The organism is Nocardioides sp. P4_G10 (assembly GCF_056401175.1).
Genome location: NZ_JBFUJV010000008.1, coordinates 113512 through 160269 on the forward strand (window position 1 = coordinate 113512; position 46758 = coordinate 160269).

The window sequence follows — 46758 nt, forward strand, 5'->3', positions numbered from 1 at the left end:
TCCGGGCGACCTCGACCCCTGGGTCGCCGCCGTGGTCGCCGCGCTGCTGGTGACGTGGGTGACGTTCGTCCCCTGCTTCCTCTTCATCCTCCTCGGAGCGCCGTACGTCGAGCGCCTCCGCGGCAACCGCGACCTCGCCGCCGCGCTGGCCGGGATCACCGCCGCGGTCGTCGGGGTCATCGCGAGCCTCGCGGTGTTCTTCACGCTGCACACGCTCTTCGACGAGACCGCGCGCCTCACGGCCGGGCCACTCGACGTCGAGTACCCCCTGCCCGGGTCGCTCGACCCCGCGGCGCTGGCCATCACCGGGCTCGGCTTCGCCCTCGTCTTCTGGCGCCGGTGGTCGGTGCTGCGCACCCTCGGTGCCTGCGCGCTCGCCGGCGTGGTGATCGGGCTCGCGACGTCGTTCTGAGGCCGGCCTACGTGTCCTCGGGCAGGCACTTCTGGGCGACATAGGGCACGACGTCGGCGATCGAGTCGACGACCTTCGTCGGCCGGTAGGGGAAGTCCTGCACCTGGTGGCGCTCCGTGGCGCCGGTGGCCACGAGGACCGTGCGCATGCCGGCCTCGAGGCCGCTGATGATGTCGGTGTCCATCCGGTCGCCGATCATCACGGTGGTCTCGGAGTGGGCGTCGATGCGGTTGAGCGCGCTGCGCATCATCAGCGGGTTGGGCTTGCCGATGAAATAGGGCTGGCGCCCCGTCGCGGTGCTGATGAGGGCCGCGACCGACCCGGTCGCCGGCAGCATGCCCTGGGCGCTCGGCCCGCTGGGGTCGGGGTTGGTGGCGATGAAGCGCGCGCCGGCGTTGATCAGCCGGATCGCCCGGGTGATCGCCTCGAACGAGTAGGTGCGGGTCTCCCCGAGCACGACGTAGTCGGGGTCCTGGTCGGTCATGACGTAGCCGATGTCGTGCACCGCCGCGGTCAGACCCGTCTCGCCGACGACGTACGCCGAACCGCCCGGGCGCTGGTCGTCGAGGAACTGCGCGGTGGCGAGGGCCGACGTCCAGATCGACTCCTCCGGCACGTCGATCCCGCTGCTGCGCAGCAGGCGCACCCGCAGGTCGCGAGGGGTGAAGATCGAGTTGTTGGTGAGCACCAGGAACGGGACGCCCTGCTCGCGCAGCGCGCTGATGAACTCCTTCGCGCCGGGGATCGGGTCCTCCTCGCGCACGAGGACGCCGTCCATGTCGGTGAGCCAGGTGTGGACGGCGCGGGGTTCGGTCACGGGACCATTGTGGTCCACGACGGCGACGTCATGGGAACCTCCGGCCCGGACCGGAGGTCCCATGACGTCCGCGTCACCGTGCGGCGTGGGCGCCGGGGTGCTCGTCGACCTGCTCGTGGACCTGCTCGTCGTGCCCCGCGTGGCTGCGCTCGAGCTTGGCGCCCTCGACGTCGACGTCCGGCAGGATCCGGTCGAGCCAGCGCGGCAGCCACCACGCCGTCTCGCCGAGGAGGTGCATCGCGGCCGGGATGAGCAGCATCCGTACGACGAACGCGTCCAGCAGCACGCCGAAGGCCAGGCCGAAGCCGATCGGCTTGATCGTCGCGTCGTGGCTGAAGATGAAGCCGGCGAACACCGAGATCATGATGATCGCCGCAGCCGTGACCACCGAGCGCCCGGCGTGCAGGCCGTGCTGCACCGCGACCCGCGCCGACGCACCGTGGGCGTACGCCTCGCGCATCCCGGACACCAGGAACAGCTGGTAGTCCATCGCCAGGCCGAAGAGGATGCCCGTCGCGATGATCGGCAGGAAGCTCAGCACCGGCCCCGGCGCGTGGACGCCGAACAGGTCGGAGAGGAAGCCGATCTGGAAGATCGCGGTGATGCCGCCGAAGGCCGCCAGCAGCGACAGCACGAACCCGAGCGTCGCTGTGATCGGCACCAGGATCGAGCGGAACACCAGCACCAGGATCAGCAGGGACAGCCCGACGACCAGCGCCAGGTAGGTCGGCAGCACGTCGGAGAGCTGCTCGGAGATGTCGATGTTGGCGCTCGCGTTGCCGGCCACGCCGAGGGTCGCCTCGCCGCCGTCGGCGGTCTGAGGCGTGAGCTCGCGCAGGTCGCGGACCAGCTCCTGGGTCGACTCGCTCGACGGGGCGCCGTACGGGACGACCTGGAAGGCCAGCGCCGTGCTGTCCCGCGACGCGCCGATAGGCACGACCGCCTCGACCGACCAGAGGTCTCCGATGGCCGACCCGATGGCCGCCTGCTCGGCGAGCACGTCGTCCTCGGCGACGGCGGACGGGAGGTCGGCGACGACGAGCAGGGGGCCGTTGGACCCGTCGCCGAACTTCTCTGCCTGGACCTCGTACGCCTGGTAGCCCGCCGACTCCGGGGGTTGGGTGGAGCCGTCGGGGAGGCCCAGGCGCATCTGCGTCGCCGGGGCGGCGATGGCGAGGAGCGCGGCGACACCGAACCCGAGCACCCAGCAGGCGCGCATGGTGCTCATCGGCCGGTCACGCTCGGTGATCTCCTCGTCGTGCGTGCGCTCGCCCGCGGCCAACCGCTCGCGCTCGCGGCGGCGCAGGATGCGCATCCCGACCAGCGACAGGATCGCCGGGGTCAGGGTGACGGCCATCAGGATCGCGACGAGGACGGCGACGGCCCCCACGGTGCCCATCAGGCCGAGGAAGTCGACGCCGGTGACGTTGAGCGCGAGCAGCGCGACGATGACCGTCACGCCGGCGAACACGACCGCGTTGCCCGACGTGCCGTTGGCCAGCCCGATCGACTCGTGCACGTCGGCGCCCTGCTTCAGCTGGCGCCGGTGCCGGTTGATGATGAAGAGCGAGTAGTCGATGCCGACGGCAAGGCCCAGCATCACGCCGAGCACCGGCGTGACGGACACGAACTCGACCATGCCCGAGAACGACAGCGACGCCAGCGAGGCGACGCCCACGCCCAGCAGTGCGGTGACCAGAGGCAGGGCCGCGCCGAGCACGGTCCCGAGCATGACGAACAGGACGATCGCGGCGATGACCACGCCGGCGATCTCACCCGGCCCGAGGATCGATGGCACCGTCTGGGCGATCTCCTGCGACGGGTGGATCTCGACGCCCGAGATGCCGGCGTCAGCGACCATGTCCTCGATCTCGGTCTTGGTCTCGACGGTGACCTCGTTGATCGGGTCGTCGAAGACCACGTTGGCCACGGCAGCGGACCCGTCCTCGGACACGGTGCGGTAGCCGGCGGAGAGCTCCGACAGGGTCACGCCCACCTCGAGCTGCGGCGCCTGCTCCTCGACCTTCGCGCGCTGGCGGTCCAGCTCGGCCTGGCCGTCGGCCAGCTCCTGCTCCGCCGCCTGCAGCTGCGGGCCTACGGCGGCGAGGGTGCCGGCCTCTCGCGCCTGCTCGCGCTGGTCGGCCAGGGCCGCGCGGCCGGCGTCGATCTGCGCCTGCGCGCTCTTCAGCTGCGCCGTTCCCTGCTCGAGCTGCTCCTGGCCGTCGGCCACCTTGCGGGCCGAGTCGTCCACCTGCTGCTGGGTCGCGAACGGGTCGGTGACGTCGGCCACCCCGTCGACGTCGGCCAGCCGGTCGAAGAGGTCGGTCAGCTCGTCCTCCTGGTCGGAGGTGAACGCAGACCCGTCGGCGGTCTCGGCGACGATCGCCCCGTTGCCGCCGCCGGTCCCCTCGAATTCCTCCTCGAGCTGCTGGGAGACGCGCGTCGTGGGCGTGTCCGGCAGCGAGATGGACGACGACAGGGCGCCGGCGAAGGACAGGTAGGTCACCACGGTGACGGCCAGGACCGCCAGCCAGGCGCCGACGACGGCCCAGTGGCGGCGGGCCGCGAAGCGACCGATGCGGTAGAGGAGCTCAGCCATGGTGGCGGCTTGCCTTTCGTTGCAGAGGTGGAGGTCAGTGGTGAAGTCGGTGTGCGAGTCGGGCGGGTCGGCCGGCGTGGCCGATGCGGAGCCGCAGCAGGACGCGGTCGAGCAGCGCGTCCCAGTCGGCGCGCGCCTCGGGCGGCACGTCCGGAGCCAGGTCGGGGTGCTGCTCCAGCCAGAGGCCGGCGATGGTCACGATCCCGCTGAAGAGCAGCGCGAGACCGATCTCGAGGTCGACCGGGTCGAGGCCCGGTGCGCGGTGGACGAGCTGCTGGCGCAGGCGCCCGCCGACGTGGTCGAAGGCGGTCCGGGAGATGCCCTGCGCTCGCTCGTCCCCGATCTCGGGGGAGCCGAGGACGCGATGGATCGTCGCGATCGCCGTGGGCAGGTCGACGCCACGGGTGGCCTCGGCCACCGCGTCGAGCGCCGCGCGGCCGCCGGCCCCGCCTGCGGGGAGGTCGGCCGTACGCCGCTCGACCTCGCCGAGCAGGTCCACCGTCGCCTCGGCGAGGATCTGTTCGCAGACCGCCACCAGCAGCTGGTCGAGCCCGGCGACGTGGTTGAAGACCGTCCGCCGCGACACCCCCGCGCGCGAGGCGACCTGCTCGACGGTGAATCCGTCGGCGCCGTGCTCGGTCGCCAGCGCCCGGGCGGCCTCGAGGATGGCGCGTCGCCGCTCCTCGCGCAGCGCGCTGCGGCCGTCGGTGGGCGGAGTCGTGGTCACGAACCTATTGTTGCACTCAGTGCAAATAGTGTCCGCATCGGCGACGTGCGGGGTGGAGACGACAAACGGCACGGCCCCTGCGAGGGCCGTGCCGCAGTCGCGCTGGTGATGCGTGGTTCCACCGCCGCTGGGGGGACCGGATGCCGGCGGGAGGACGACGTCCGGGGACGGTGACGAGCGCGACGGAACGCGACCGTCGAGCCCAACCAGTGGTGTGACGGGCTCGGTCACGCCCCATGACGCGGCTCTGGCAAAAAAAATCCTGCCGAGCGGTCAGCCGGCCTCGGCGACCGTGGCGGGCCGGGCGGAGCTGCGGACGCGGTCCACCAGGTCGGCGAGCCCGAACGGCTTGCCGAGGACGTCGTCGGCGCCGGCGCCCAGGCAGTCGGCGACGTGCTCGGGCCCGGCGTGGCCGGAGGTCACCACGACCGCGCCGAGGAACCCGTCCTCGCGCAACGATGCGGTGGCCTCGAGGCCGTCCATGTCGGGCAGGCCGCGATCCATCACGACGACGTCGACAGCGCTGCGGCTGACGGTCRCTCGGGCAGCGGCGCCGGTGTCGACGGCGAGGACGTCGAAGCCGGCGCGTTCGATCGCGAGGGCCATCACCTGTGCGAGGTCGGGATCGTCCTCGACGATCAGCACGGTGGTGGGCACGCCAGTACGGTACAAGCCAAGTCCACGGCACACCCACAGAACGGTGAACTTCTCGTCACCTGAGCCCGACGCCACGCGTGGAGCGGACGTCGGTTGGCCGCAGGGTCTCAGGCGGGGTCGGTGACGTCCGCGACCTGCGCGTCGAGGTGGGCGATGACGTCGTCCGCGGCGAGCGTCGCGGCGACCCCGTGGGCGCCCGCGCCGAGCGAGACGGTCCGGCCCACGAGGCGCTCGTCGGCGACGACGGGCAGCGCAGCCCGCGAGCCGAACGGCGTGATGGTGCCGCGCTCGTAGCCGGTCACCTCGCGCGCCGCGTCGGCCGCCGGCATCGAGATGCGGTTGACGCCCAGGAGCGAGCGGAGCTTGGGCCACGAGATCTCGCGATCGCCCGGAACGAGGACGAAGAGGTGGTCGCCCTCCCCGCGGCGAACGACCATCGTCTTCACGATCGCCGACGGCTCGACCCCGCGCGCGGCGGCCGCCTCCGCGAGCGAGCCCACCCGTCCGTGCCGGGTGACCTCGTGCGCGATGCCCGACTCGGCCAGGGCCCGGATCGCGGGGTTGTCCTCGTCCACGCGACGAGCGTACGACGACATCGGACGTCGACGTCGCGGTGGAGACGACGATCGGGCCGGTCCGCGAGGGACCGGCCCGATCGGCTGGCGGTGGCGGTGGGATTTGAACCCACGGTGGGTTTGACCCCACACAACATTTCGAGTGTTGCACCTTCGGCCGCTCGGACACGCCACCGCGCCGAACGTTACTAGAGGGCACGCGTGAGTCGGAAACCGGCGACAGTGGACCAGTCGTCGAGCAGCCATGGCCAGCGGCGGCGTACGACGGTAACTTCGGCGCACGCCCGTGCTCGCGCCGAGCCCGGGCGGGAAGGAGGGACCGTGACCGCCGTCCGTCGTGTCCGGGACCTCGCCCGTGCCGCCCTGCCCCGGAGCGTGGGGGAGCGCCTCCCCGCCGCGCCGCCGCAGGAGGTCACCCAGCTGCTCCACGACAAGCGCTTCCAGCGCGCCGTCGCCGCCGCGGCCGACGAGCAGGGTCGATCCGAGGAGGAGGTCTGGTCGGAGGTCAAGGGCTACCTCCACGAGATGGCCGCCGCCCACGACGACCGCACCGCCCAGGGGTGGGCGCGTCTCGGCGACTGGTTCCTGAGGGCGTACGACGTCCTGGTGGACGAGGACGACATGCAGGAGCTGCGGCGCCTCGACCGCTCGCACAGCCTGGCGCTGGCGTTCAGCCACCGGTCCTACCTCGACGGGATGGTCATCCCCAACGCCTTGTCGTCGCGGCGCTTCTCGCCGACCTACACCTTCGGCGGCGCCAACCTGAACCTGCCGGTGATCGGCACCGTGGCCAGCCGCACCGGCCTGATCTTCATCCGGCGCGCGACCCAGGAGATCCCGGTCTACCGCCTCGCGCTGCGGTCCTACATCCGGCAGATGGTCACCAACAAACGCAACCTGGCCTGGTCGATCGAGGGCGGCCGCACCCGCACCGGCAAGCTGCGCCCGCCGGTCCACGGCATCCTGAAGTACCTCACCGACACGGTGCAGGACGACGGGGAGGGGGACCCCCTCGGCCAGGACGCCCCCGACGTCCAGGTGGTGCCGCTGTCGGTGGTCTACGACCAGCTGCACGAGGTGTCGCTGATGACCGAGGAGGCGCGCGGGGCCAAAAAGACGCCGGAGGACTGGCGCTGGCTGGTGCGTTTCGCGCGGCTGCAGCGCAACCGGCTCGGCCGGGCCTACCTGACCGTCGGCGAACCGTTCTCGTTGCGGGAGCGGATGGCCGAGCTGGCCGCCGAGGGCGTCACGGGCCACCAGGCGGTCGAGCGGGTCGCCCTCGACATCTCCCACCGGCTCAACCGGGCCACCCCGGTCACCACCACCGCGATCGTCTCGCTCTCCCTCCTCGGAGCCGACCGCGCGCTGACGGTCGACGAGGTCCTCGACACCGTCGAGCCGCTGGCCGCCTACATCGACGCGCGGCACTGGCCCGTCGCGGGTGCCGCCGACCTCCGCGACCGATCGACGATCCGCCGCGCGCTCGCCGAGCTGACCCTCAGCGGCGTGCTGACGGCGTACGACCGGGGCACCGAGCCGGTCTGGAAGATCGGCGACGACCAGCACCTGGTCGCCGCGTTCTACCGCAACACCGCGATCCACATCCTCGTCGAGCGCGCCATCGGTGAGCTCGCGCTGCTCACCGTCAGCGAGCTCGAGCCGGGTGCGGAGCTGCCGCCCGGTGGCGAGCTGCAGGTGGGCTGGGAGGAGGCGAAGCGGATGCGCGACCTRCTGAAGTTCGAGTTCTTCTTCCCCTCCCGCGCCGGCTTCGAGGACGACCTGCGCACCGAGCTCCGGCTGCTGGTCGGCGAGGGGGTCACCGAGATGACACCCGTCAAGGCGCGCGAGCTGCTCGTCAAGGCCCGTCCGCACCTGGCCCACCTCGTGCTGCGGCCGTTCCTCGACGCCTACCTCGTCGTCGCCGACCGCCTCGCCGACCGCGGCGACGGACCCGTCGACGAGGCCGACCTGCTCGCCGACTCCCTGGCCGTCGGCCAGCAGTGGGCGCTGCAGCGTCGGGTGGCCAGCGAGGAGTCGATCTCGCTCGAGCTCTTCCGCACGGCCCTGGCGCTCGCCCGCCACAAGGGCCTCCTCGAGGGAGGCGAGGGTGTCGGGTCGGCGCGCGAGGCGTTCGCCGTCGAGCTGCGCGACTCCGTGCGCCGGGTCAACATCATTGGCGAGATCGCCGGCGACACCATCACCGTGGGTCACCCCGAGCCGCGGTCCCAGCCCCGGTCCTCGTCCGACCAGGAGCGCGTGTGAGCGGGTTGTCCACCGCGGTCACCGACGCCATCGCTGCCATCGAGGCAGGACCCCAGGGGCCGTCGGTCGGGGCGTTCTTCGACCTCGACGGCACGCTCGTCGCCGGCTACACCGCCGCCACCTTCTACGGCGACCGGCTCAAGGGCCGCGACGTCTCGCCGGCGGAGTTCCTGCGCACCGTCGTCACCGCCGTGGACGGAGAGCTCGGCGGCGACCCGACCCGCATCGCCCACGTGGCCTTCTCGGCGATGCGCGGTGAGTCCGAGGAGTCCTTCGCCGACCTCGGCGAGCGGCTCTTCCGGTCCAAGATCGCCGGCACCATCCGGCGGGAGTCCCGCGCGCTCGTGCTGGCGCACCAGCGGGCCGGCCACACCGTCGCCGTCGCGTCGGCGGCCACGAAGTACCAGATCGCCCCCGTCGCCCGCGACCTCGGCGTCGAGCACCTCGTGTGCACCCGGCTGGTCGTCGAGGACGGCCAGTTCACCGGCGCCACCGACGGGCCCATGCTGTGGGGGCGCCACAAGGCCAGCGGCGTCCGGGCCTTCGCGCGCGAGCACGCGGTGGACCTCGCCCAGTCCTACGGCTACGGCAACGGCTACGAGGACGTCGCCTTCCTGTCCTCCGTCGGCCACCCCACCGCGCTCAACCCGCACCGCGACCTGCGCGCCGCGGCCGCGCGCCTGGGCTGGCCCGCCCTCGACCTCAGCGACCCGGTCGGCGGCTCGCTGCTCGCCGTCGGACGTACGGCTGCCGCGCTCGCCGGCATGAACGCGGGCGTCGGCCTCGGCCTGGCCTACGGGCTCGCGCGCGGCGACCTCCACGAGGGCCGCAACGCCGCGATCCGCCTCGCCACCCACCTGCCGATGGCGATCGCGGGCGTGTCGATGAACGTGCTCCACCAGGAGCGGCTCTGGACCCACCGCCCCGCGATCTTCGTCGCCAACCACCAGAGCGCGCTCGACATCCCGGTCCTCGGCCGGCTGCTCGAGCGGGACTTCACGGTCGTCGCCAAGAAGGAGGCGCGCTGGGACCCGCGGGCCGTGGTCGGGTCGGTCGTCATCGACCCCGCGTACATCGACCGCTCCGACTCGGAGTCCGCCCGCGCGACGCTCGACGGGGTCGTCGACCGGATCCGTTCCGGCACGTCACTGATGATCTTCCCGGAGGGCACCCGCTCGGCGACGCCGGTGCTCGGCCCGTTCCGCAAGGGCGCCTTCCACCTCGCGGCGCAGGCCGGCGTACCCGTCGTGCCGGTCGTGCTGCGCAACACCGGCGAGCTGATGCGACGCAGCTCGCTGGTGCTCAACCCCGGCGTCGTGGACGTGTGCGTGCTGGAGCCCGAGACCGACTGGAGCGTGGACGACATGAGCGAGCGCATCGCCGCGCTGCGCACGAAGTTCGAGGAGACCCTCGCGAGGTGGCCACTATGAGCGACGTCAGCGACGAGGACGTCGAGCGCTGGTCCGGCGCGGCCGGGTGGTCCACCGCGCCCGAGCTGACGTCCATGCAGACGCTGCTGTGGCGTGCCGAGCGCCACCCGGTGCAGTCCTCGACCTCGACCGTCGTGATCGACCTGGACCGGGCGCCCGACTGGGACCGCCTCGTCGCCGCGACCGAGTGGGGCACCCGGCTCGTACGCCGCCTGCGCCAGCGCGTCGTCGAGCCGGTCGTGCCGACCGCCGCACCGACGTGGGCCGACGACCCGACCTTCGACCTCGCCTACCACCTGCGCCGCGAGCAGGTCGCGAGCCGCGACGAGATGCTCGTCCACGCCGCCCAGATCGCGCTGCGACCCTTCGACCGCACCCGCCCGCTGTGGGAGGGCGTGCTCTTCGAGGGGCTCGGTGGAAGAGAGGGGGCCGGCGGAGCGGCGTACGTCCTCAAGATCCACCACGCGCTCGCCGATCCCCTCGGCACGGTGCAGCTGCTGTCGATGCTCCAGTCGGGGCAGCGCGCCCACACGCCGCGCAAGCCGCTGGGCGACGAGGTCGTGGCTCCGGTGGAGCCCGACCCGGTCGACCTCGCCGTCACCGGGTTCCGCGCCGACGTCGCGTCGCTGCCCGCGACCGTGCGGGCGACCGTCCGCCGCGTCGGGCTCGCGGCGACGCGACCGCAGGTCGTGGTGGGTTCGACCCTGCGCTACGGCGCGTCCGTACGCCGGCTGCTCACCCAGGCCGCACCGCCCTCGCCGGAGCTGTCGCCCCGCACCGGGCGCATGTGGTCGTTCCTCACCCTCGACGCGCCCCTCGAATCGCTCCGCACGGTCGCCCGGCTCGGCGGCGGCACCCTCGACGACGCAGCCGTGGCGCTGGTCCTCGGTGGGCTGCGGCGCTACCACGCCCGCCGCGACAGCACGGTCGCCGAGATCCCCGTCGGGGTTCGCGTCTCGCTCGACCGGGCCGACGACCTCGGCAACCGTTTCGCCGGCGCGCTGATCTCGGGGCCCCTCGCCATCGAGGACCCCGTGGACCGGGTCGCCGCGGTCCGGGGCGAGGTGCTGTCGCTGCACACCGAGCGTGCCCTCGAGGTGCTCGACGCCGCTGCACCGCTGCTGAACCGGCTGCCGTCCTTCATCGGAGCGTCCGCCCTCCGCACTGCCGAAGCGCCCGACGCCTTCGTCCTCACGCTGCCCGGGCCGCCGCGCCGGCGCTACATGGCCGGCGCCGAGGTGCAGGGGATGTACGTCCTGGGGCCGCTGCCCGGCGCCGCGCTCACCGTCTGCCTGGTGACCTGCGGCGACACCGCCTGCATCGGCGTCAACGTCGACGCGAGCGCGGTCGCCGACCTGGCCGGGCTCGCCGAGTGCCTGGCGGAGGAAGTGGCTGCCTTCGCCGGCTGAGCGCCGCTCGGTGGTCAGTCGGTCGGGCCGACGTAGCAGAGCATCCGGTAGTCGACCCCGTCCTCGATGTTGACGAAGCCGTGCCGCTCGTAGAACCGGCGGGTGTCGGCGTCGACCTCGTCGACGTTGATGTGCATCTCGGGCGACCCCAGGTCCTGGGCGAGCCGGCGGCACAGGGCGAGGACCTGCGTGCCGATGCCCCCGGAGCGGAGGGCGGGCACGACGTAGAGCTCTTCGAGCTGGGAGACGGGGCCGTCGAACCAGATGGCCGGTCGCAGGCTCACCAGGGCGAACCCCACCGGCCCGCCGTCGTCCTCGGCGAGGACGGCCACGATCTCGGGCAGCGCGAGGATCCGGGTGAACCGCTCGGCCAGCACGTCGGCGTCGTCGGTCTCGGTCTCGAACTCGGTGTTGAAGTCCCAGAGCAGCCGGCCCAGGACGGCTGCGTCCTCGGGGGTGGCGCGGCGGACGGTGCTCACCGGAGGCCCGCCGAGCGGTGGCGTGCGAAGAAGCCGTCGAGGAGGGCGGTGGACTCGTCGGCGAGCACCCCGGCGACCACCTCGGGCCGGTGGTTGAGCCGACGGTCGCGCACGACGTCCCACAGGGAGCCCACGGCGCCCAGCTTGTCGTCGTACGCCCCGAAGACGAGGCGGTCGACCCGGGAGAGCACGACGGCGCCGGCGCACATCGTGCACGGCTCGAGCGTGACGACGAGCGTGCAGCCGGAGAGCCGCCACTCGCCGCGGGCGGCCGCGGCGGCGCGGAGGGCGACGACCTCCGCGTGGCCGGTCGGGTCGTGCTGGGACTCGCGGGTGTTGTGGCCCGTGGCGACGACCGCGCCGGACGCGTCGAGGACCACCGCGCCGACCGGTACGTCGTCCGCCGCCAGCGCAGCCTGCGCCTCGGTCAGGGCCAGGCGCATCGCGTCGTCCCAGGGGCCGGTCGGACTCATCCGGGGTCCCCGCGGCGTTGTTCGGGGGAGCGCAGCGGAGGAGAAGAAGGTCGGGGGGTGGTCATGCTGAGGTGAGGCCGACCGCGTCGTCGAAGAGCTCGCCGAAGCCGAGGCGGCGGGCGATCTCGGAGAGCATCTCGTCAGGGTAGAGATCGACGTCGTCGAGGAGCGCGCCGAGGTCGATGGCGTGGAGGCCGAGGTCGCCGAGCAGGCCGAGGTCGCCGGCCGGCACCTCGACGTCGTCGTCCTCCGGCGGCGGCAGGCCGAGGAAGTCGATCACCGACTGGGCGAGCTCCCACTCGTCGGCGGCGGTGACGTCGGAGAGCAGCGCGCGCGTGCTCGCACCCGCCACGCGGACGAGCACGAAGAAGTCCTCGTCGACGGCGACCATGCCCACCGCGCCCTCGTCGCGTGCGACCTGGCGCAGCGCGTGGCTGAGGGAGTCGACCGAGTCGAAGGCGGGCGAGGCGATCTCCTGCACCTGCCACGCCCCGTCCTCGCGGAACGCAGCCAGCGCGAAGTCGACCTCGCCGGACTGCTCGGACATCCCCACACCTCCCTCGTCCAATCCCTCCTCCAATGTCGCAGAAAGGATGGGGACCGCCAACCCTCTCCGGCGTCTCGATCGGCGAGCTGCTTCCCCACTAGGGTGACCCCCATGCGCCTGCACGTGGTGAACCACCCGCTCGTCTCCCACAAGCTCACCGTCCTGCGCGACCAGGACACCGACTCGCCGACGTTCCGTCGGCTGACCGACGAGCTGGTGACCCTGCTGGCCTACGAGGCGACCCGCGAGGTACGCGTCGACCCGCGGCCGATCACCACGCCCGTCGGCCCGACGACCGGGGTCTACCTCGCCCAACCCAAGCCGATGGTCGTCCCGATCCTGCGCGCCGGGCTCGGCATGCTCGACGGCATGATGCGGCTGCTGCCGACGGCCGAGGTCGGCTTCCTCGGCATGGTCCGCAACGAGGAGACCCTCGAGGCCTCGACCTACGCCGAGCGCCTCCCCGAGGACCTCTCGGGCCGCCAGTGCTACGTGCTCGACCCGATGCTCGCGACCGGCGGCACGCTCGCCGCGGCCATCCGCTTCCTCACCGACCGGGGTGCCGACGACATCACCGCGATCTGCCTGCTGGTCGCGCCGGAGGGCGTCGAGAACCTCGAGAAGGCCCTCGACGGGCTCGAGGTGCCGGTCACCGTCGTGACCGCGGCGCTCGACGAGAAGCTCAACGACAAGGGCTACATCGTTCCCGGGCTCGGCGACGCCGGCGACCGGCTCTACGGCGTCGCGCACTGACGCTCGCGCGTTGAGTCGAGTGCGCTCGCGGTAGTAGTGGCCGCGGCGCTGCGCACTCAACCCACAGGGGGTACGCCGAGCGCCAGCAGGTCCTGCATCACCTCCCAGGGCTCGTGCCGGATCTCCCAGGCCGAGCACTGCACGACCGTCCGCGTGACGTTGGTGAGCTGTCGGTTGCGCCGGCGGTCGAGCGTCGCCTGCTGCGGGTCGTCGTGCACGCCACCGTCCACCTCGAGGACGAGCACGCGACCGTCAGCCAGTCGCCACTCGGCATCGGTGTAGCGCCGCCGTCCGCGGCTGTCGGTCCGCGACCGCTGGGACCTGGGGGGCTGGACGCCGTAGGCGCGGCAGGCCTTGCGCAGGTCGACCTCTGCCATCGAGTGGGCACCGTCGCCGACGTCCGAGAGGAGGTCGCGCAGGTCCCGGGAGCGGCGCAGGGGGGCGAGCCGGTCGACCCATTCGACCAGGGCGTCGGCGGTCGTGAGCCGCTGCTGCACCGTCGCGGTGACGGCTCCCAGTGCCGTACGCAGGTGTGGCTCGTGGGCGGCGAACATCAGCACGGCGGGCTCGAGGCGGCACATGGGCAGTTCACCCGCGCCGACCAGCAACCTGAAGGGTCTCCTCGTCCGGAAGAACCGGTAGCCGGCGAGCGGTTCGAAGCTCATCGGGTTGCTGACGAGGATGGTGATCTCTTCCCGGTCCCATCGGCGGAGCCCGCGGACACCGGCGGCGTTCAGCGCCCCGACCATCGCGCTCGACCCGGCGTGGAGCACCCCGAGCCACAGGGCCTGCTCGGGCGAGAGCGGTCCTGTCGTCGTGCTGACCACCTCCCCGGACCTGGTCGCCCAGCGCCCAACACGTACGTGGTTGCGGATCTCGCCGCGCGACACCCCGAGCTCGCGGAGCTGGCGGTGGCTCAGCAGGCCCGCCTGCACCTCGGCGAGCTGCCTCCACGGTCGATCCCCCATCGCGGCAGTCTGCGGTGGCGCGGACCGTCGCCGCTCGGCTCATCCACAGCCCGGGGTCGAGTGCGCAGTGCTGCGGCGACTACTGCCGCGAGCGCACTCGACCCGCGGGTCGATGTGGTCCACGCCACATGAGACAGCGGTGTGGGCCCGGCCTTTTCGGTACGTTGTGCCCGGCCACACCCCCGCAGGTCAGACCCTAGACATCGAGCGCCCTCCCAGGAGGCAGCAGTGCGCATCGGCATCCCCCGTGAGTCCAGGCCCGGCGAGACGCTGGTCGCCGCGACGGCGAAGACCGCCTCCCAGCTCGCCGCGCTCGGGTACGACGTCGTGGTGGAGCAGGGCGCGGGAGCGGCGGCCGACCAGCCCGACGTCGCCTTCACCGACGCCGGCGTGCTCGTCGCGCCGGCCGACGAGGTGTGGTCGAGCGACGTCGTGGTCAAGGTCAATGCGCCGACGGACGACGAGGTCGGCCGGCTGCGTCCGGGCGCGACGGTCATCAGCCTGATGGCGCCGGCGCGCAGCCCCGAGCTGGTCGAGCGGCTGAGCGCGGCCGGCGTGACCGCGCTGGCGATGGACGCCGTGCCGCGGATCTCGCGGGCCCAGTCGATGGACGTGCTGTCGTCGATGGCCAACGTCGCGGGCTACCGCGCCGTGATCGAGTCGGCCCACGAGTTCGGCCGCCTCTTCACCGGCCAGGTCACCGCTGCGGGCAAGGTGCCCCCGGCCCGCGTCTTCGTCGTCGGGGCCGGCGTCGCCGGGCTGGCCGCCATCGGTGCGGCCGGATCGCTGGGCGCGATCGTGCGCGCCTTCGACGTACGCCCCGAGGTCGCCGAGCAGGTCGAGTCGATGGGCGCGCAGTTCGTCACCGTCGACATGGAGCAGGAGGTCTCCGCCGACGGCTACGCCAAGGAGATGACCGCCGAGCAGGAGGCCGCCACCGCCGCGATGTACGACGAGGAGGCGCGCGCCGCCGACATCGTCATCACCACCGCGCTGATCCCCGGCCGGCCCGCCCCCCTGCTCGTCACCGCGGAGACGGTCGCGGCGATGCGCCCCGGCTCGGTCGTGGTCGACATGGCCGCGGCCAACGGCGGCAACGTCGCCGCCACCGTCAAGGACGAGCGCGTGGTCACCGCCAACGGTGTGACCGTGCTCGGCTACACCGACCTCGCCGGCCGGCTGGCCGCGCAGACCAGCCAGCTCTACGGCACGAACGTCGTCAACCTGCTCAAGCTGCTCACCCCCGAGAAGGACGGGCAGCTCACCCTCGACATGGACGACGTCGTCCAGCGGGGCATCACGGTGACGCGCGACGGCGCAATCATGTGGCCGCCGCCGCCGGTGCAGGTCTCCGCCGCACCGGCCGAGGCGACGCAGGTCCTGCCGGTCGAGAAGGCGCCCCCCACACCACCGGACCCGCGCCGCAGGCTGTACGCCGCCGGGCTGGGCGCCGTGGTCTTCCTCGCGCTCGCGACCCTCGCGCCGCCCAGCTTCCTGCCCAGCCTCACCGTCTTCGTGCTCGCCGTCGTCATCGGCTTCTACGTCATCGGCAACGTGCACCACGCGCTGCACACGCCCCTCATGAGCGTCACCAACGCGATCAGCGGGATCATCGTGGTCGGCGCGATCCTGCAGGCCCCGATCGACAACCTCGCGGTCCAGGTGATCGCAGGGGTGGCCATCCTGCTCGCCAGCATCAACGTCTTCGGTGGCTTCCTCGTCACCCGGCGGATGCTCAACATGTTCCAGAAGGGCTGAGCCAGTGGTCTCGTTCGTCACGGGCGCCTACATCCTCGCGGCGCTCCTGTTCATCCTCGCGCTCGCCGGCCTGAGCAAGCACGAGACGGCCCGCCGCGGCAACGCGTTCGGCATGGCCGGCATGGCACTGGCCGTGGTCGCGACGCTGCTGCTCGTCCTCGACTACCTCACCGACGACCTCATCGTGGACAAGACGCCGATCGTGATCGGGCTCGTCATCATCCTGGTCGCCGGCACGGTGGGCGCGGTGATCGGCATCCGGCTGGCTCGAGGCGTCGAGATGACCGGCATGCCCGAGCTGATCGCGATGATGCACAGCTTCGTCGGCCTCGCTGCCGTGCTCGTCGGCTACAACACGTTCATCGAGGTCGCCTCCGCCCACAGCAGCGTGGGTCTGGAGTCCGACGCGGTGCACAACGCCGAGGTCTTCATCGGCGTCTTCATCGGCGCGGTGACCTTCACCGGCTCGATCGTGGCCAACCTCAAGCTGAGCGCGCGGATGGGGTCCGCGCCCATCGCGCTGCCCGGTCGCCACCTGCTCAACCTGGGCATCCTCGTGGTGTCGGCCGTGCTGATGGTGTGGTTCATGCTCACCGACGGCTGGGTCGGCATGGCGCCGCTGGCGGTCATGACCGTCCTCGCGCTCGTGCTCGGCTTCCACCTCGTCGCCGCGATCGGCGGTGGCGACATGCCCGTCGTCGTGTCGATGCTCAACAGCTACTCCGGCTGGGCGGCGGCCGCCGCGGGCTTCATGCTGGGCAACGACCTGCTGATCATCACCGGCGCGCTCGTCGGCTCGTCGGGTGCGATCCTCAGCTACATCATGTGCAAGGCGATGAACCGTTCGTTCGTGAGCGTCATCGCCGGCGGCTTCGGCTCCGACGGCGCCGTCTCCGGTGAGGCCCGCGACTACGGCGAGCACCGCGAGATCCAGGCCGACGACGTGGCCGACCTGCTCGCCCACGCGTCGTCGGTCGTGATCACCCCCGGCTACGGCATGGCCGTCGCGCAGGCGCAGTACCCCGTCGCGGAGATGACGAAGAAGCTGCGCGAGAAGGGTGTCGACGTCCGCTTCGGCATCCACCCCGTCGCGGGCCGCCTGCCCGGTCACATGAACGTGCTGCTCGCCGAGGCCAAGGTGCCGTACGACATCGTGCTGGAGATGGACGAGGTCAACGACGACTTCCCTGAGACCGACGTCGTCCTCGTGATCGGGGCCAACGACACGGTCAACCCGGCCGCGCTCGAGGAGCCGGGCTCACCGATCGCCGGGATGCCCGTGCTGGAGGTCTGGAACGCCCGCGACGTCATCGTCTTCAAGCGGTCGATGGCCACCGGCTACGCCGGCGTGCAGAACCCGCTGTTCTTCAAGGACAACGCGCAGATGCTCTTCGGCGACGCGAAGGACAAGGTCAACGAGATCGTCGCTGCCCTCGGTTGATCGGCCCCGCCGGCGCCTCGACCAGCGGGGGAGCGGTCAGCCGAGGGTGGTGCCGGCGAGCGTGCCGATGAGGTAGGTGACCCCCATCGCGAGCAGGCCGCCCGACACGTTGCGCACGACGGCAGGCAGGCGCGGGCTGTAGCCGATGCGCGCGCTGGCGAACCCGGTGAGCGCCAGCGCCGCGACGACGCTGAGGACCGTCACGAGCACCCGGACGCTGGCGGGGACGAACGCCACGATGAGGAGCGGCAGCAGCGCGCCGACCGTGAAGGCGAGCATGGACGCCCAGGCGGCGTGCCACGGGTTGGTCAGGTTGTCGGGGTCGATGCCGAACTCGATGTCGGCGTGCGCGCGCAGCGCGTCGTGCTCGGTCAGCTCGCGGGCGACCTTCTCCGCCGTCTCCGGCGACAGGCCCTTCTCGACGTACATCGCGGCGAGCTCGCGCTCCTCGGTCTGGGGCATCTGCCGCAGCTCGGCGGCCTCGAGGCCGAGGATCGACTTCTCGGAGTCGCGCTGGGTGCTCACCGAGACGTACTCGCCCGTTCCCATGCTCAGGGCGCCCGCGGTCAGGGCAGCGATGCCGGCGATCACGATCGCGCCGCTGTCGTCGGTGGCACCGGCCACGCCCATCACGACGCCGGCGGTGGAGACGATGCCGTCGTTGGCGCCGAGCACCGCGGCCCGCAGCCAGTTGAGGCGCGTGCCGACGTTGTCACCCAGCTCCTCGTGGAAGTGCCGGGGATCCTCGTCGGTTCCGATCTCCATGCTCATGCACGTACTCGCTTCGCTCCGTGCGCGCATGAGGCACCCGGGGCACTGTGTCGGATGGCTCGCTCGCTTCGCTCACTCACGTTCCGATCGTCGCTCCCAGTGGTGCCCCGCGCAACGAAGGTGAGGCTTGGCTGCCCGGCGCACGACGTCAGCCGAGCGCGTACGTCCCGACGACCTCGTGGCGCGGTCGGCGGCGGGCGCCCTCGCCGAGGTACGACGCCACGAGCGCGACCTCGTCGACCTGCCAGCGGGGGCCTTCATAGGCGTCGAGGAGCCGGACCCACGACGTGACGTTGGCCGGCCGACCGAGCCGGCCGAGGGTCAGGTGCGGGTGGAACCGCTGTCCGTCGACGCGGGCTCCCGCGCGGGACATCGCGGCGCGGCACGACGCGGCGAACCCGTCGAGGCCCGCCCCGTCGTCGACCTCGAGGCCGGACCACAGGACCCGCGCCGCGTCGGGGTGCGGGAAGGCGCCGCCGCCGGTGATGCGCATCCCGAACGACGCCCGCCGCTCCGCCGCCTGGGCCAGCAGCTCGTCGAGCCCGTCGAGCGCCCGCTCCGGCACCGACTCGGCGAAGGCCAGCGTGACGTGCCACTGCTCCGCGGCGGACCAGCGGAACGACGCGGCCTCGCGTCGCGCCGACAGGAACGTCTCGAGGTCCTCCACGACCTCCTCGGGCGGCACGACCGCCACGAACATCCGCGTCACGTGCCTAGAGCCCCAGGTCGCGGCCGATCAGCATCTTCATGATCTCGTTGGAGCCCGCCCAGATCTTCGTCACGCGGGCGTCGCGCCAGGCGCGGGCCACGCGGTACTCGTTCATGTAGCCGTAGCCACCGTGGACCTGCACGCAGTGGTCGAGCACGTCGTTCTGCACCTGCGAGGTCCACCACTTGGCCTTGGCGGCGTCGACGGGCGTCAGCTCCTTCTTGGTGTGCGCGACGACGCACTGGTCGACGAACGCCTGGGTCACGTCGACGCGGGTGACGAGGTCGGCGAGCAGGAACTGGGTGTTCTGGAACGAGCCGATGGGCTGGCCGAACGCCTGCCGGTCCTTGGCGTACTGGACCGTCTCCTCGAGGATCTGCTTGGCGTGGGCGAGGTTGGTGATCGCCGAGCCGAGGCGCTCCTGCGGGAGGAACCGCATCATCGAGATGAAGCCGGTGTCCAGCGGACCGACGAGGTCGTCGTTGCTGACGCGCACGTCCTCGAAGGACAGCTCGGCGGTGTCGGAGTCGTCCTGGCCGACCTTGTCGAGCACGCGGCCGACGCTGAAGCCGTCCAGCGTGGTGTCGACGGCGAAGAGCGAGATGCCCTTGGCCTTCTTCTCCGGGCTGGTGCGGGCCGCGACGAGCACCATGTCGGCCGAGCCGCCGTTGGTGATGAAGGTCTTGGAGCCGTTGATCACCCAGTCGTCGCCGTCGCGGACGGCGGTGGTCCGGAGGTTGGCGAGGTCGGAGCCGCCGCCGGGCTCGGTCATGCCGATGGCCGTGACGAGCTCGCCGGTCGCGGCGCGCGGCAGCCAGCGGGCCCGCTGCTTGTCGTTGGTGAGGTGGACGAGGTAGGGGACCGTGATGTCGGCGTGGATGCCGACGCAGCTCGGGAGGGTCATGTTGACCTTGGCGARCTCCTCGGTGAGGACGGCGTTGAACCGGTAGTCGCCGGCCTCGGAGCCGCCGTGCTCCTCCGGAATCTCGAGGCCGAGGAAGCCCTGCTTGCCGGCGGCGAGCCAGAAGTCGCGGTCGAGCCCGTGGTTGGCGGCGTACGTCTCGAGGTGGGGGGTGACCTCGCGGTCCAGGAACTGCTTGACCGAGGCGCGGAAGGCCTCGTGGTCCTCGTCGTAGATCTCACGCTTCATGCGGCTATGTTACCCGCGAGTCACCTAGCCGTGCCCATCACCCGGAAGCAGGTCCGCACGGACCGGATTCGGCGTAGCCTCGCGGTCGTCGGGCTCGGGACGGCGGGGGGAGCGGTGATGGACGACGACGGGCTGTGGGTACGCCCGCGGGCACGCGCGTGGGGCAACGAGGCCCAGCGCGCGGTCCTGCACGCCATCGCCGAGGACCTCGCGAAGCGCACCCACCACAAGGTGGTGGCGATCGAGGCGCTGCGCTCCGACGGCTACCTGGAGTTCGTGGCGATCGCCGGCGACGACGCCGCCCGCGACAAGATGCTCGGCCAGGCCTCACCCCTCGCCCTCGACCACATCCGCAAGCTGGGCGTGGAGCTGGCCGGCTGGAGGCACATCCCGAGCGAGCGGCTCGACGACGAGACCCGCGCCTGGCTCGACGAGTACGGCCACCGGCCCGATGTGCCGGCCTCCGGCCTCCCCAACGGCTGGGACCCCGACGACCAGATGGTGCGCCTGCTGGAGAACGAGGACGGCGAGCTGCGCGGGCTGCTCTACCTCGACGAACCGTTGACCGGGCTGCGTCCCACGCCGGAGGGCGCGGCGGCGATCAACGCCGAGGCCGGGGTGCTGTTCGAGGCGGTGATCAGCATCGTCGAGCGCGAGCTCTACGGCGAGCAGGTGCGGATGGTCACCCAGGCGCGGCGCGCCATCGAGAGCGTACGACCGGGGCTGGGCGTGGAGGACCTGTCGAGGGAGTTGTCGCGGGCCATGGTCGAGGCGATGGACGTCGCGACCGTAGACGTGATCGCGGCGGGGTCGGAGGTGCCGGGCATCGAGGAGGAACGGCGCCACGTGACGGAGCTGATGCGCGGGCAATGGGCACGGCGCGGGCACGTCGTCGTCGAGCGGCAGCAGACGTGGAGCATGAAGGAGGAGTCCATCGAGACCCCGCCGTCGCTCACGCGCCTGCTCGACACGTACGGCCTCGGGTCGGGGCTGCTGGTGCCCATCGGCGCCGGCGAGGAGTACCTCGGCACGCTGTCGATGGGCCGGACGGCCGACGCACCGCGCTGGAACGCCTCCGAGATCAACGCCGCCACGACCGTCGCCTCCGACCTGGGCCGGCTGCTGCTGGAGGCGCGGCTGATGGAGCGCCAGCGCGCGCTCAACATCGAGCTCCGCGACGTCAACGACTACCGCCGCGACATGGTCCTGACCCTCGCGCACGAGCTGCGCAACCCCGTCAGCGTGCTGTTCTCCCACCTCGAGCTGCTGGGCCTCGAGACGCACTCCGAGGAGTCGAGCCACTCGCTCGAGGCGCTCGACCGGGCGGCGCGGCGCATCGAGGACATGGTGGCGGACCTGATGACCCTGGCCTCGGTCAGCGATCCCGACCGGGGCGCACCGATGGGCGAGGTCGACCTCTCCGACCTGGTGCGGGAGACGAGCGACTTCCTCGCACCCATGGGGGCGAGGGCCGGCGTGGAGATGCAGACCGTCGTGGCCGACGACCTCGTGGTGACGGGCGAGTCGGCGGGGCTGCAGCGGATGGTCTCCAACCTGCTGTCCAACGGGGTGAAGTACACCCCCGAGGCAGGACGGGTCGCGATGGACGTCTCGCGCCGGACGGCGGACGGGGTCGACGGCGTGCTGATCACCTGCACTGACACCGGCATCGGCATCTCCGCCGCCGAGGTCGACAAGGTGTTCACCCCCTTCTTCCGCTCGAGCAGCGCCGAGGCGCGCAAGCGCCCGGGCACCGGCCTCGGGCTCGCGATCATCGAGCGTGTCGTGACCGGCCACGACGGGACGGTCGAGGTCGCGTCGGTGCTCGGTGAGGGGACGACGTTCACCGTGTGGTTGCCGGTCCGCGGCCCCCGCGCGGCGCACTGACGCGGCGCCGACCCGGCACCAGCTCGTCCACGGCGCAGGCCACAACCTGCGCAAAACGGTCCGGTGCCCACCACGGCCCGCCTACGATCCACGTGGCGGGTGGGAGGGCGAGACGCCATGGAACAGGTGCGGACAGGGGAGCGCAGGACGCGCGACCTCAGCTGGGGCGACGCGCGTGCGCGCGCGCTCATGCACGCCCTGGCCGGCGAAGCCGCCACCCGCACGGGGTTCCGCGTGTGCGCGATCGAGGTGGTGCGGCCCAAGGGTCTGCTCGAGTTCGTCGCGATCCACGGCGACCCGGTCAGCGCCGAGGATCGCCTCGGCACGGCGTCGCGCCTGTCCGACATGCAGCTCGTCTTCGCCCAGGGCGAGGAGCACGGCCACTTCCTCTGGATCCCCTTCGAGAACCTCTCCGAGGAGATCCGCGAACGCATCGACGGCGTCATCGTCGTCCCCGACATCACGGCCGCCGGCGAGCAGGGCGACTGGCACCCCATGGACATGCTCGTCGCCCCGATCGACGACGAGCGCGGCGACCTGCGCGCGCTGCTCTACCTCGACGTCCCGAGCGACCTCTCGCGGCCCGACGACGCGCGGCTCCTCGACATCAGCCACGAGCTCGCCACGACCCTGCGCTCGATCCTCACGGTCGTCGAGCGCGAGGAGTACGCCGACCACATGCGGGTCATCCGGGCCACCCGCCGGCTCGCCCGGTCCAACCCCGCCCGCCACGACGTCAACCACCTCCTGCGCGAGGCCCGCTCGACCCTGCTCGCGGCGCTGTACGTCGACGAGCTGGAGATCCGGGTCTTCATCGACCAGGACACCGGCACCCCCGACAGCCTGGGCCTCAAGATGGCGCCCGAGGTGCGGCGAGCCCTCGACGAGGCCGCGGCGCGTGCGTGGACCCACCAGCGGGTGCTCATCATCGAGCCCGGGCACGTCTGGGGCGACCTCGAGCTCGCGTCGTACGCCGACTGGTTCACGACCGCGCTCGACAAGGCCGGCTTCGAGGCTGTCGTCGTCGCTCCCGTCGGTGTGGACGACAAGGTGCTCGGCATGCTGATGTGCGCGCGGCGCACGGGGTCGCGCCGCTGGACCGACGGCGAGGGCGTCGCCGCGCTCGAGCTCGGCCACGACCTCGGTCGCGCCATCGCCAACGCGCAGGCCACCCAGCGCGAGCGCCACCTGCTCGAGGAGCTCCGCGAGCTGGAGGTGGCGCGGCACTGGTTCCTCCGCGAGCTGACCCACGAGATCAACAACCCGATGACGGTCATCGCCGCGAACGCCGAGTTCCTGGCCTCGAGCGAGACCATCGACGAGCGTGACCAGCGGCGTGCCCAGGCCATCGTGCGGGCCAGCGAGCGGCTGGGCGACCTGCTCCAGGGGCTGTCGATGCTGTCGCAGGTGAGCGACCCGCAGCACCCACCCGCCATGCAGCAGGTCGACCTGGTCCCGGTCGTCGAGGAGACGCTCGCGGCGATGACCGCGGTCGCCGAGCGCTCCGGCATCACGCTGCACCTCGTCGGGGACCTCGGCGAGGCTGTCGTCCTGGGCGACCCGCGCGAGATCGCCAGCGCCGTGTCGAACCTCGTCGACAACGCGGTGAAGTACTCCGACGCGGGCCACGAGGTGTGGATCGGCGTCGAGCGCCGGCCCGACGGCGGGCTGTCCTTCGTCTGCAACGACGAGGGGCTCGGCATCTCCGAGGCCGACCAGGCCAACCTCTTCGCACCGCTGTTCCGCTCGACCAACGAGGCGGCGCTGATGCGGCCCGGCACGGGCCTCGGCCTCGGCATCGTGCGAGAGATCATGCAGCGCCACGGCGGCAGCATCGAGGTCGAGTCGACGCTCGGTCGCGGCACCCGCGTCCGGCTGAACTTCCGGCCGCTCGTGCCTCGGGCCGGCTCAGGGTCCTGACGGTGTCAGGGGCGCGGGACGTCCTTGGGGGCGGGTAGTCAGGCGAGCAGCTCGTCGACCCAGGCGGGCACGAGGCGGGTGGCCGGACCCTGACGGGACTCGGCGAAGTCGGTGGCGCCGGCGCTGGGCTCGAGGTTGAGCTCGAGGGTGGCGCCGCGAGCCCAGTGGACGAACGCCGCTGCCGGGTAGACGACGCCCGACGTGCCGATCGAGACGAAGAGGTCGCACTCCTCCAGCGCCTGCTCGACGAGGTCCATGCCGTAGGGGATCTCGCCGAACCACACGATGTCGGGACGCAGGTCGGCCACGCCGCACGCGGGACAGGCGGGTCCGTCCGCCAGCGCGTCGTACCACTCGTGGCGCTCGCCGCAGCGCGTGCACCAGGCCGACTGCAGCCGCCCGTGGATGTGGTGCACCCGTCGGGAGCCGGCCCGCTCGTGGAGGTCGTCGACGTTCTGGGTCACGACGAGAAGGTCGTCGCCGAGGGCGTCCTCGAGGCGTACGAGCGCGTGGTGCGCCGCGTTGGGCTCGACCTGCGACAGCGCCGCCCGCCGGGCGTCGTAGAACCGCTGGACGAGCCCGGGGTCGTCGGCGTACGCCTCCGGGGTGGCGACCTGCATCGGGTCGTGGCCCTCCCAGAGGCCGCCCGAGTCGCGGAACGTGGTGAGCCCGCTCTCGGCGGAGATCCCGGCACCGGTCAGGACGACGATCCGCATGCCCCAGTCCTACCCCAGTCCAGCCAGCCTCCACCCGAAGGGGTGCGCGTCGGTGGAGGTGGCGTGCCCACTCCGGTAGACAGGCGGCCATGACTGACGTGGGAGGGACGTCGGACGCTGTTGCGTTCGTCGGTGAATGGGATGGTCCGGTCGTGGCGACCGCGGTGCACGCAGGGCATGAGCTGCGGCCCGAGATCGCCGAGGCGATGGTGCTCGACGAGGCCGAGCGCTTCCGTGAGGAGGACCCGTTCACCGACCGGCTCGCCGCGGTCGTCCCCGACCACGTGGTGACCAGGCGCTCCCGCTTCGAGGCCGACCTCAACCGGCCCCGTCGCGAGGCGATCTACCGCAAGCCCGACGACTGCTGGGGGCTCGAGGTGTGGCGCGACGGCGAGCTCTCCGACGAGCTCTACGAGGGCAGCCTGGCGACGTACGACGCCTTCTTCGACGCCCTCGCCCCGCGGCTCGACGCCCTGGCCGAGCGCGGCCCGTTCGTGCTGCTCGACGTGCACTCCTACAACCACCGGCGCGACGGCGCCGACGAGCCGCCGGCCCCCGCCTCGGAGAACCCGGAGGTCAACGTCGGCACGGGCAGCCTCGACACCGACCTGTTCGGCCCGCTCGTGGAGCGCTTCACGGGGGACCTCCGCGACGCCTCGCTGGGCTGCGGCCCGCTCGACGCACGGGAGAACGTCGTCTTCGAGGGCCGCGGACTCGCCTGGTGGGTGCACGACCGCTACCCGCGGGTGGGCTGCGTGCTGGCACTGGAGTTCAAGAAGACCTTCATGGACGAGTGGACCGGCGAGCTGCACGCCGACCGGTTCCGCTGTGCCCAGGAAGGCCTCGCCGCCGCACTGCCCGGCCTGCACATCGAGCTCGAGAAGCTGCGGTGACCGACGGCGGCCCAGCGGAGCCGGGTACGGAGCTCAGCGCCACCGACCTGGCCGTGGACCACCGTCTGTCCCTGCTGGCGCAGAGCTTCCGCTTCCTGCTCGACATCACGCCGGTCGACGCCGACGACCTGCGCGAGGACTTCCTGGAGGGTCGCGAGCCCGACCCCCCGTTCACCTACCGCGAGCTCGAGACCGATCCCACCGTCGTACGCGCCGAGCTGGACGACATCGACCTCACGACGGTCGAGGACCCCGTCCTCGGCCAGCTGCTGCGCGCCAAGCACCGCGAGATGGAGCTCCAGCTCGACATGCTGGAGGCGCGCGACACCGAGGACTTCCTGCCGCTGAGCGTCGAGCTCTACGGCGGGGTGTCGCCCGCGCTGCGCAAGCAGGCCGAGGCGCTGCTGTCCGGGATCACCCGCACCGAGCCGACCGACGAGCCGCTCGACGCCGAGGCGTTCCTCGAGCTGGCCGAGGCCGAGATCGCGCGCTACCGCGACGAGGACCCAGACCTCGACATGCACGCCGAGATCCGCTCCGACGTCAACGGCGTCATGGTCTCGGGCGACGTGCTGCTGATCGGCCCGGAGACCAAGGTCCAGCAGGCGCGCGCCCAGGCGCTGCTCCACCACGAGGTGGGCACCCACCTCGTCACCCAGGCCAACGGCAGCCACCAGCCCATCAAGGTCCTCGGCGTCGGGCTCGCGGGCTACGACGAGACGCAGGAAGGCCTCGCCGTCCTCGCCGAGATCGCCTGCGGCGGGCTGACCGCCTTCCGCCTCCGCCAGCTCGCCAGCCGGGTCGTCACCGTGCACCGCCTCGTCGCCGGGGCGACGTTCGCCGAGGCCCACGAGGCGCTGGTCGCCGACGACTTCCCGAGCGGCAGCGCGTGGACCACCGTGATGCGGGTCTACCGGTCCGGTGGGATGACCAAGGACGCGATCTACCTGCGCGGGCTCGTCGAGCTGCTCGAGCACCTCGGCGCGGGCGGCTCGCTCGACCAGCTCTGGCTCGGCAAGTTCTCGCTGCGCGACCTGCCGCTGATCGGCGACCTCGAGTCCCGCGGCCTGCTGCGACCGCCTCGCGTCCTGCCCCGATACCTGCACGACCCGGCCGCGCACGACAACCTCGCCCGCGCGGCCGGCACCGAAGATCTCAGCACACTCCTGGAGGGACACGCATGAAGATCGGATTCGTCGTCAACGACATCGAGACGGAGAAGGCGGAGTACACCACCAACCGCCTCGCCCTGGCCGCCAAGGAGATGGGGCACGAGGCCTGGTACATGGGCATCGGTGACTTCGCCTACGAGCCCGACGGCTCGCTGAGCACCAAGGCCCGCGCCGGCCACGCGAAGTCCTACCGCTCCCTCGAGCGGCACATGGCGGACGTCCAGAAGCCCGACGTCGAGGAGCTCCTCGGCCTGGACGAGTTCGACGTGGTGATGCTGCGCAACGACCCCGCCGACGACGCCGAGACCGACCCGTGGCGCAACAACGCCGGCGTCGCCTTCGGCCAGCTGATCGCCTCCAGCGGCGTGCTCGTGGTCAACGACCCGACCAGCCTCGCCAACGCGCTGTCGAAGGCCTACTTCCAGCACTTCCCCGAGATCGTCCGCCCCCGCACGCTCATCTCGCGCGACGAGGCCATGATCGAGGAGTTCATCACCGACCTCGGCGGCAAGGCGGTGCTCAAGCCGCTCCAGGGATCGGGCGGCGCGGGCGTCTTCCTGGTCGACCGCAAGGAGGCGCCGAACCTCAAGCAGATCATCGAGGCCATCTCGCGCGACGGCTACGTCGTTGCCCAGGAGTACCTCCCCGAGGCGGCCAAGGGTGACGTCCGGATGTTCGTGATGAACGGCCAGCCGCTGGTCGTCGACGGCGAGTACGCCGCCTTCCGGCGCACGCCGTCCACGAAGGACATCCGCTCCAACATGTCCGCCGGCGGCAAGGCCGAGAAGGTCAAGGTCACCGACGACATGCTGCGGATGGTCGAGGTCGTCCGCCCCAAGCTGGTCGCCGACGGGATGTTCCTCGTGGGCCTCGACATCGTCGGCGACAAGCTGATGGAGATCAACGTCTTCAGCCCCGGCGGCCTCGGCAGCGCCCACAGCCTCTACGAGGTCAACTTCGCGCCCGCGATCATCGGCGAGCTCGAGCGCAAGGTGAACATCCGCAGGCACTACCCGGAGATCGACAACCACACCCTCGCCACCAGCTGAGCCCCCTGGGGCGACGCTCGCTCGTACGAGGTGCGAGCGAACGTCGACCGAGGGGCACAGCGACGTGGGTCACGACGACAACGCAGGGTGCGCCTCGAAGGTGGCCCACACCGTCTTCGAGCGGACCTCGGTGGTGACCCCCCAGTCGCGGCTGAGGACGTTCACGATGACGAGTCCGCGACCACCGACCTGCAGCGACTGGTGAGGGGCACTGTCCGCGATCCAGGCCGCGTCGTCACTGACGGTCACGCGGATCGTGTCGCCCTCTCGTGACAGCGTCACGACGAAGGGGGTCTGCCCGTGGACCAGTGCGTTGGTCGCGAGCTCGCTGACCACGAGACGAATCGGATCGACGAGGTACGTCAGCCGGTGGTCGACGAGATGACGGCTGACGAACGCCCGAGCCCCGGCCGCACTGATCGGTGTGGCTTCGAGGGTGGTGCCGTGTGACCAGTTCCCTTCCGTGCCAGGCATGCACGCTCCCGGGTGAGACGACGTCGGTTGTCCCGGGACAGGGCATGGTCTGGGGTTGTCGCCGATGGCACGCCCGACATTACGCCTGCCCGATCGCGAGCGGAAGCAGCCCGCCCGCGGCCCCAGCTCGACATCCGGCGGCTTCCCGCCGGAGTACGGTTGGTGGTGACTGACCGGCGAGGTGACCTCCATCCGGAGGCGTGCGCCGGTCGAGAGGCGGACGTCATGGTGACGTCGAACGGTCCCGTCCCCGTCCGGCGTCAGGCCGGCTCCGCGATCGGCCCGTGATCATGACCGACATCGTGCTCCGTGTCCGGCTCGTGGGTGGTGGCAGCATGGACGTCACCTACGACGATCCCGGGGCCGGGAGCGAGGACGAGGTGATCACCCACGTCGTCACCACGCTGGCGGACGATGCAGGCGTCCTCCGCTGCAGCCACGGCGATCGGCTGGTGGTGTTGTACGCGCGAGGTGTCTGCGCGGTGGAGGTGGCGCCACGAGGGGCCGTGCTGTGAGCGATGGCGGGCCGAGCGCGACGGTTCGCCGGGATACAGTGCCCGCCGAGGACCAACGCGAACGGGGCCGGCCCGGCATCGATCGCTGGTCGAGAGGCGGACGCCATGACCGCGCCGCAGATCGTCTCCGCTCCCGAGACCCGTCGCCCGTTGCGCCTGAAGCTGGGTAGCGCTCCCGGCCAGGACCGGCTGGACGGCGCGTGGTGGCCCTACAGTCGCGACCTCGAGTCCGAGATGTCAGACCTCGTCCAGCAGTTCCCGCCCGCCCACGGGCCTATCAGCCGGGCGGTGTACTCGCTCCGCGACTGGGACACAGCGCCTCGCGAGCTCGTGGCCGGGCAGCGAGTGATCACGGTCGATGCGTTTCCGAGCGACGACACCCACGTGCTGATCGTCCAGCTCGGCGACGGCAGACGGCTGACCCTGCTCGTGGTGCCGCCGGACTTCACGCCGGGTCAGGGCGAGGAAGCACTGCTGGCCGGCAGCACAGCGGGAAACCGACACACAGCAGGCGAGCTCCTCCACGAGGTCACCGATCAGCACGACGCCGACCCCGCCGACCGCTGGTAGCCGGCCGAGGACGGTGCCCGGGTCCCACGCGGCGGCTTGGAAGTCCTGGGACTTCATGAACTGCTTCTTCGAGCTGACCGCGGTCTGCCTGACGAGGGTCCGGGTGGAGCAGCCTGTCACCCATCGCGGGTGATCGCAGGGCACCAAGGGTGGACAAGGCTTGTCTGGGTGAGCGAGCGCAGGCACTGGTTCTCCTACTTCCGCCCATACGGCCCCTGTGAGGGCTGCTTCGACCGCAGCTGGAAGCTCGGCGACCTCACCCGGGCATGAGGGGCGCTCACACGATGGACCCAGTTCGCAGGCACCCGCGAGCGTGCGCTCCTCAGGTCGTCCGGTGACGGAGGTGGACCGTCGTCGTGGCCGACCGGTGTGGCTCGCGCCCTCCTTCGGCCGCTACCGCCGATCCTGGCTGTCCGGTGACCTGCTGGCGGGTGTGACGGTCTGGGCCGTGCTCGTGCCGGAGTCCCTCGCGTACGCCACGATCGCCGGGGTCTCGCCGGTCGTGGGTCTCTACGCGGCTGTGCCGTCCCTGATCCTGTATCCGCTGCTGGGGTCGTCCCGCCACCTGGTGGTCGCCACCATGTCTGGCACAGCGGCCCTCTCGGCGAGCGTCGTCGCCGGGGTGGCGCAGCAAGGTGACGCCGCATTCGCGTCCACGACAGCTGCGCTGGCGCTCGTCATGGGTGTGCTCTGCGCACTGGCCGGGGTGTTGAGGCTGGGCTTCATCGCCTCGTTCATCTCCGAGCCGGTGCTCAAGGGCTTCATCATCGGCCTGGCCCTCACAATCATCATCGGCCAGGTGCCGGCCCTGCTGGGCGTCGACAAGCCGGCAGGGAGCTTCTTCGAGAAGCTGTGGGGCATCCTCGGCGAGCTCGCCGCGATCGACTGGCTCACCACCGCGGTCGGCGTGCTGTCGCTGGCGGTGATCCTGGTCCTCAAGCGCTACCTGCCGCTTGTCCCGGCGTCACTGGTGGTGGTGCTGGCCGGCATCGCAGCAGTGGCGGTGCTCGGCCTCGACGAGGAGGGTCTGGACATCGTCGGACCGATCGACGCCGGGCTGCCGAGCCTGGCCCTCCCCGCAATCGGGCTGGACCACTACCTCGCCCTGGTCGGTCCGGCGGTCGGCGTGATGCTGATCGGGTTCGCGGAAGGGCTCGGTGCTGCGAAGACCTACGCGGCCAAGGAGGGGTACGACGTCGACCCCAATGCCGAGCTGCTCGGGATGGGTGCCGCCAACGTCGGGTCCGGGATGTTCGGCGGGATGGTCGTCAACGGCAGCCTGTCCAAGACGGCGGTCAACGGCGGAGCCGGCGCGCGGTCGCAGGTCTCAGGTCTGGCTGTCGCGGCGCTGACCGTGCTCACCCTGCTGTTCCTGACCGGGCTCTTCGAGGACCTGCCCGAAGCCGTGCTGGCAGCGGTGGTGATCGCCGCTGTCGTCGAGCTGGTGGACATCGCCTCGCTCCGGCGCTTGTACCGGGTGTGGACCGGCCCCCTGGGGCGGATCTACCGTCACGCGACCAGGGTCGACTTCATCGCCGCCCTGGCCGCCCTGCTGGGGGTGCTGGTGTTCGACACCCTGCCGGGGCTCTTCATCGGCATCGGCGTGTCCGTGCTGACGCTGCTCTACCGCTCCTCGCGTCCCCACGTGGCCCGCCTCGTGCGACGCCCGGACAGCGATGCTCTTTGGGTCGACCACGACCGTGCCCCGGACGTCCCGCCCGCCAACGACGTCGTTGTCCTGCGTGTGGAGTCCGGACTGTTCTTCGCCAACGCCGACCACGTGCGTGACAGCGTGCTCGACGCCATCACCCCCGACACCATCGCCGTCGTCCTGGATGCGGAGACCATCCCCAGCATCGACGTCACCGGCGCGGGCATGCTCATCGCGCTCCGAGCCCGATTGTCCGAGCGCGGCATCCAGCTGCTCGTCGCGAAGTCGATCGGCCAGGTGCGAGACGTCGTCACCACCGCCGAACCGGGAGCCGACGTCCCCGGCCGGTACGACACCGTCGACGCGGCCGTGGCCGCCGCGCGCACCCACGCGGCCCACCAGACAGAACAATCACCAGGCTCGACCGCCGACCGTCAGGACGACCGCTGATCCCATTCTCGAGGTCGCGCACCTCGACCAGACTTCCCCGCCGCACGCGGCGTCCACCCCAAGGAGAAGCCGGCGCTGCGATGTCGCGGCGAGCGGCGTACATCTTCGTCGCCGACCTGCCACACGGCCCCGCCGGTCAGATCGGCGCCGGTCTCGGAATGGCCACCTCCAACGGCACGATCTCTCTCAAGGCGCCTACCGTCGACGTCACCCACACCGGACAGGAAGCCGTCATCGACGGTGTCCGCGTCGTGTTCCAGGTGACTCCCGGCACCGAGGCACCGGCCGAGATGAACTTCTACTTTCCACAGCAACGGGCGTTGTGCATGGCCGAGAACGCCACCCACACGCTGCATCAGATCCTCACGTTGCGGGGAGCCGAGGTGCGCGATGCCCGCGCATGGTCCCGCTATCTGGGAGAGGCCGTTCGCCTCTTCGGTGCGGACACCGACGTGGTCTTCGCCTCTCACCACTGGCCCACCTGGGGCACCGACAAGATCACGACCTTCCTCACCCAACAGCGCGACGTCTACGCCTACCTGCATGACCAGACCCTGCGCCGGATGAACCAGGGCCAGACCGGCACGGAGATCGCGGAGGAGTTCGTCCTGCCACCGGCGTTGGAGAGTGCGTGGAGCATCCGGGGCTACTACGGCTCGTTCAGCCACAACATCAAGGCTGTCTACCAGCGCTATCTCGGCTGGTACGACGGCAACCCGGCGCACCTGTGGGCGTACCCGCCCGAGGACGAAGCACGCCGCTACGTCGACTTCATGGGCGGGGCCGAGCAGCTGCTGGCGAAGGCACGCGATTGCCTCGACCGGGGCGACCTGCGATGGACCGCTACCGTGACGAGCCACGCGGTGTTTGCCGATCCCGACAACACCGACGCCCGCGAGCTGCTGGCCGAGGCGCTGGAACGCCTCGGACACGGTGCCGAGAACGGCTTGTGGCGCAACATCTACCTGCGCGGCGCCGAGGAGCTGCGTGGCCCGATCGCGCCACCGCCACCGGAGCTCACGTCACCCGAGGTGCTCGGCGCCCTCACGATCGAGCAGCTCTTCGACTCGCTCGCCGTGCGGATCGACGGGCTACGGGCTGCTTCGACGACGGCCTGCATCGACTGGGTCTTCACCGACCTGGACCGCACCTACCGCACCGAGCTCTCGAACGGAGCACTCATCCACGACGCCGGACACGGCTCGAGTGAACCGGGACTGACGGTGACGCTCGCCAAGCCGCACCTTCTGGAGGTCATCGGGACCGGGAGGCTCGACGCCGTCGACTCGGAGGGAGACATCACCTTGGTGTCCACCATCCTGGGGCTGGTCGACCGGGTCGACCACCAGTTCCCGATCGTCACCCCGTAGGCGGCGGGGTCCAGTCCTCCGTCGCGGGTCCCCTGCAAGGCCCGGCTACGCCGGAGCGTCAGGCAGACCGGCCGCTTGCACGGCTCCGAACGGCCGTCGAACGACCGGGGTCTGGCCAGACCCCGATCCTGCGGGAAGTCTCCGCAGACGCGTGTGATCAGTAGTACCAGGGGTACGGCGACCAGTCGGGCTCGCGCTTCTCGAGGAACTGGTCGCGTCCCTCCTGCGCCTCGTCGGTCATGTAGGCCAGCCGGGTGGTCTCGCCGGCGAAGAGCTGCTGGCCGACGAGCCCGTCGTCGAGCAGGTTGAAGGAGTACTTGAGCATCCGCTGGGCCGTGGGGGACTTGCCGTTGATCCTGCGGCCCCAGTCGAGGGCGACCTTCTCGAGCTCGGCGTGCTGGACGACGCGGTTGACCGCACCCATCCGGTGCATCTCCTCGGCGTCGTACTCGTCGGCGAGGAAGAAGATCTCGCGCGCGAACTTCTGCCCGACCTGCCGGGCGAGGTAGGCCGAGCCGTAGCCGCCGTCGAAGGAGCCGACGTCGGCGTCCGTCTGCTTGAAGCGGGCGTGCTCGCGGCTCGCGAGCGTCAGGTCGGCGACGACGTGGAGGCTGTGCCCGCCGCCGGCCGCCCAGCCCGGGACGACGCAGATGACGACCTTCGGCATGAAGCGGATGACCCGCTGGCACTCGAGGATGTGCAGGCGGGCGAGCCTCGCCTTGTCGATCGGGCTCGGCTCCTCGGCACCGGTGTCGCCGGCGCCCGCGGACACGTCCTCGTACTGGTAGCCGGCGCGGCCGCGGATCCGCTGGTCGCCGCCGGAGCAGAAGGACCACTTGCCGTTCTTCGGGCTCGGTCCGTTGCCGGTGAGGATCACGCAGCCCACGTCGGCCGACATGCGCGCGTGCTCGAGCGTGCTGAGCAGCTCGTCGACGGTGTGCGGGCGGAACGCGTTGAGCACGTCGGGTCGGTCGAAGGCGATCCGGACCGTGCCGTGCTCGCGGGCACGGTGGTAGGTCAGGTCGGTGAGGTCCTCGAAGCCTGGCACGACGTCCCACGCCTCGGGGTCGAAGATCTCGCTGACGCCCTCGATCGCACTCATGCACCGCACCGTATCCAGCGGCGACTGGAAGAACGCCACGGGCCGTGGTGTTGTGGCAGACATGGCACTGACTGGAACCTATGTCCCGAGCAAGGCCGAGTGGGTACGCAAGCAGGTGGAGCAGTACGAGGCCAGCGGCGGCGAGAAGGCCAACACGCTGCCCGGCACGAAGTACCCGATCGTCGTGGTCACGTCCGTCGGCGCGAAGTCGGGCAACCTCCGCAAGAACCCGGTGATGCGCGTCGAGCGCGACGGCGCCTACCTCGCGGTCGCCTCCAAGGGCGGCGCGCCGGAGAACCCGGAGTGGTACTACAACTTCGTCGCCCATCCCGAGGTCGAGCTGCAGGACGGCGCCGAGCCGCACCTCTACAAGGCCCGGATCCTGGACGGCGACGAGCGCGCCGACTGGTGGGAGCACGCCGTCGCCACGTGGCCGACGTACGCCTCCTACCAGGAGAAGACCGACCGGGAGATCCCGCTCTTCCTCCTCGAACGCGCCTGAGGGCCGTCACCGGGCGGCACCTACGCTGGTGCCCTCGGGACGAAGGGGACGGCATGACCAGCGGGGCAGCTCACGGCACGATCAGGGTCTACCTGCTCGACGACCACGTCGTCGTACGACGCGGACTCCGTGCCGTGCTCGAGGTCGAGGACGACCTCGAGATCGTGGGGGAGTCGGGCACGGTCGCGGAGGCCGTGCCGGAGATCCTCGAGCTGGTGCCCGACGTCGCGGTGCTCGATGGTCGGCTGCCCGACGGCACCGGGATCGAGGTGTGCCGACAGGTCCGGTCGGCGGATCCGCGGATCCGGGCCCTCATCCTGGCCGGCGAGGAGGACGCCGACGCGCAGGTCGACGCCGTCCTGGCCGGCGCCGGCGGCTACGTGCTCAAGGACGTGGACACGCCCGAGCTCGTCGACGGGATCCGGGCGGTCCGTCTGGGTCGGTCCCTCATCGACCCGACCGTCGCGATGCGGGCCGTCGAGCGGATGCGCGACGACGACGGGCCCCACGGGCTGTCCCGGCTGACCGACGGCGAGACCCGGATCCTCGACCTCATCGCGGAGGGACTGACCAACCGTCAGATCGGTGAGCGCCTGCACCTGGCCGAGAAGACCGTGAAGAACCAGGTCACGCGGCTGCTCGCCAAGCTCGGTGTGCAGCGACRCACGCAGGCGGCGGTGATGGCCTCGAAGCGCCACCGGGGCGGGCCGTCGGGCCGACGCCGTTGACGAAGGGGCTCAGGCGTCCTTGGCCCGGTCGCGGATCGCCGTGAGCAGCGAGTCGACCGCGTTGGCCGGCGGTGACGCCGCCTCCTGGTTGGACTGCGCCAGCTGGGCCAGGAGCTCGGCGCGGTGGACGGCGACCGACCTGGGCGCGTCGATGCCGATGCGCACGACGTCGCCGCGCACCTCGAGGACCGAGACGGTGACGTCGTCGCCGATGACGACGCTCTCACCCGCACGACGACTCACGACCAGCATGCCGTCACGCTACCCGAGGCGCGGGCGGGCGCATCACGCGATCAGGGGTGTGGCGACCGACAGGCCCGGGTCGTCGAGCACGACCTGCACGGCACGACGGGTGGCCACGTCGAGCACGACGGGTGCGGCCAGGTTGGCCGTGGTGCTGGCGAGGGAGTCGCCGGCGGTCAGGACGCACAGCACGACGAGGTCGTCCGCCGACCTCGAGCCGAGGTCGGTGAGCACCGCCTCGTCCACCTCGGGGGAGTAGTCGGGGAAGAACGGCTCGGGCGGTACGACGAGGAAGCGCAGACCGGGGTCGTCGAGCGAGGTGAGGCTGCACAGCACACCGTCGTCGTCGACCTGCACGAGGGCGAAGCGCTCGCGGCCGGGGAAGCCCGGCAAGGGCTGGGCGAGCTCGATCACCGGGATCTCGGGGGCACCGGTCGGCATCGTGGTCTCCATCGTGGCGATCATCGCAGAAAGTCCACCAGGCTCGGCTGCAGGACGCGGGCGGTGGCAGCGAGGGCCGCCTGGTAGGCGACCTCCTGCATCTTGAGGTCGACCATGGTGCGGGGCAGGTCGGCGTTCTCGATCTCGGCGAGGGAGCTGGTGAGGGAGAGCTCGGCGTCGGCGGCGGTCGTGGCCGCCCGCTCGACCCGCGCAGTCCTGGCCCCCACGTCGGCGCGGGCGACCACGAGGCGCTCGCCGTCGCTCTGCAGCGCGTCGATGCCCGTCCGGATGCCGGCGGAGTCGCCCGAGCGCAGCGCGGCGGAGAGTGCGGAGAGGTGGTCGAACACGTTGTCGCCGTCGGGGCCGAAGGCAGTCGGTCCGGGGATGGACACGTCGACCACGACGCCCTCGGCGACGGTGCGGTCGACCCGGTGGGAGTCCCCGGTGAAGGTGACGGCGCCACCCGACTCGCTGAACGCCACCGAGCCGGCGGTCGTGCCACCCAGCACCGGCCGGTCGACGTACGTCGTGTTGGCGACGCCGACCAGTGCGGCGCGGAGCTGGTCGATCTCGGTCGCCAGGGCCTCGCGTGACGGCTGCCCGGCAGCACCGCTCAGGCCCTGCAGGCCGAGCTCGCGGGCCCGCCGCACCAGGTCGTTGGACGTCCCGAGGGTGCTGTCGAGGGTGTCGAGCCAGCCGGTGCCGTCCTCGGCGTTGCGGACGTACTGCTGCTGGGCGCCGATGGAGGCGCGCAACCGCATCGCGGTCGCGGCGTCGGCTGGGTTGTCGGAGGCGCGGTTGAGCACACGGCCCGTGGACAGGTGCTCCTGGATCTCGGCGAGTCGGGACAGGCTGCCGTTGAGCCGGTCGAGGGAGCGATCGGTCAGCATGGACTGGGTCACCCGGGTGATGGTCGTCATCGTCAACGCACCAGCCCGGTCCGGTTGATCAGCGTGTCGAGCACCGAGTCGAGGGTCGTCATGACCCGCGCCGCGGCCTCGTAGGCGCGCTGCGACTGCATCATCGTCACCGTCTCCTCGTCGAGGTTGACCCCGGACAGCTGCTCACGGGCTCCGTCGACCTGCCCCGTGAGGTTGGCCTGGGTGGCGGCAAGCCGCTTGACCGAGGCGACGTCGGTGCCGAGGCTGGTCACGAAGCGCTGGTAGACCTGCTCGGGCCGGGCGAGGGCGCCGGCCACGACCGTCGCGTTGGACCCGTCGCGGCTGGGCCCCCCGGCGATCCCGGACGCGGCGAGCGCGGCCGGGTCGGTCAGGAGCAGCACCAGCGGGCCACCGGGAGCCGTCGGGTCGACGGCGAAGAAGGGGCGTCCGGGTGCGCCCGCGGCTTCGTGGCCGGCACCGTGGGCGGCGTTGACGGCGTCGGCGAGGTCCTGGGCGACGGCCTGGATGCCGGCGCGGAGCGCGGGGAGCGTGGTGGTGAGGAGCTCGGCGGTCCCGCCGATCTCGCCGCGCAGCCCCGCCACGGGGACGGGCGCGCCGTCCGGCGGGGTCACGGCCAGCGCCAGGGGAAGTCCGTCGGGCGTCCCGTCGGCGGCGATGCCGCTCGACACCGCAAGGGTGCCGGCGCGGTTGCCGGACACGAGGGCCACGCCGCCCACCGAGACGTCGAGACCGCCTCGGCCGTTCTCCACGGCGGTGCCGCCGGTCAGCTCCGCCAGGCGCAGGGCCATCTGGTCGCGGGCGTCGAGCAGCCCCGACGGGTCGTTGCCGGAGAGCCGCGCGGCGGTGATGGCCTCGTTGGTCGCCGCGAGGTCGGCCGCGAGGGTGTTGGTGGCGTCGAGGTCCGCGAGCAACGACATCCGCTGGTCGCCCTCCTCGGTCTCGACGTTGCGACGCTGGGCGGCGATCGCGTCGACGAGGCCCTGCGAGGTGGCGACCACCTGCGTGCGTACGGCGTCGGAGCCCGGGTTGTTCGCAAGGTCGTGCCACGCCTTGCGGACGTCGGTCAGCGCGGTCGAGATCCCGTTCCCGGCCGGCTCGCCCAGACCCGACTCCACGCGCGCCAGGGCGGCCGCGCGCGTATCGAGGTAGGACTGGATGCCGTGCTCCCGGCGGGCCCGCGCGTCGAGCAGCGGGTCGACGAGCCGGTCGACCGAGCCGACCCGCACGCCTTCGCCGTGGCCCTCGTAACGGCTCCACATGGCCGGCTGCACGGGGGCGCCGACGGACACTCCGACCACACGGCGCCGGGCGTAGCCGTCGGTCGCCACGTTGGCGATGTTGCCGCTCGCCACCTCCATCACGGACTGGTGGTAGCGCAGCGCGCTGGCCGAGGTGGTCAGCGACCCGAAGGTGCCAGCCACGTCACAGGCTCCGGTCCACGAGGCGGTTGCGGAGTGGCTCGGCGGTCGCTGAGCCGTCGGCGGCGTAGCCGTCGACCGATTCGCCGAGCGAGAGCAGCGTCTCGCGGGCGGACCGGTAGCCGGCGGAGATCAGGTGCTTGTTGGAGTCGGCGAGGCGGGTGATCTCGTGGGTGAGCAGGACGAAGGCGTCGCGGTGCTCGGTGAGGATCGTGCGCCACGGGTCGTCGGCCGCCTCGGCGAGGGCGGCGAGGCTGAGGTTCGCGTCCATCTCGAAGGCGGCGGCTGCGGCGTCCGCGGCCACGGAGCGCAGCACCTCGGTCTCGCGGATCGTCGACAGCAGGTGGTCGATGTCGCGGGTCGCGTGCGCGAGCCAACGACTGCGTCCGCTCGCCAGGACCAGCTGCTCGACCTCGAGGCGGTAGTGCAGCTCCTCGAGGAGCTCGCGCTCGCGCCAGAGGACGAGGGAGAGCCTCTCCACGGCCGCGGACCGGTTGTCGGTGATGTTCACGACACCTCCATCGGCCGGTGACCGGCCCACCTGAGGAGTTCGCGTCCGGAGCGGCGGACACCCGGTTCCCGGGTCGGGCCATGCCCGTCGGGCGGTGCGGGCCAGGGATGCATGGCCCGTTCGGGCCATGCGCGCCGGGACCACGGTCCTCGATTCCGCTCTCGCGGGTGCGACTTCTGCGGATTTGGCAACAAAAGATCCACAGCACCTCAACGATCAACCCCGTGCTCGGTAGCCAGACCCTCCCCTTCCCCGCTCCTGTCGGCCCTGTGACCCACGTCACGTCAACAGAAGACCCTCCGAAGATCCACGTGACGGTCAACGAGCTGGTGACCTCCCACATCCCGCTCGTCGGCCACCTGGTGCGCGAGGTGATGGCCCGGGTCCCCGGTCACGTGGACCGAGACGACCTGACGTCCGCGGGCCTGACGGCCCTGGTCCAGGCGGCCCAGGGGTTCGAGGCCGACCGCGGGGTGCCGTTCGCCCGCTACGCCTCCACCCGCGTGCGGGGCGCGCTCCTCGACGAGCTGCGCGGGATCGACTGGGCGACGCGCGCCGTACGGCGTACGGCACGGGGCCTCGACGAGACCCGCGCCCGCCTCACCCAGAGCCTCGGCCGGGTGCCGAGCGACGCCGAGGTGGCCTCGGCGCAGGGCATCTCGGTCGACGACGTGCTGGCCAACCGCGAGGACCTCGCGCGGGCGCAGGTGATGTCGCTGGAGGCTGACGACGCCCGCGGTTCGTACGCCTCGACGCTGGTGTCCGCGACCCCCACCCCGGAGCAGGCCGTGCAGCACGCCGAGCTGCTCGCCTACCTCGCCGACGCCGTCGCCGAGCTGCCGGAGCGGCTGCGCCGCGTCGTCGAGGGCTACTTCCTCGCCGAGCAGCCGATGGCCGAGCTCGCCGCCGAGCTCGGCGTCACGGAGTCGCGCATCTCCCAGCTCCGCGCCGAGGCGATGGTGCTGCTGCGTGACGGCATCAACTCCCAGCTGGACCCGCACCTGGTGCCGGTCCACGACCGGCCCGAGGGTGTCGCCGCCCGCCGGCGCGAGGCCTACTTCGCCGCGGTGGCCGAGCGGCACGCGACGGCCGGGGTGCTCGTGCCCCAGGTGGCCACCAGCGCCTGACCGGCCCGCAGGAAAAGTCCTGCCCCAATTCCTCAGGTGGCCGCCCGGCCGACCGAAGAGGACCCCGACGGAGTCCACGGACGGACTCCAGCAAGTGATCCAAAACCACGGAAGGAATCCATCATGAGTCTTCGTATCAACCAGAACATCGACGCCGCCAACTCGTACCGCAACCTGTCGGTCACGCAGGGCCAGATGTCGAAGTCGCTCGAGAAGCTGTCCTCCGGCTTCCGCATCAACCGCGCCGCGGACGACGCGTCCGGCCTGGCCATCTCCGAGGGCCTGCGTTCGCAGGTGGGTGGCCTCAAGGTGGGCGCCCGCAACGCCCAGGACGGCATCTCGGTCGCCCAGACCGCGGAAGGCGCCCTGACCGAGGTCCACTCCATGCTGCAGCGCATGAACGACCTCTCCGTGCAGTACGCCAACGGCACGCAGAACACGGACTCGCAGGCCGCCCTCACGTCCGAGTTCGACGCGCTCCAGACGGAGATCACCCGGATCACCGACAACGCGAAGTTCAATGGCGTTGAGCTGTTCGCGGGCAACGCGCTGAGCTTCCAGGTCGGCTCGGACAGTGCGGACACCATCGACGTCTCGGCGACCGCCCTCGCGGCCATCGACACCTCGGCGGCAGTGATCACCGACAGCAACACGGTGCAGACGGCGATCACGGGCATCTCGACGCAGCGGGCCGAGCTCGGTGCGGTGCAGAACCGGTTCGAGCACACCATCGCTTCGGTGAACGTCGCGATCGAGAACCTGTCGGCCTCGGAGTCGCGCATCCGCGACACCGACATGGCGCAGGAGATGATGAGCTTCACCCGCTCGCAGATCCTGTCCCAGGCCGGCACGGCGATGCTGGCGCAGGCCAACCAGGCCTCGCAGGGCGTGCTGTCCCTCCTCCGCTGATCGGCTGAGGGAGCTCTCACCCACCTGATGCCGGGCGGGTCGCGGCCGTCGCGACCCGTCCGGCACCACCGGCCCCACCGGGGTCGACCGACGAGAGGGGACGGCCATGGCATCGGCCAGCATCAGCGGGCTCGGCAGCGGCCTGGACACCGCCTCGATCATCGACCAGTTCATGCAGCTCGAGGCAGCCCCGCAGACGCGGCTCAAGTCGCGCGTGGCCTCCGAGAAGTCGGTCGTCTCCCTCCTCCAGGCGCTCAACACCAAGGTCGCCGCCCTGGCGACGAGGGCGGCCGACCTGGCCAAGCCGGGCGGCCTCACCGCCATCACGGCCACCAGCTCGGACACCAAGGTCGCCGTCACCGCCACCGGCGCGGCGGGGCCGGGTGGCTTCTCGGTGCGGGTCGACCAGACCGCCGCCAGCCACCGGCTCGAGCTCGCGAACGCCGTCGGGCTGGCCACCCCCGGCTCGGTGCCGACCGCCCTGCGGCTGGACCGGCTCGACGGCTCCGCCCCGGTGGACGTCACCAGCGACGGCACGCTCGCCGGGCTCGTCAACGCGATCAACGACCCCGCCAGTGCCACCGGCCTGCGAGCCACCGCAGTCAAGGTCGGCACCGACCAGTACCGCCTGGTCGTGGAGTCCGCGACCAGCGGCGCAGCCGGCGACTTCACGCTCACCTCCGCCGACGGCTCCGAGCTGCTGGGCGGGGCTACCGTCCGCGCCGGTCGCGACGCCAAGGTCACGATCGGCGACACCGTCGTCGCCACCTCGGCCACCAACACCTTCGCCGACCTCGTGCCGGGCGTGAGCATCACGCTCGCGGCCGACGCCCCAGCCGGCACCACCTCGCAGGTCGCGATGACCCGGGACCCTGCCACGGCGTCGGCGGCGCTCAAGGGCCTCGTCGACGCGGTCAACTCGGCACTCGCGGACATCGACACCCAGACCCGGACGGGCACGGGCACCAAGGGCCCGCTGGCCGGCGACAGCACCCTGCTCTCCGTGCGGGGTCAGCTCCTGTCGTCGGTGTTCGCCGGCGACGGCAGCAGCCTCGCCGACCTCGGCCTCCAGACCGACCGCTACGGCAAGCTCGTCCTCGACGAGGCGACGTTCAAGAAGGCGTACGCCGCCGACCCCGCCGCCGTCCAGGCCCGGCTCACCGCGCCGGACACGGGCTTCGTCTCCCGCGTCGGCGAGGTGGCGAAGGCCGCCAGCGACCGGGTCGACGGCACGCTCACCACCGCCATCACCGGCCGCAACGACGCGATCAGCCGTCTCGACGACGGCATCGAGGCGTGGGACCTCCGGCTCGAGGTGCGACGGACCGCGCTCACCCGGCAGTTCACCGCCCTCGAGACCGCGCTCAACCAGATGAACAGCCAGTCCTCGTGGCTGGCCGGTCAACTCTCCTCACTCACGACCTCGGGAAGCTAAGGACAGCACCCTCATGGCCTACCCCACCCCCACCGCCTACCTGCAGGCGTCCGTCGAGACCGCCAGCCCTGCCCGGCTGCTCGTCATGCTCTACGACCGGCTCGCCCTGGACTGCCGGCGCGCGGTCGCCGCCCAGGAGTCGGGCGACCACGCCGCGGCCCGCATCCAGCTGCTCCACGCGCAGGACATCGTCGCCGAGCTGCAGTCCTCGCTGCGCCCCGGCGCCTGGGACGGCGGCCACGCCCTCAACGGCCTCTACTCCCACCTCCTCGTCCAGCTCGTGCGGGCCAACGTCGACCACGACGTCACCAAGACCCTGCACTGCCTCGACCTCGTCGACGGTCTGGCCGACGCCTGGCGCCAGGCGGCCCTTCAGACCGCGGCAACGGCGTGATCGGCCGGGTGCCCGAGGACGGCGAGGAGCTGTTCCGCGCGTGGGAGCGGGCGCTCGACGCGCTCGAGCGCGACGTGCTGCGGGCCGAGCACCTCGTCGCCGACCCCGCTGGGGCGGTGGCCCTGGGTGCCGAGCTGCCGAGCGGCTGGCTGCCGACCGGGTTGGACGGGACCATCCCGGCCACCCTGGTCGAGCGAGCCGGCGGCCTGCTCCGGCGCCAGGAGCTCGTCGGCGAGAAGCTGGCAGGCGCGCTCGACCGCGCTCGCGCCGAGCTCGCCCGGGTACGACGGACCGCACCCGCCGCACCCGTCGCACGTGCGGCAGGGCCGGCGTACCTCGACATCTCCGCCTGAGCCCGACCGGACACCGCCCGGGTGGTGCGGCATGGCCCACTCGGGTGGTGGGCGCCGGGACCAAGGTCCCGACCTGGGGTCCGCGGGCGAAGAAGTTCCGCCGGTTTCCTCAGCGAGGCAGGTGTCGAGCCGATGCGGGAGGTGAGCACGGAAGGCTCACCCCCCGCCGACGGACCGGCACCCGACTTCTCCTGCAGGAGCACCCGTGTCCCTCGGCATGCCCGACGCCGTCTCGTCCGTGCTCGCCTCGGCCCTCGACGGCCTCGCGACGCGGCAGAGCGTGATCGCCGACAACATCGCCAACGTCGACACCCCGGGCTTCCGTGCCACGAGCGTGGACTTCGAGGCGTCCCTGACGGCCGCCCTGCAGCGCGGTGAGATGTCCGCCGCCGGGGTGACCCCCACGACCCGCCCGACCAACGCCCCTGTCGGCGAGGACGGCAACAACGTGGACCTGCGCCAGGAGTCGCTCGCCGCGGTGCAGTCGCAGTTCCAGTACCAGGTGATGACGCGGGCCGTGTCGGACCGCGCCTCGCTCATGTCCATCGCGGCCGGGGCGATGTGATGGGTGCCTTCGACATGTTGCGCATCGCCAACAGCAGCCTGGGCATGCACCAGACGTGGCTCGACGCGCTCGCCCACAACATCGCCAACGCCTCGACCGTGCGCGCGACCAGCGAGAACGCCTTCCAGGAGCAGATGGTCGTCGCCACCGCACGGCCCGACGGCGGGGTGGACGTCAGCGGCATCGAGCTCGGCGACGCCGAGGGCATCCTCCAGCACGCTCCCGACCACCCGCTGGCCGACGCGGACGGCATGGTCCGTGCCCCCGGCATGGACATGTCGGTGCAGATGACCTCCCTGGTGCAGGCCCAGCGCGGCTTCCAGGCCTCGGTCCAGGTCACCCGCACGGCCCAGGACACCTACACCGCCGCACTCCAGATCGGACAGCGCTGATGAGCATCGGTGGCATCGAGGCCATCAGCGGGTTCACCCCGCTCGCCGCACCCGTGGTCGCGTCGCCGTCGGCCGCGTCCGCCCCGACGGGCGGCGTCGACTTCGGCAACATGGTCCTCGACGGGCTCGAGCGGCTCGAGGGCGTCCAGGACACCGCCGACACCCTGGCGGTGCGCGCTGCGTCCGGAACGCTGCCCAACATCCATGACTACACGCTGGCCGCGACCGAGGCGGAGGTCACGACCAAGCTGACCGTCGCCGTGCGCAACAAGGCCATCGAGTCGTTCACCGAGATCATGCGGATGCAGGTCGGATGAGGACCGGGATCACCCGAGCGCTGGACCGCTACCGCCGCTCCTTCACGCTCTTCAGCCCCGGCCAGAAGGTCGTGGCGATCGTCGGCACGGGGGCCCTGCTGCTCGCCGCTGTCATGGTCTTCCGCTGGGCGTCGGCCCCGTCGTACGCGCCGCTCTTCTCGAACCTGTCCGCCGAGGACGCCTCGGCCGTCGTCGAGCAGCTCGAGGCGGACGGCGTCGCGTACGAGATCGGCGGAGGCGGCGGCACCATCTCCGTGCCCCGCGACCAGGTCTACGCCACCCGCATCGCGCTGTCCGGCGAGGGGATCCCCGCCGGCAGCACCGACACCGGCTACGCACTGCTCGACGGCCAGGACATCTCCACGTCGCAGTTCAAGGAGCAGACCGACTTCAAGCGGGCGATGGAGGGCGAGCTCGCCGCCACGATCGAGGCGATCGACGGCGTGACCACCGCGGTGGTGCACCTCGCCCTGCCGCCCAAGCAGGTCTTCGCGGAGGAGCAGGACCCGGCCACCGCGTCCGTCCTGGTCGACACCGGCGGCAACGCGCTCGCACCCGACCAGGTGCAGGCCGTCGTGCACCTCGTCGCCTCCAGCATCGACGGGCTCGACCCCGCCAAGGTCACCGTCGCCGACGCGACGGGCCGGGTGCTCTCCGACAGCGGTGACTCCGCGAGCGGCCTCAGCAGCGGCCGCAACCGCCAGGTGCAGGACTACCAGGACCAGCTCGGCGCCAAGGCGCAGTCAATGCTCGACCGCGTCTTCGGACCGGGCAACTCCTCGGTCCAGGTCACCGCTGTGCTCGACTTCGACAAGGTCGTCAGGGAGACGACCACCTACGGCCGCTCGAGGAACGCTCCCACCCTCTCGGAGTCGGTGCAGAACGAGACCTACTCCGGCTCGGGAGCACCCGGCGGCGCGAGCGGCGTCGTCGGACCAGACACCCAGCTCGAGACCGGTGCCGCCGACGGCGACGGGAGCTACAACAACTCCTCCACCGTCCGCGAGAACGGGATCGACAAGGTCGTCGAGCAGTCGGAGACGGCGCCGGGGTCGGTCGAGTCGCTGCACGCGGCCGTCGTGATCGACACCAACTCCCAGGTGGCGGTGGATGCCAGCCAGATCGACGCGCTCGTGTCGTCGGCGATCGGGATCGTCCCGGAGCGGGGCGACACGATCGAGACGTCCAGCGTCCCGTTCGACACCACGGCCAAGGACGCCAACGCCGCGGCGCTCGAGCAGGCCCGAGCAGCCGAGGCCCTCGCGAAGCGCAATGCGTGGCTCCGCAACGGCGCCCTCGGCGGCGGCGTGCTCCTGCTGGTCGGCCTCGCCTGGATGCGTGCACGGCGGCGGGCCCAGGCGCGCGAGGACGCCACGACGTACGTCGTCGAGCAGCTCCGTCAGGAGCAGGTGGCCCGCGCGGCCCTGCAGACCACGCCCAGCCCGGCCGACGCGCCCACGGCGCTGGCGCTGGCGCCCGTCGTCGAGCCGGTGGACGGGATGCGCGACGAGCTCGTCGCCCTCGTCGAGCGGCAGCCCGACGAGGTGGCCTCGCTGCTGCGCGGCTGGCTCGTGGAGCGTCCCTGATGAGCGTCATGACCGGGCACGGCGCCCGCAAGGCCGCAATCGTCCTGGTGCGCCTCGGCAAGGAGCGTGCCGCGCAGGTCCTCACCCACATGAGCGAGGAGGAGGTGGAGGCGGTCTCCGCCGAGATCGCCCAGCTCGCCGCGGTCGAGCCGAGCGAGACCCAGTCGGTCATGGGGGAGTTCTCCGACCTGCTGGCCGCCCGCCAGCACCTGCTGCAGGGCGGGATGGACCTCGCCCGCGACCTGCTCCAGCGCTCGCTGGGCGACGACCGCGCGGAGGAGGCCGTGCAGCGGCTCCACGCCCGCGCCGTCCAGCTGCCGTTCCAGTTCCTGGGACGCGCCGACCCCACTCAGCTGCGCTCCTTCATCCGGGAGGAGCACCCGCAGGTCATCGCGATCGTGCTCGCCCACATGACCGCCGAGAAGGCCTCCCTGGTGCTGTCCGGGCTCTCCTCGCACCTGCAGGCCGAGGTCGCGCACCGCATCGCCACGATGGACCGCGCCAACCCCGCCGCCGTGCGGGTCGTGGAGACGGTGCTGGAGCGTCGGCTCTCCTCGGTGCTGCAGCCCAGCACCACCTCGCGTGTCGGCGGCGTCGGGCCGCTGGTCGACATCATCAACCGCGCCGACCGCTCGACCGAGCGCCAGATCGTCGAGGGGCTGGAGTCCCTGGACGCCGGCCTCGCCGAGGAGGTGCGCGGCCGGATGTTCGTCTTCGAGGACGTCGTCGGGCTGTCGGACCGGGACGTGCAGCAGGTGCTGCGCCAGGTCGACACCGGCAGCCTCGCGCTCGCGCTCAAGGGCGTCTCGGCGCAGGTGCGCGACAAGATCACCCGCAACCTCTCCGAGCGAGCGGCGGAGAACGTGCTGGAGGAGATCGAGATCCTCGGACCGGTGCGGATCGCGCAGGTCGAGGAGGCCCAGCAGGCGGTCATCGCCACCATCCGCACGATGGAGGAGCGCGGCGAGGTCGTCGTGAGGCGGGGAGGCGACGATGAGTTCGTCGACTGACACCCGGCCGGCGCCGGTGCCGGAGGACGGCGTGCTGCCCTCGGTCTCGCTGCTGCGGATGCCGGAGCTGCGCTCGGTCGAGACCACGCGCGAGGCCGCGCAGGCCCAGGGCTATGCCGTGGGTTGGGCGCAGGGCCGCCGCGAGGCCGAGGCCTCGGCCCGGGCGGCGGCCGAGGAGCTCGCCACCGCCCACGCGGAGCGCGAGTCCCGCCGCCAGGC

The 46758-nt window shown here is 71.7% G+C and carries 48 protein-coding genes, 1 tRNA gene and 1 pseudogene (1 of these 50 only partly in view); 29 read left to right on the forward strand and 21 right to left on the reverse strand.

Going from position 1 to position 46758, the window contains the following annotated elements:
• On the forward strand, positions 1-412 hold the end of the coding sequence (gene chrA, locus AC1DP1_RS11145) for a chromate efflux transporter (RefSeq protein WP_477506914.1). Its footprint begins 953 nt before the window's first position; 412 of the gene's 1365 nt are visible here — the last part of the coding sequence; its start codon lies off the left edge, out of view; it ends in the stop codon at positions 410-412.
• Positions 413-419: 7 nt separating this feature from the next.
• Here the strand turns inward: chrA and AC1DP1_RS11150 are convergent, their stop codons facing one another.
• From AC1DP1_RS11150 to AC1DP1_RS11175, 6 genes and pseudogenes are all read right to left on the reverse strand, one after another.
• The gene (locus tag AC1DP1_RS11150) at positions 420-1190 is read right to left on the reverse strand and encodes an HAD-IIA family hydrolase (protein WP_457186569.1); all 771 of its coding nucleotides are present in this window, start codon (positions 1188-1190) and stop codon (positions 420-422) included.
• 112 nt (positions 1191-1302) lie between these two features.
• Positions 1303-3828 (reverse strand): MMPL family transporter, encoded by a 2526-nt coding sequence (locus tag AC1DP1_RS11155; RefSeq protein ID WP_477506915.1) that lies wholly within the window; start codon positions 3826-3828, stop codon positions 1303-1305.
• 541 nt (positions 3829-4369) lie between these two features.
• Positions 4370-4519 (reverse strand): annotated as a pseudogene (locus AC1DP1_RS11160) (helix-turn-helix domain-containing protein); the annotation flags it as partial.
• 309 nt (positions 4520-4828) lie between these two features.
• On the reverse strand, positions 4829-5212 hold the full coding sequence (locus tag AC1DP1_RS11165; RefSeq protein ID WP_477506916.1) for a response regulator transcription factor: 384 nt from the start codon (positions 5210-5212) through the stop codon (positions 4829-4831).
• Between the two features lie 107 nt (positions 5213-5319).
• Positions 5320-5787 (reverse strand): aminoacyl-tRNA deacylase, encoded by a 468-nt coding sequence (locus AC1DP1_RS11170; protein WP_457186510.1) that lies wholly within the window; start codon positions 5785-5787, stop codon positions 5320-5322.
• Between the two features lie 85 nt (positions 5788-5872).
• A tRNA-Ser gene (locus AC1DP1_RS11175) sits at positions 5873-5962 on the reverse strand.
• Positions 5963-6108: 146 nt separating this feature from the next.
• Between AC1DP1_RS11175 and AC1DP1_RS11180 the strand changes: the two genes are divergently transcribed.
• From AC1DP1_RS11180 to AC1DP1_RS11190, 3 genes are read left to right on the forward strand one after another with little or no spacing between them, the layout of a single operon-like run.
• The gene (locus AC1DP1_RS11180; RefSeq protein ID WP_477506917.1) at positions 6109-8049 is read left to right on the forward strand and encodes a lysophospholipid acyltransferase; all 1941 of its coding nucleotides are present in this window, start codon (positions 6109-6111) and stop codon (positions 8047-8049) included.
• Entirely contained in the window at positions 8046-9479 is a 1434-nt protein-coding gene (locus AC1DP1_RS11185; protein ID WP_477506918.1) for an HAD-IB family hydrolase, read from the forward strand. The genes AC1DP1_RS11180 and AC1DP1_RS11185 overlap by 4 nt, the downstream gene beginning before the upstream one ends.
• Entirely contained in the window at positions 9476-10888 is a 1413-nt protein-coding gene (locus tag AC1DP1_RS11190; protein WP_477506919.1) for a wax ester/triacylglycerol synthase domain-containing protein, read from the forward strand. Before AC1DP1_RS11185 ends, AC1DP1_RS11190 begins: the two co-directional genes overlap by 4 nt.
• Positions 10889-10902: 14 nt before the next feature.
• Here the strand turns inward: AC1DP1_RS11190 and AC1DP1_RS11195 are convergent, their stop codons facing one another.
• The 3 genes from AC1DP1_RS11195 to AC1DP1_RS11205 all read right to left on the reverse strand — a co-directional run bounded on the left by AC1DP1_RS11195 (position 10903) and on the right by AC1DP1_RS11205 (position 12387).
• Positions 10903-11367 carry an N-acetyltransferase family protein gene (locus AC1DP1_RS11195; RefSeq protein WP_477506920.1) on the reverse strand — a complete coding sequence of 155 codons (465 nt, stop codon included), beginning with the start codon at positions 11365-11367 and terminating at the stop codon, positions 10903-10905.
• The gene (gene tadA, locus AC1DP1_RS11200; RefSeq protein WP_477506921.1) at positions 11364-11840 is read right to left on the reverse strand and encodes a tRNA adenosine(34) deaminase TadA; all 477 of its coding nucleotides are present in this window, start codon (positions 11838-11840) and stop codon (positions 11364-11366) included. Before tadA ends, AC1DP1_RS11195 begins: the two co-directional genes overlap by 4 nt.
• A gap of 61 nt (positions 11841-11901) precedes the next feature.
• A complete protein-coding gene (locus AC1DP1_RS11205) occupies positions 11902-12387 on the reverse strand; it encodes a tRNA adenosine deaminase-associated protein (protein WP_457186520.1) in 486 nt (161 codons plus the stop codon).
• Positions 12388-12498: 111 nt separating this feature from the next.
• Between AC1DP1_RS11205 and upp the strand changes: the two genes are divergently transcribed.
• A complete protein-coding gene (upp, locus tag AC1DP1_RS11210; RefSeq protein ID WP_300054047.1) occupies positions 12499-13140 on the forward strand; it encodes a uracil phosphoribosyltransferase in 642 nt (213 codons plus the stop codon).
• A 56-nt stretch (positions 13141-13196) separates the two neighbouring features.
• Here the strand turns inward: upp and AC1DP1_RS11215 are convergent, their stop codons facing one another.
• The gene (locus AC1DP1_RS11215) at positions 13197-14108 is read right to left on the reverse strand and encodes a PDDEXK family nuclease (RefSeq protein WP_477506922.1); all 912 of its coding nucleotides are present in this window, start codon (positions 14106-14108) and stop codon (positions 13197-13199) included.
• 228 nt (positions 14109-14336) lie between these two features.
• Between AC1DP1_RS11215 and AC1DP1_RS11220 the strand changes: the two genes are divergently transcribed.
• Both AC1DP1_RS11220 and pntB read left to right on the forward strand, forming a co-directional pair.
• Positions 14337-15866: a Re/Si-specific NAD(P)(+) transhydrogenase subunit alpha gene (locus AC1DP1_RS11220; protein ID WP_477506923.1), complete on the forward strand. Its 1530-nt coding sequence runs from the start codon at positions 14337-14339 to the stop codon at positions 15864-15866.
• Positions 15817-17307 (forward strand): Re/Si-specific NAD(P)(+) transhydrogenase subunit beta, encoded by a 1491-nt coding sequence (pntB, locus tag AC1DP1_RS11225; RefSeq protein WP_477506924.1) that lies wholly within the window; start codon positions 15817-15819, stop codon positions 17305-17307. Before AC1DP1_RS11220 ends, pntB begins: the two co-directional genes overlap by 50 nt.
• 36 nt (positions 17308-17343) lie before the next feature.
• Here pntB and AC1DP1_RS11230 read toward each other — a convergent pair whose 3' ends face one another.
• From AC1DP1_RS11230 to AC1DP1_RS11240, 3 genes are all read right to left on the reverse strand, one after another.
• Complete coding sequence (locus AC1DP1_RS11230) at positions 17344-18072, reverse strand: VIT1/CCC1 transporter family protein (RefSeq protein ID WP_477506925.1); 729 nt, start codon at positions 18070-18072, stop codon at positions 17344-17346.
• A 154-nt stretch (positions 18073-18226) separates the two neighbouring features.
• Complete coding sequence (gene thpR, locus AC1DP1_RS11235) at positions 18227-18778, reverse strand: RNA 2',3'-cyclic phosphodiesterase (RefSeq protein WP_477506956.1); 552 nt, start codon at positions 18776-18778, stop codon at positions 18227-18229.
• Positions 18779-18791: 13 nt separating this feature from the next.
• Complete coding sequence (locus AC1DP1_RS11240) at positions 18792-19937, reverse strand: acyl-CoA dehydrogenase family protein (RefSeq protein WP_477506926.1); 1146 nt, start codon at positions 19935-19937, stop codon at positions 18792-18794.
• A gap of 30 nt (positions 19938-19967) precedes the next feature.
• Here AC1DP1_RS11240 and AC1DP1_RS11245 point away from each other — a divergent pair, with 30 nt between their 5' ends.
• Both AC1DP1_RS11245 and AC1DP1_RS11250 read left to right on the forward strand, forming a co-directional pair.
• Positions 19968-21824 carry a sensor histidine kinase gene (locus AC1DP1_RS11245; RefSeq protein ID WP_477506927.1) on the forward strand — a complete coding sequence of 619 codons (1857 nt, stop codon included), beginning with the start codon at positions 19968-19970 and terminating at the stop codon, positions 21822-21824.
• A gap of 117 nt (positions 21825-21941) precedes the next feature.
• Positions 21942-23744: a sensor histidine kinase gene (locus AC1DP1_RS11250; protein WP_477506928.1), complete on the forward strand. Its 1803-nt coding sequence runs from the start codon at positions 21942-21944 to the stop codon at positions 23742-23744.
• A 38-nt stretch (positions 23745-23782) separates the two neighbouring features.
• Here the strand turns inward: AC1DP1_RS11250 and AC1DP1_RS11255 are convergent, their stop codons facing one another.
• Positions 23783-24460, reverse strand: coding sequence for an NAD-dependent deacylase (locus AC1DP1_RS11255; RefSeq protein WP_477506929.1), 678 nt, complete (start codon positions 24458-24460; stop codon positions 23783-23785).
• A gap of 89 nt (positions 24461-24549) precedes the next feature.
• Between AC1DP1_RS11255 and AC1DP1_RS11260 the strand changes: the two genes are divergently transcribed.
• The 3 genes from AC1DP1_RS11260 to AC1DP1_RS11270 are packed head-to-tail and all read left to right on the forward strand — an operon-like array spanning position 24550 to position 27574.
• Positions 24550-25353, forward strand: coding sequence for an N-formylglutamate amidohydrolase (locus AC1DP1_RS11260; protein ID WP_477506930.1), 804 nt, complete (start codon positions 24550-24552; stop codon positions 25351-25353).
• Positions 25350-26537: a flavohemoglobin expression-modulating QEGLA motif protein gene (locus AC1DP1_RS11265; protein ID WP_477506931.1), complete on the forward strand. Its 1188-nt coding sequence runs from the start codon at positions 25350-25352 to the stop codon at positions 26535-26537. Before AC1DP1_RS11260 ends, AC1DP1_RS11265 begins: the two co-directional genes overlap by 4 nt.
• Positions 26534-27574 carry a glutathione synthetase gene (locus AC1DP1_RS11270; RefSeq protein WP_477506932.1) on the forward strand — a complete coding sequence of 347 codons (1041 nt, stop codon included), beginning with the start codon at positions 26534-26536 and terminating at the stop codon, positions 27572-27574. Before AC1DP1_RS11265 ends, AC1DP1_RS11270 begins: the two co-directional genes overlap by 4 nt.
• Positions 27575-27643: 69 nt before the next feature.
• On the opposite strand, the gene AC1DP1_RS11275 is transcribed toward AC1DP1_RS11270, so the two are convergent.
• Positions 27644-28048, reverse strand: coding sequence for an ATP-binding protein (locus AC1DP1_RS11275; protein ID WP_477506933.1), 405 nt, complete (start codon positions 28046-28048; stop codon positions 27644-27646).
• Positions 28049-28338: 290 nt separating this feature from the next.
• Between AC1DP1_RS11275 and AC1DP1_RS11280 the strand changes: the two genes are divergently transcribed.
• The 4 genes from AC1DP1_RS11280 to AC1DP1_RS11295 all read left to right on the forward strand — a co-directional run bounded on the left by AC1DP1_RS11280 (position 28339) and on the right by AC1DP1_RS11295 (position 32604).
• Positions 28339-28563 (forward strand): hypothetical protein, encoded by a 225-nt coding sequence (locus AC1DP1_RS11280; protein WP_477506957.1) that lies wholly within the window; start codon positions 28339-28341, stop codon positions 28561-28563.
• A 105-nt stretch (positions 28564-28668) separates the two neighbouring features.
• Positions 28669-29133, forward strand: a complete 465-nt coding sequence (locus AC1DP1_RS11285; RefSeq protein ID WP_477506934.1) for a DUF5994 family protein — start codon at positions 28669-28671, stop codon at positions 29131-29133.
• Positions 29134-29467: 334 nt separating this feature from the next.
• On the forward strand, positions 29468-31234 hold the full coding sequence (locus tag AC1DP1_RS11290) for a SulP family inorganic anion transporter (protein WP_477506935.1): 1767 nt from the start codon (positions 29468-29470) through the stop codon (positions 31232-31234).
• Between the two features lie 80 nt (positions 31235-31314).
• The gene (locus AC1DP1_RS11295) at positions 31315-32604 is read left to right on the forward strand and encodes an alkyl/aryl-sulfatase (protein ID WP_477506936.1); all 1290 of its coding nucleotides are present in this window, start codon (positions 31315-31317) and stop codon (positions 32602-32604) included.
• A gap of 157 nt (positions 32605-32761) precedes the next feature.
• Here the strand turns inward: AC1DP1_RS11295 and AC1DP1_RS11300 are convergent, their stop codons facing one another.
• Entirely contained in the window at positions 32762-33706 is a 945-nt protein-coding gene (locus AC1DP1_RS11300) for a 1,4-dihydroxy-2-naphthoyl-CoA synthase (RefSeq protein WP_477506937.1), read from the reverse strand.
• Positions 33707-33767: 61 nt separating this feature from the next.
• Here AC1DP1_RS11300 and AC1DP1_RS11305 point away from each other — a divergent pair, with 61 nt between their 5' ends.
• Together AC1DP1_RS11305 and AC1DP1_RS11310 are read left to right on the forward strand one after the other, a co-directional pair.
• Positions 33768-34208 (forward strand): nitroreductase family deazaflavin-dependent oxidoreductase, encoded by a 441-nt coding sequence (locus AC1DP1_RS11305; RefSeq protein WP_457186549.1) that lies wholly within the window; start codon positions 33768-33770, stop codon positions 34206-34208.
• 53 nt (positions 34209-34261) lie between these two features.
• The gene (locus AC1DP1_RS11310) at positions 34262-34936 is read left to right on the forward strand and encodes a response regulator (RefSeq protein ID WP_477506938.1); all 675 of its coding nucleotides are present in this window, start codon (positions 34262-34264) and stop codon (positions 34934-34936) included.
• Positions 34937-34945: 9 nt separating this feature from the next.
• On the opposite strand, the gene csrA is transcribed toward AC1DP1_RS11310, so the two are convergent.
• Genes csrA through flgN form a run of 5 tightly spaced genes read right to left on the reverse strand, consistent with a single transcriptional unit; the run spans position 34946 to position 38451 of the window.
• Positions 34946-35188 (reverse strand): carbon storage regulator CsrA, encoded by a 243-nt coding sequence (gene csrA / locus AC1DP1_RS11315; RefSeq protein ID WP_477506939.1) that lies wholly within the window; start codon positions 35186-35188, stop codon positions 34946-34948.
• A 33-nt stretch (positions 35189-35221) separates the two neighbouring features.
• Positions 35222-35644, reverse strand: a complete 423-nt coding sequence (gene fliW, locus AC1DP1_RS11320) for a flagellar assembly protein FliW (protein ID WP_477506940.1) — start codon at positions 35642-35644, stop codon at positions 35222-35224.
• Positions 35641-36522, reverse strand: coding sequence for a flagellin N-terminal helical domain-containing protein (locus AC1DP1_RS11325; protein WP_477506941.1), 882 nt, complete (start codon positions 36520-36522; stop codon positions 35641-35643). The genes fliW and AC1DP1_RS11325 overlap by 4 nt, the downstream gene beginning before the upstream one ends.
• A 20-nt stretch (positions 36523-36542) precedes the next feature.
• Positions 36543-37943, reverse strand: coding sequence for a flagellar hook-associated protein FlgK (gene flgK, locus AC1DP1_RS11330; protein WP_477506942.1), 1401 nt, complete (start codon positions 37941-37943; stop codon positions 36543-36545).
• Between the two features lies 1 nt (position 37944).
• The gene (gene flgN / locus AC1DP1_RS11335) at positions 37945-38451 is read right to left on the reverse strand and encodes a flagellar export chaperone FlgN (protein WP_477506943.1); all 507 of its coding nucleotides are present in this window, start codon (positions 38449-38451) and stop codon (positions 37945-37947) included.
• 311 nt (positions 38452-38762) lie between these two features.
• On the opposite strand from flgN, the gene AC1DP1_RS11340 reads away from it, so the two are divergent.
• The 11 genes from AC1DP1_RS11340 to AC1DP1_RS11390 form a co-directional block, all read left to right on the forward strand.
• Positions 38763-39578, forward strand: coding sequence for a sigma-70 family RNA polymerase sigma factor (locus AC1DP1_RS11340; protein WP_477506944.1), 816 nt, complete (start codon positions 38763-38765; stop codon positions 39576-39578).
• A gap of 123 nt (positions 39579-39701) precedes the next feature.
• Entirely contained in the window at positions 39702-40487 is a 786-nt protein-coding gene (locus AC1DP1_RS11345) for a flagellin N-terminal helical domain-containing protein (protein ID WP_477506945.1), read from the forward strand.
• Positions 40488-40593: 106 nt separating this feature from the next.
• Entirely contained in the window at positions 40594-41922 is a 1329-nt protein-coding gene (gene fliD / locus AC1DP1_RS11350; RefSeq protein ID WP_477506946.1) for a flagellar filament capping protein FliD, read from the forward strand.
• A gap of 13 nt (positions 41923-41935) precedes the next feature.
• Entirely contained in the window at positions 41936-42316 is a 381-nt protein-coding gene (gene fliS / locus AC1DP1_RS11355) for a flagellar export chaperone FliS (RefSeq protein WP_477506947.1), read from the forward strand.
• Positions 42313-42669, forward strand: a complete 357-nt coding sequence (locus AC1DP1_RS11360; protein ID WP_477506948.1) for a hypothetical protein — start codon at positions 42313-42315, stop codon at positions 42667-42669. The genes fliS and AC1DP1_RS11360 overlap by 4 nt, the downstream gene beginning before the upstream one ends.
• A 205-nt stretch (positions 42670-42874) precedes the next feature.
• Positions 42875-43234, forward strand: a complete 360-nt coding sequence (locus tag AC1DP1_RS11365) for a flagellar basal body rod protein FlgB (RefSeq protein ID WP_477506949.1) — start codon at positions 42875-42877, stop codon at positions 43232-43234.
• Positions 43234-43626, forward strand: a complete 393-nt coding sequence (locus AC1DP1_RS11370) for a flagellar basal body rod protein FlgC (RefSeq protein WP_477506950.1) — start codon at positions 43234-43236, stop codon at positions 43624-43626. Before AC1DP1_RS11365 ends, AC1DP1_RS11370 begins: the two co-directional genes overlap by 1 nt.
• Positions 43626-43943 carry a flagellar hook-basal body complex protein FliE gene (fliE, locus tag AC1DP1_RS11375; RefSeq protein WP_477506951.1) on the forward strand — a complete coding sequence of 106 codons (318 nt, stop codon included), beginning with the start codon at positions 43626-43628 and terminating at the stop codon, positions 43941-43943. Before AC1DP1_RS11370 ends, fliE begins: the two co-directional genes overlap by 1 nt.
• Positions 43940-45529: a flagellar basal-body MS-ring/collar protein FliF gene (gene fliF, locus AC1DP1_RS11380; RefSeq protein WP_477506952.1), complete on the forward strand. Its 1590-nt coding sequence runs from the start codon at positions 43940-43942 to the stop codon at positions 45527-45529. The genes fliE and fliF overlap by 4 nt, the downstream gene beginning before the upstream one ends.
• Positions 45529-46539 (forward strand): flagellar motor switch protein FliG, encoded by a 1011-nt coding sequence (gene fliG, locus AC1DP1_RS11385; protein ID WP_477506953.1) that lies wholly within the window; start codon positions 45529-45531, stop codon positions 46537-46539. The genes fliF and fliG overlap by 1 nt, the downstream gene beginning before the upstream one ends.
• Positions 46523-46758: hypothetical protein (locus AC1DP1_RS11390; RefSeq protein ID WP_477506954.1), on the forward strand; the 236-nt coding region annotated here is incomplete at its 3' end. The genes fliG and AC1DP1_RS11390, both read left to right, overlap by 17 nt.

What these genes read in the sequence shown, in the direction of transcription:
- AC1DP1_RS11150 (WP_457186569.1), bottom strand. Translation starts at nt 1,190, where the DNA reads ATGGACGGCGTCCTCGTGCGCGAGGAGGACCCGATCCCCGGCGCGAAG.
- AC1DP1_RS11155 (WP_477506915.1), bottom strand. Translation starts at nt 3,828, where the DNA reads ATGGCTGAGCTCCTCTACCGCATCGGTCGCTTCGCGGCCCGCCGCCAC.
- AC1DP1_RS11190 (WP_477506919.1), top strand. Translation starts at nt 9,476, where the DNA reads ATGAGCGACGTCAGCGACGAGGACGTCGAGCGCTGGTCCGGCGCGGCC.
- tadA (WP_477506921.1), bottom strand. Translation starts at nt 11,840, where the DNA reads ATGAGTCCGACCGGCCCCTGGGACGACGCGATGCGCCTGGCCCTGACC.
- AC1DP1_RS11205 (WP_457186520.1), bottom strand. Translation starts at nt 12,387, where the DNA reads ATGTCCGAGCAGTCCGGCGAGGTCGACTTCGCGCTGGCTGCGTTCCGC.
- upp (WP_300054047.1), top strand. Translation starts at nt 12,499, where the DNA reads ATGCGCCTGCACGTGGTGAACCACCCGCTCGTCTCCCACAAGCTCACC.
- AC1DP1_RS11215 (WP_477506922.1), bottom strand. Translation starts at nt 14,108, where the DNA reads ATGGGGGATCGACCGTGGAGGCAGCTCGCCGAGGTGCAGGCGGGCCTG.
- AC1DP1_RS11230 (WP_477506925.1), bottom strand. Translation starts at nt 18,072, where the DNA reads ATGGAGATCGGAACCGACGAGGATCCCCGGCACTTCCACGAGGAGCTG.
- thpR (WP_477506956.1), bottom strand. Translation starts at nt 18,778, where the DNA reads ATGTTCGTGGCGGTCGTGCCGCCCGAGGAGGTCGTGGAGGACCTCGAG.
- AC1DP1_RS11250 (WP_477506928.1), top strand. Translation starts at nt 21,942, where the DNA reads ATGGAACAGGTGCGGACAGGGGAGCGCAGGACGCGCGACCTCAGCTGG.
- AC1DP1_RS11255 (WP_477506929.1), bottom strand. Translation starts at nt 24,460, where the DNA reads ATGCGGATCGTCGTCCTGACCGGTGCCGGGATCTCCGCCGAGAGCGGG.
- AC1DP1_RS11260 (WP_477506930.1), top strand. Translation starts at nt 24,550, where the DNA reads ATGACTGACGTGGGAGGGACGTCGGACGCTGTTGCGTTCGTCGGTGAA.
- AC1DP1_RS11270 (WP_477506932.1), top strand. Translation starts at nt 26,534, where the DNA reads ATGAAGATCGGATTCGTCGTCAACGACATCGAGACGGAGAAGGCGGAG.
- AC1DP1_RS11275 (WP_477506933.1), bottom strand. Translation starts at nt 28,048, where the DNA reads ATGCCTGGCACGGAAGGGAACTGGTCACACGGCACCACCCTCGAAGCC.
- AC1DP1_RS11280 (WP_477506957.1), top strand. Translation starts at nt 28,339, where the DNA reads ATGACCGACATCGTGCTCCGTGTCCGGCTCGTGGGTGGTGGCAGCATG.
- AC1DP1_RS11285 (WP_477506934.1), top strand. Translation starts at nt 28,669, where the DNA reads ATGACCGCGCCGCAGATCGTCTCCGCTCCCGAGACCCGTCGCCCGTTG.
- AC1DP1_RS11295 (WP_477506936.1), top strand. Translation starts at nt 31,315, where the DNA reads ATGTCGCGGCGAGCGGCGTACATCTTCGTCGCCGACCTGCCACACGGC.
- AC1DP1_RS11300 (WP_477506937.1), bottom strand. Translation starts at nt 33,706, where the DNA reads ATGAGTGCGATCGAGGGCGTCAGCGAGATCTTCGACCCCGAGGCGTGG.
- AC1DP1_RS11305 (WP_457186549.1), top strand. Translation starts at nt 33,768, where the DNA reads ATGGCACTGACTGGAACCTATGTCCCGAGCAAGGCCGAGTGGGTACGC.
- csrA (WP_477506939.1), bottom strand. Translation starts at nt 35,188, where the DNA reads ATGCTGGTCGTGAGTCGTCGTGCGGGTGAGAGCGTCGTCATCGGCGAC.
- fliW (WP_477506940.1), bottom strand. Translation starts at nt 35,644, where the DNA reads ATGATCGCCACGATGGAGACCACGATGCCGACCGGTGCCCCCGAGATC.
- AC1DP1_RS11345 (WP_477506945.1), top strand. Translation starts at nt 39,702, where the DNA reads ATGAGTCTTCGTATCAACCAGAACATCGACGCCGCCAACTCGTACCGC.
- fliD (WP_477506946.1), top strand. Translation starts at nt 40,594, where the DNA reads ATGGCATCGGCCAGCATCAGCGGGCTCGGCAGCGGCCTGGACACCGCC.
- fliS (WP_477506947.1), top strand. Translation starts at nt 41,936, where the DNA reads ATGGCCTACCCCACCCCCACCGCCTACCTGCAGGCGTCCGTCGAGACC.
- AC1DP1_RS11370 (WP_477506950.1), top strand. Translation starts at nt 43,234, where the DNA reads ATGGGTGCCTTCGACATGTTGCGCATCGCCAACAGCAGCCTGGGCATG.
- fliE (WP_477506951.1), top strand. Translation starts at nt 43,626, where the DNA reads ATGAGCATCGGTGGCATCGAGGCCATCAGCGGGTTCACCCCGCTCGCC.
- fliF (WP_477506952.1), top strand. Translation starts at nt 43,940, where the DNA reads ATGAGGACCGGGATCACCCGAGCGCTGGACCGCTACCGCCGCTCCTTC.
- fliG (WP_477506953.1), top strand. Translation starts at nt 45,529, where the DNA reads ATGAGCGTCATGACCGGGCACGGCGCCCGCAAGGCCGCAATCGTCCTG.